The sequence below is a fragment of the Streptomyces sp. NPDC050485 genome (genome assembly GCF_044458185.1).
GTDB lineage: Bacteria > Actinomycetota > Actinomycetes > Streptomycetales > Streptomycetaceae > Streptomyces.
Genome location: NZ_JBITHR010000020.1, coordinates 55,207 through 110,086, shown reverse-complemented (window position 1 = coordinate 110,086; position 54,880 = coordinate 55,207). Strand labels below are relative to the sequence as shown.

Here is a 54,880-nt window from a genome sequence, read left to right as displayed (position 1 = left end):
GAAAGGAACCGCTGTGAGCATCACCCTGGAACGCCCAGAAACGGTATACCTTCGGTATACTGACCGCATGGCTGACACGACGATCAAGGTTGACCCCGCTGTCCGCGACCGGCTGATGGTGCTGGCCCGGGAACGCGGGATGACCATGCGTGACTTCGTCGGCGAGCTGGCCGGGGCCACGCCCACCGAGGAGGAACTGCAGGCCCGGTACGAGAAGACCAAGGCGTACGTCGAGAAGCATTTCCTCGGGCGGCCGTTCACCGAGGAGGACGAGAAGGCCGGCGAGCAGATGTGGGCCGACCTCGAAGCGGACCGGCTCGGTGAGGTCCAGTGAGGTTCGTGCTGTCGCGCGGTGTCGTCTTCGACGAGACCGCCGCGCTTGCCCTCGGGGCCGGGAACGCGACCGCCTCGCGGCTCGTCGTCGCCGCCGAGAAGAGCGCGCTGCTCCACGTGTACGTCCCGGCGCTCTGCCTGGCCGTCGCTGAGACGGAACGGCCCGGCGTCGCCGAACACCTCGGCTCGCTCGAATCGGTCGAGATCCGCGAGCTCGATTTCGCGGCCGCCGCCGCCGTGGGCAAGCGCGTCCGCGGCACGGGTGACGGCGAATGGGGCGCGGCCCACGCGCTGTACGTCGCCATGCCCTCGGTGGACTGGCCCAAGGGGTGCGCGGTGCTGACCCGCCGCTCGGAGCGCTACACCGGCACCGGGATCCGCACCATCCAACTCACCTGACGGTGACGGCAAAGGGCCCCGCCCCCCGGAGCGACTCCCAGGGGGCGGGGCCCTTTTCGGGCTCGTACCGGGAAGGTCAGAAGCGGCGCGTGATCAGGGCGCGCTTCACTTCCTGGATGGCCTTCGTGACCTCGATGCCTCGGGGGCACGCGTCCGTGCAGTTGAACGTCGTGCGGCAACGCCACACGCCGTCCTTGTCGTTGAGGATCTCCAGGCGCTGCTCGCCCGCCTCGTCACGGCTGTCGAAGATGAAGCGGTGCGCGTTCACGATCGCGGCCGGGCCGAAGTACTGGCCGTCGTTCCAGAAGACCGGGCAGGAGGAGGTGCAGGCCGCGCACAGGATGCACTTCGTCGTGTCGTCGAAGCGCTCGCGGTCCTCCGCGGACTGCAGACGCTCGCGCGTCGGCTCGTTGCCCTTCGTGATGAGGAAGGGCATCACGTCGCGGTACGCCTGGAAGAACGGCTCCATGTCCACGACCAGGTCCTTCTGGACCGTGAGGCCCTTGATGGCCTCGATGGTGATGGGCTTGGCCGGGTTGATGTCCTTGATCAGCGTCTTGCAGGCGAGGCGGTTCTTGCCGTTGATGCGCATGGCGTCGGAACCGCAGATGCCGTGGGCGCAGGAGCGACGGAAGGTCAGCGAACCGTCCAGCTCCCACTTGATCTTGTGGAGACCGTCGAGCACACGCTCCTTCGGGTCGATCTCCAGCTGGAAGTCCTCCCACTGCGCCTCGTCCGAGATCTCCGGGTTGAAGCGGCGGATCCGGAACGTGACCGTGATGAGGTGCGAACCGTTGTCCGCCTCCAGCGCCTGGAGCTTGTCCATCGTCGGGGTTGCCATCAGTACTTACGCTCCATCGGCTGGTAGCGGGTCTGGACGACGGGCTTGTAGTCGAGGCGGATCGAGTCCTTGCCGCCGTCCGCGACCTCGCGGTACGCCATGGTGTGGCGCATGAAGTTGACGTCGTCGCGGTTCGGGTAGTCCTCGCGGTAGTGACCGCCGCGGGACTCCTTGCGCGCCAGGGCGGACACGGCCATGACCTCGGCCAGGTCGAGCAGGTTGCCCAGCTCGATGGCCTCCAGGAGGTCGGTGTTGAACCGCTTGCCCTTGTCCTGGACGGACACGTTCTTGTAGCGCTCGCGCAGCTCGGCGATCTTGTCGACCGCCATCTTGATCGTCTGCTCGGTGCGGAACACCATGACGTTGGCGTCCATGGTCTCCTGCAGCTCCTTGCGGATGACCGCGACCCGCTCCGTGCCGGTCGCCGACAGCAGGTTCTTGACCTGCGCCTCGACCAGCGACGCCGGGTCCTCCGGGAGCTCCACGTAGTCCGCGGTGTGCGAGTACTCCGCGGCGGCGATACCGGCCCGCTTGCCGAACACGTTGATGTCCAGGAGGGAGTTGGTGCCAAGCCGGTTGGCGCCGTGCACCGACACGCAGGCGACCTCGCCGGCCGCGTACAGACCCGGGACGACGGTGGTGTTGTCGCGCAGGACCTCACCCTCGACGTTCGTCGGGATGCCGCCCATGGCGTAGTGCGCGGTGGGCTGGATCGGGATCGGGTCCGTGTACGGCTCGATGCCGAGGTACGTACGGGCGAACTCGGTGATGTCCGGGAGCTTGGCGTCGAGCTGCTCCGGGGGAAGGTGCGTCAGGTCCAGGTAGACGTGGTCGCCCTCGGGACCGCAGCCGCGGCCCTCGCGGATCTCCGTGTAGATGGAGCGCGAGACGACGTCACGGGACGCGAGGTCCTTCATGACCGGCGCGTACTTCTCCATGAAGCGCTCGCCGTCCTTGTTGCGGAGGATGCCGCCCTCACCGCGGGCGCCCTCCGTAAGGAGGATGCCCATGCGCCAGATGCCCGTCGGGTGGAACTGGAAGAACTCCATGTCCTCCAGGGGCAGTCCGCGGCGGTAGCACGCGGCCTGGCCGTCACCGGTCAGGGTGTGGGCGTTGGAGGTCACCTTGAAGAACTTGCCGGTGCCGCCGGACGCGTAGATCACGGACTTCGACTGGAAGACGTGGATCTCGCCGGTCGCCAGCTCGTAGGCGACGACACCCGCGGACTTCTTGACGCCGTCCTCCTCGACCAGGAGCTGGTCGAGCACGTAGAACTCGTTGAAGAACTCCACGCCCTCCTTGACGCAGTTCTGGTACAGCGTCTGGAGGATCATGTGGCCGGTGCGGTCCGCGGCGTAGCAGGCCCGGCGGACCGGGGCCTCGCCGTGGTTGCGGGAGTGGCCGCCGAAGCGGCGCTGGTCGATCTCGCCGGCGGGCGTCCGGTTGAACGGCAGGCCCATCTTCTCCAGGTCGAGAACGGCGTCGATGGCCTCCTTCGCCAGGATCTCGGCGGCGTCCTGGTCGACCAGGTAGTCACCGCCCTTGATCGTGTCGAAGGTGTGCCACTCCCAGTTGTCCTCTTCCACGTTGGCGAGGGCCGCGGCCATGCCGCCCTGCGCGGCGCCGGTGTGGGAGCGGGTCGGGTAGAGCTTCGTCAGCACGGCGGTGCGGCTGCGCTTCGTCGCCTCGATGGCGGCGCGCATACCGGCGCCGCCGGCGCCGACGATGACGGTGTCGTACTTGTGGATCTTCATCAGAGAATTCCTCAGTCCCTCAGCCCGTGGCCTAGCGGATGTTCGGGTCGAAGGTGAAGATCACCAGCGTGCCCAGCAGGACGGTGAACACCGTGGCGGTGTAGAGCAGCATCTTCAGCCAGAAGCGGGTGTTGTCCCGCTGCGCGTAGTCGTTGATGACGGTGCGCAGGCCGTTGGCGCCGTGCAGCATGGCCAGCCACAGCATGGCCAGGTCCCAGATCTGCCAGAACGGGGACGCCCAGCGGCCCGCCACGAAGGCGAAGCCGATCTTGGAGACACCGCCGTCGAGCACGAGCTGGATCAGCAGGTGGCCGAGGACCAGGACGACGAGCACGATGCCGGACAGCCGCATGAACAGCCAGCCGTACAGCTCGAAGTTGGTGCGGGTCGACTTCGGGGTCTTCTTGGTGCGCTGGCGCGGGGCCTCGATGAGCGGGGCCGGGTGATCGGTGTCGTACAGGCTCACGCCCTCGACTTCGCCGATCGCGGCAGCGGAAGAGGTTTCGGCAGACATCTCAGTCCTCAGCTCCCGAACAGTTCACGGACGGCGTGGCCGAGCACCGGGTAGAGCGCGCCCACCATCAGCACGACCCAGACGCCCACGACGCTCCAGAGCATCTGCTTCTGGTAGCGGGGGCCCTTGGCCCAGAAGTCGACCGCGATGATGCGCAGGCCGTTGAGCGCGTGGAACAGGATGGCGGCGACGAGGCCGTACTCCAGGCACGCGACGATCGGCGTCTTGTAGGTCGCCACGACTTTGTCGTACGCCTCGGGGGAGACACGCACGAGAGCGGTGTCGAGGACGTGTACGAACAGGAAGAAGAAGATGAGGACGCCGGTGACTCGATGAGCCACCCAGGACCACATTCCTTCCCGGCCGCGGTACAGCGTTCCAGCCGGCACGGAAGAACCCTCCGGGAGCGGTGTTGAGGGCCGGCCGCCAATCTTCTAGTCCATAGAAGAAACTGCTCTGTCGGTCTGACCCGGCCGGGTACGGTCCACCGGCCCCGGTCATCGTAGCGACGAGATGTCGGTTCCCTCGCGCGGGGTCCATAGGTGTGATCAAACAGGCAATCAAACAGCCACGTACGGGCTAGAGAACGCGGTGTGCGGCGGTGGGTGTGCCGGATTCGGGATGTTTGCGTACGAGATGGGCGAGTCGGGCGCGGGCGAGTCGGCGCAGTTCGTCGGCGGCGATCGACCGCTCCTCGTCGTGCTCGTTGGTCATCCGCACCCGGATCCCGGCCAGCACCTCGTCCTGGTGCTCGGCCGGGCTGACCCCGTCGAGGCAGATCACGAAGGCGTGCCGGAACCGGCTCTCGTACGCGGCGTGGGCTGCCCGGAGCGCGGTGTGCGCGGACTGCGGTGCGCTGTGGTGCAGTCCGGGTGAGGACTCCTCGGCCAGCGCCTCGTCGAGGTCGGCGGCGCTCAGGTCGTAGCTGGCCTCGTCGGCCGCGGCGAGCAGCGCGTCCAGATCCGGGTAGGGGCGGTGGGCGGCGATCCGCAGCGCCCAGCGGCGGCTGGCGCAGCAGCCGAGCAGGGCCGCCTTGGCAGCGTCCGGGGAGGCGGAGTTGAACCCGTCCAGGCCGCCGGCCTGCGGCGACGCCGTCGGAACGGATGTGCCCCGCAGTTGATTCGGTATGGTCGCCCGCCCCTGGGCACGTGGAGTGTGATGGAGTGTCGGCGGTCGCTTGCTGGGGCCGGCGGGGGAATCGCTGGACAGCGTGGGCTCCTCGGAGGCGACGCGGGACGGGCAGTGCGGGACGGGACGGGGCACTGAGCACGGAGACTTGAGTGGAAAGGGAGGCGGGAGTGCCGCCACGCTATCTACGTGGAGCTGGAGCCGTGCGACGGATGCGCGAATTTCACCCGGACGTGAGTGCCGGGCCGTGCGTGGTGGACGAGCTCCTGGGTAGTTCGGCGTACCTTCGCCCCAGTTGCCTGCGCGGGATCCGGGATATCCGAGATGGTCTGCACGCCTTGGATGCCCCGGTTCGCCCCTATGTTGTTGGACGGGAGGTTTCTGAGTGATGTCGCGTTTCAGGATGTCACGGGCCCGGATGCCGGGAGCCGGTGACCCGGAGCGGTCGTCCTTGCCGTCGTCCGAGGCGCGCGCCTCCCAGCCGCGGGCGCCGCGGCCCCGCCCCGCCTGGCTGCACCGGCCCCGCGGCCGGCGCGCGCTGGTGCTCAAGGTGGCGCTCGTGGGCCTCGCGCTGCTCGCGCTGATCATCGCGGTCTGGCCGGACGACGACACCCACGGCGGGCACGGCGGCCCGGGCGACAACAAGCGCGCCTCCTCAGGTCTGCCCTCCCCGTCCCCGATCTACCCGATCTCCTCGCCGCCCCGCACCATCCCCTCCGTCCGCGAACACCGGCCCGCCCGCGGTCCCGGCTTCCGCCCGGTCGACTCGACGCGGGTGATCGTGGACGTCGGCAGCGACGGCCTCAGCGACGAGGGGCAGCTGCTCGCGCAGGAGCTCGGCGCGGACTACTCGCTGGGCGGCGCGCCGCGCGCGGGCGACATCGAGCTGGCGCTGACCCCGCTGCCCGTCGGCGAGAAGGCCGCGCCCGAGTCGTACACCCTGACCACCCGGGACCGCCGGGTGAAGATCACCGGGCCCGACGAGGCCGGTGTCTTCTACGGCACCCGCACGCTCAAGCAGGCGCTCAAGGGCGGCGCGGTGATGCCGGAGGGCGTGGTCGAGGACCACCCGGACCGGCCGCAGCGCGGGCTCAGCCTCGACATCGCGCGCAAGCAGTACAGCGCGGCCTGGATCGAGGACCAGCTGCGGCAGCTGGCCGACCTGAAGCTCAACCAGCTGGAACTGCACTTCTCCGACGACCAGGGCTTCCGCATCGAGTCCGCCAGCCACCCCGAGGTGGTCTCGCGCGACCACCTCAGCAAGCGCGACGTCCAGCGGATCGTGGCGCTCGCCAACAAGCTGCACATCACGGTGGTCCCCGAGCTCGACTCGCCGGGCCACCTCGGCGCGGTGATCGCCGCCCACCCCGAACTCCAACTGCGCGACAAGGACGGCAAGCCGGTCAAGGGCGCGATCGACATCGCCAACCCCGAGTCCGCGCGGATCGTGGACGACCTGCTGCGCGAGTACGCCGATCTGTTCCCCGGGGCGTACTGGCAGCTGGGCGGCGACGAGTACCAGGCGCTGACGGTGAAGGCCCCGGCCACCCCGGAAACCACCTATCCGGGTCTCGCGGACGCCGCCCGCGCCAAGTACGGGCCGAAGGCGGACATCGCGGACCTGACGACGGGTTGGCTCAACGACCGTGCCGCGGTGCTCCGTTCGGTGACGAGCGGCCGCACCTTCAAGGCGTGGAACGACGGCTTCTTCCCCGGCGGCCAGGTCGGTGCCGACCAGGGGCGCGAGGTCGAGTACTGGACCGGCAAGGAGCCCGGGGCCCGCGCGCCCGAGGGCTACCTCGCCGAGGGCCGGCGACTGGTCAACCTCAACGACGAGTACCTGTACTACGTGCTCGGCGAGCCGGGCGGCTACAAGTACCCGACGGGGAAGCGGATCTACGAGGAGTGGACGCCGCTGGTGCTGCGCGGCACCAAGCCCGTCGACGCCAAGTACGCGGGGCAGATCCTCGGCGGCCGGTTCGCCCTCTGGTCGGACGACGCGGCCGCGCAGACCGAGGAGCAGGTGGCGCGCGGCATCCGGCTGCCGCTGCGCGCCCTGGCCCAGAAGCTGTGGGACCCGCGGACCCCGGCCATGGGCTGGGAGGAGTTCAAGTCCCTGGCGGACCGGCTGGGCTGAGGTGAGGAGTACGGAGTACGACCGGGGCCGCCACCCCCCACAGGAGAGGCCCCGGCCGTCTTCCGTCGGGGTCGTTGTGGCGACCCCGTACTCCCTTCAGCGCCGAGCGTGCGTTTTCTGTCACACCGCGCTGTGTCAGCGGGTTGTTGCAGGTTGTACAAGCCATGGACTTATGGGGCGCCGAGGCCGTAGCGTGCTGCTTCGCGTTCGGGGACGCGACAGTGATGACCAGCGGTGACATCGGATCAGTCAGTCAAGACAGGGTGCAGGGATTGCTGGGGGACGACGCGGAGCTGACCGCCGCGGTGCTCAGGGCGCAGGACGGGGACGAGGAAGCCTTCCGTGCTGTGTACCGCTCCGTGCACCCGCGGCTGCTCGGCTACATCCGCACACTGGTCGGCGAACCCGACACCGAGGACGTGGCGTCCGAGGCCTGGCTGCAGATCGCCCGCGACCTCGGGCGCTTCACGGGTGACGGGGACCGGTTCCGCGGCTGGGCCGCGCGCATCGCCCGCAACCGGGCGCTCGACCACATCCGGATGCGCGGCCGCAGGCCCGCCGTCGGCGGCGACGAGACCGAGCTGACCGGACGGGCCGCCGACTCGGACACCGCGGACGAGGCGATGGAGGCGCTCGGCACCGGACGTACGATGGCGCTCATCGCCCAGCTCCCGCAGGACCAGGCCGAGGCCGTCGTGCTGCGCGTGGTGGTCGGCCTTGACGCGAAGAGCGCGGCGCAGACCCTGGGCAAACGACCCGGCGCGGTGCGGACCGCCGCGCACCGGGGCCTGAAGCGCCTGGCCGAACTGCTCGGCGCGGACGGTCTCGACGGGGACGTACCCCAGGATGCGGAGGAGCTGGGTGCCGTGCCGTCGCAGCGTGCGCCGGAACGCGGTGTGACGCAATCGCGCGCCCGGACGCAGAAGGACATGTGATGGCAGACGAGCGGCACGAGTGGCTCGACCGGGATGCCGCCGAGCGACTGCTGCGCGGGGAATCCGTGGAGCCGGGTGACGAGCGGGCCCGTGCCGAGGCCGCGCGGCTCTCGGCCCTGCTGCGTTCCGCAGCCCGGCCCGAGCCGTCCGCCGCCGAACTCCCCGGCGAGGCGGCCGCCCTGGCCGCCTTCCGCACGGCCCGCCCCCAAGGCGCCGACGACACCGAGGCGTTGGGTGTCGTACGGGTCGGACGGGTCGCCCCGGTCGTGGCGGCCCCCCGCCGCCGGCGGATCGGCCCGGTGCGCCTCGGGCTCGCCGCCGCGCTGGCCTGCTGTGCGCTCGGCGGGGTCGCCGTCGCCGCGGGCACCGGTGTGCTGCCCGGCCCGTTCTCCTCCGACAACCAGGACCCGACGCCCGCCGCGACCGTCTCCGCCGAGGTGAACCCGGACCCGGTCGTCACCTCGCCCGCGCACTCCCCGGGCCCCGGCTCCCCGACGCCCGGCCGCCACGAACCGTCGTCCGGTACGGGCGCGTCCGGCGGCGGCTCGCCCGGCGCCACCCCCGGCGGCCCCGCCTCGGGCGGTACCGGCGACGCCGGGAAGAAGGGCGGCCCCGACCAGGGCGGCGCCTCCGGCGACCAGGGCGACGACCCCGCCCAGTGGCTCGCCAGGACGGCCGACGACTGCCGCGACTACCGCTCGGGCCGGCTCGACCAGGAGCGCCGCCGCAACCTGGAGTCCGCGGCGCACGGTTCGGCCGCGGTGAAGGAATTCTGCGATCTGCTGCTCGACGGCAAGGGCGGCAAGTCCGGCGGTACGGACGGCGGTGGCAACGGCGACGGCAGCGGCAACGGAGATGGCAAGGACAAGGGCAAGGGCGACGGCTCCGGCAACAAGAACGGCGGCGGGGGCGGCGGCAAGCAGAACTCCGTCGCCACCCGGCCCGGCCAGATCCTGGACTGGCTGAAACCCGGCGTGATCAGCACGCCCGTGGCGCACTGACCCGCGCTCGAAGTCGTGCGCCGGAGCGCGGGTCGGAACCGGCAGTAACGTTTTTTGAGACGGTGACGCAGTACTGAGTGAGCCGACTGGTCATCGGCGGCGCAGATGAGCCGGGGTTCCCCCCGTACCCACGGCTCCGCGCGAATGGCGCGGGCGGGACACGTTCCCCCGGTCCCGCCCGCGCCCTCCCTCTTCCGACCACTTTCGACCGGCCGCAGGCCCCGGCTGCCGCCACCGGCTACCAGTAGACGACGACCTTGTCGCCGATGTGGACCTGGTCGAACAGTGCGGCGATCTTGCCCTTGTCCCGGACGTTGACGCAGCCGTGCGAGGCGCCGTTGTAGCCGCGCGCCGCGAAGTCCGAGGAGTAGTGCACCGCCTGGCCGCCGCTGAAGAACATCGCGTACGGCATGGCCGTGTGGTAGATCGTCGAGACGTGGTTGCGGCTCTTCTCGAAGACGCTGAAGACGCCCTCGCGGGTCGGGGTGTACTGCGAGCCGAAGCGCACGTCCATGGTCGACCGCACCTTGCCGTTGACCACCCACGACAGCGTGCGGCTGGTCTTGCTGATGCACATCACGTGGCCCGTCATACAGCGCGGATCGAGCTTGGCCGCCGGCTTGTTGACCGCCTCGCCCGCGAGTTCCTCGGCCGTCGGCTTCGTCGTCATGGCGAGGAGCCTGTTCCAGGTCACGCTGTCCGTGCTGCCCGTCTCGGCGAGCCCGCGCTTGGCCTGGAAGCCCTTGACGGCTTCGGTGGTCGCCGCGCCGTACGTGCCCGTCGGGGTGTCGTCGAACCAGCCGATCTGGGCGAGCCGGGCCTGGAGCTCCTTGACCTGGTCGCCCTCGGCGCCGCTCGCCAGCACGATGTGGGGCGCGGGCTTGGCCGCGGTGGTGGCCGAGGCGCCGGGGGCGGGCGAACCGGCCGGCTTGCCGTCGGTGGCGGCGTCGGTTGAGGCGGAGGCGGCTGCCGAGGGCGCGGCGGCCGCGGCGGGCGACGCCGATCCGGGCGTGGCGGGTGTCGCGGGCGTACGCGCATCGGCCTTGCTGCTCTGCGGGCTGCACCCCACGGCCACCGCGATGACGGCGGTCGCGGCGAGGGTTCTGGCTATGAGAGTGGTGCGGTGGATCCGGCGCATCGGTCGCCCCCCTGATTCTCTGGTGTCCGCAGAGACAGATTCCCCCGGTGAACGGTTGCAAAAGCAGTCGGCCGCATCGCGCATGCTGTGAGCAAGCTCCCAGCGTGCGCCTCTCCACCCGCCGCACGCCCGCCGCTACAGTCCGTCGCGAGGGTTGGGTACCAGTGAGTAAGTGAGTAGTAGAGCTCTAGCGGGAGGCACAGCACATGGCGCGCGAGTCGGAATCCGGGTTGCCCATCGAACCGGTCTACGGACCGGAGACCCTCGCCGGATGGGATCCCGCCGAGAAACTGGGCGAGCCGGGCTCGTACCCGTTCACCCGCGGCGTGTACCCGTCGATGTACACCGGGCGCCCGTGGACGATGCGGCAGTACGCCGGTTTCGGCACCGCCGTCGAGTCCAACGCCCGCTACAAGCAGCTCATCGCGAACGGCACCATGGGCCTGTCGGTCGCCTTCGACCTGCCGACCCAGATGGGCCACGACTCGGACGCCGCGATCGCCTCCGGTGAGGTCGGCAAGGTCGGCGTCGCCATCGACTCGGTGGACGACATGCGGATCCTGTTCGGCGGCATCCCGCTCGACAAGGTGTCGACGTCGATGACGATCAACGCCCCGGCGGCGCTGCTGCTCCTGATGTACCAACTGGTCGGCGAGGAACAGGGAGTTCCGGCCGACAAGCTCACCGGCACGATCCAGAACGACGTACTCAAGGAGTACATCGCGCGCGGGACGTACATCTTCCCGCCGAAGCCCTCGCTCCGTCTGATCGCGGACATCTTCAAGTACTGCCGGGCCGAGATCCCCAAGTGGAACACCATCTCGATCTCCGGCTACCACATGGCCGAGGCCGGCGCCTCGCCCGCGCAGGAGATCGCGTTCACGCTCGCCGACGGCATCGAGTACGTCCGCACCGCGGTCGCGGCCGGGATGGACGTGGACGACTTCGCCCCCCGCCTCTCCTTCTTCTTCGTCTCGCGCACGACGATCCTCGAAGAGGTCGCCAAGTTCCGTGCCGCGCGCCGGATTTGGGCCAAGGTGATGCGCGAGGAGTTCGGCGCGAAGAACCCCAAGTCGCTGATGCTGCGCTTCCACACGCAGACGGCGGGCGTGCAGCTGACAGCCCAGCAGCCGGAGGTGAACCTGGTGCGCGTCGCGGTGCAGGGCCTCGCGGCGGTCCTCGGCGGCACCCAGTCGCTGCACACCAACTCCTTCGACGAGGCGATCGCCCTGCCGACGGACAAGAGCGCCCGGCTCGCCCTGCGCACCCAGCAGGTCCTGGCGTACGAGACCGACGTGACGGCCACCGTCGACCCCTTCGCCGGGTCGTACGTGGTGGAGAAGATGACCGACGAGGTCGAGGCGGCGGCCATTGAACTCATGGCCAAGGTCGAGGAGTTGGGCGGCGCGGTCAACGCGATCGAGCACGGCTTCCAGAAGGGCGAGATCGAGCGCTCCGCCTACCGCATCGCCCAGGAGACCGACTCCGGCGAGCGCGTCGTCGTCGGCGTCAACCGCTTCCAGATCGAGACCGAGGACCCCTACGAGCCGCTGCGCGTCGACCCGGCGATCGAGGCCCAGCAGGCCGCCCGCCTCGCCACCCTGCGCGCCGAGCGCGACCAGGGCGCGGTGGACGCGGCGCTGGCCGAACTGAAGAAGGCGGCCGAGGGCGAGGACAACGTCCTGTACCCGATGAAGGACGCCCTGAAGGCCCGCGCCACGGTGGGCGAGGTGTGCAACGCGCTGCGCGAGGTGTGGGGGACGTACGTGCCGACGGACGCGTTCTGACCAGGGCGAGTCCCTCGAATGCGTAACCCGGGGCGGGAATCGCCCGCCCCGGGTTACGCTCGTGAAGAGTGAGCTTCCGAAAAGGAGGATGCCGTGGCCGTACTGCAACACGAGCTGACGATGAGCGAAGCCGCCGACCTGCTCTCCAGCGCACTGCCTGGGCACCGCGTGGAGATTCTCCAGGGGAGGCTCACTGTGACACCGCCGCCGGACGGCTCGCATGCGCTGTCGTTGTCTTGGCTGGTCGTAGCTTTTGACCGGGCAGGGGCGCGAAAAGCCGGGCTCAGGTATGTCCAGGGCGTCGGTCTATGGCTACCCACGCTTCCCGAGGACTTCGCGATCCCCGACTTCTCGGTCGTGGATGAGGACTTCCGTGATGCCCACGTCAAGAAGAACTACTACGCCCCGAACGTCTTCCGCTTGCTTGTCGAAGTGACGTCGTCGAACTGGTCCGACGACCTCGGCCCCAAGGTCGAGTGTTACGCCCAGGCCGGAATCCCCGTCTACCTCATCGCCGACCGCAAGCACGACGAGGTGCTCCTGTACCAGGACCCCGTCGACGGGAAGTACGCCAAGTCCCAGCACTACAAGCGCGGGCAGAGCGTGCCGGTGCCGGAATCCGTGGGCGTCGCCCTCGAACTGTCCGTGGACACCCTGCTCGACGGCGACTGACCCTCAACCCGCATCCGGCTGATGCTCAGCGAGGCGTGACCGCCGGGGTCGGCTTGCGGGACAGGGCCCGCCGGATCATCGGGGTCGCCCAGCGTTCCACGTAGCGGTTCATCAGCCAGGCCAGGAGCAGCATCGCGGCGATCGTCAGGGCGAACGTGGCCGGGGCCGGGATGTGGAGTTTGCGGTGCAGGATGCCGACGACCACCCAGCCCAGGTGTTCGTGGACCAGGTAGAACGGGTACGTGAGGGCGCCCGCGACCGTGAGCCAGCTCCAGTTCGCCCAGCGGAAGTAGCCGAGTGCGATCGCGCCGACCAGGAGGAAGCCGATCGTCACGATGGCGATGATCACCGAGGCCTGCCGGTTGGAGAAGGCCGCCGGGTTCGGCCTGTGCCACAGGCCCGCCACCGCGTAGTGCTGGCCGATGGCCCAGCTGACGCCGGTGATGCCCCAGGCGATGAGGTCGCGCCGGTTGCGGTGCAGCAGGTACAGGCCCATGCCGCCGATGAAGAAGGGCGCGTACTCGGGCATGAACACGGCGTCCAGGAAAGGCTGTTTGGCCGTCGTCGTGATCGCGGCCGCCAGGGTCCAGCCCGCGCAGAACAGGATGACGCGGCGCCGGGTCGCGCCGGGCAGTACGACGCACAGGGCGAACAGCGCGTAGAAGCGGAGCTCGGCCCAGAGCGTCCAGCACACCCCGAGCACCCGGTGCACCCCGACCGGCATCTGCAGCATGGTCAGGTTCACCACGAACTCGCTGGGCGTGACCGTCTTGTAGACGACCCAGGGCAGCGCGAACACCGCGGTGATGATGATCAGCGCCGCCCAGTAAGCGGGGTAGAGCCGGGCCACCCGGGAGGCGAAGAAGGCGCGCAGCGGCCTTCCCCAGCCGCTCATGCAGATGACGAAGCCGCTGATGACGAAGAAGATCTGCACCCCGAGGCATCCGTAGGAGAACCACTCGTGGGTGGCGGGGAACAGCTTCTTGGGGGACGCCCCCCAGCCCTTGCTGATGTCGCCGGAGCGGCCGCCGTAGTGGTACAGCGCGACCATCAGGGCGGCGATCAGGCGCAGCCCGTCCAGAGCGCGGAGCCGGGAGACCGGGGCCGCCACCGGAGCGCGCTCCGGCGCCTTCGGCTGCCCGCCCACGGCGCCTCGTACACGCGGCAGGGTGTTCGTCACGGCGTCCTCTTCCCGGCGGTTCCAGTGCGGCCCGTCAGGCCTCTTGGCGTCGACAGAGTAGGTCCGCTCCGGCCCGGAAAAGGGGCCCGAGCGGTGCTGTTCCCCTGGCCGACGCGGCAAGTTCATCTGCTGCCGGGACGGGTTTGCCTGCGCGTCGATTCGCGGTCGGGTGAGGCCCGGACTCCGGGTCGGGTCAAGGGCGTTGGGCGGCGCCGAGCCGGGCGAGGTAGTCGTGCAGACCGGTCGCGTCCTCGCCCGCCCAGCCCACGTAGCCGTCCGGGCGGACCAGGAAGAGCCCGCGTCCGTACGCCTCGTACGCGCCCAGCTCGTGCACCCGGACCAGCTCCGATGCGATGGCCGGGGCCGGGGTGGCGAAGGCGAGGAGGGTGAAGTGCGGGCCGCGCAGCAGGTCGAAGATCCGGCCGCCGGGCCGCGGGCCGTCCGGGGCGCGGTCGCCCGCCTCCAGCGCGCCCGCCCGCCCGGTGGACAGCGGGCCGCCGCGGTAGCCGAGGCCGAGCTGGCGGACCTCGGCGCGGCGCTGGCTGTTCTCGCCGATGAAGGCCTTGCGGTGCAGCCGCGTGCTGATGCCGAGCACCCCGGCGGCGATCGGGCGCCGCTCCTGCTCGTAGGTGTCGAGGAGGCCGGCCGGGGCTCCGTGGCGGAGCACCTGGGCGAGCTTCCAGCCCAGGTTGTAGGCGTCCTGGACGCTGGTGTTGAGGCCCTGGCCGCCGGCCGGGGAGTGGATGTGCGCGGCATCGCCCGCGAGGAAGGCCCGGCCCTCGCGGTAGCGGTCGGCCAGGGCGGCGCGCGGCCGGAAGTCGGAGGCCCAGACGACCTCGGTGACCTGTGCCTCGGTCACCGGGGTGCGGGCGGTGACCAGCTTGCGGACGCCTGCCGCGCTGGTGTCGGGGACGGCGTTCTCGTCCGAGAACTGGGCGATCAGCTGGAAGAGTCCGGGCTCGTCGGGCAGCGGGCAGAGCACGAGGCCGCCTTCCGAAGCGCCGTTCCACACATGCCAGTTGCGGTCGTCCACGATCGCGTCCGCGGTGATGCGGAGGTCCGCGACGAGCATCGGCCTGGGGCTTACGCTCTCCCCGTCCATGGCGATGCCGAGCGCGCGCCGGAGCCCGGAGCGGCCGCCGTCCGCCGCGACGACGTGGCGGGCGCGGACGGTGCGCCCGTCGGCGAACGCGGCCGTGACGCCCTCGGCGTCCTGGGCGAGCCCGGTCACCTCGGCGCCGAAGACGACGTCGCCGCCGAGTTCGCGCAGGTGGCCGTACAGCACCTCCTGGAAGCGGGACTGGCCGATGAGCAGGGCGTTGGCGTAGGGCTCCTGCTCGGTGGGCTCGGAGCGCTCGACCATGTCCCACTCGCGACCGCGTACGGAGCCGTCCGGGCCCTCCCAGTTGAGCATCGGCGGGTAGTCGCGGCCGGCCTGCCGTACGGCGTCGAGGAGACCGAGGTCGTCAAGGACTTCCAGGGTGCGGGGCTGGATGCCCTTGCCGCGTGAGCCGGGGAAGAGCCGGTCGGCCTTCTCTACGAGCAGGGCGGGGACGCCGCGGCGGGCCAGGTCGATGGCGAGCACGAGGCCGGTGGGGCCGGCGCCGACGATGAGCACGTCGGTGGCGGGGGTTGCGCCGGAGGTTTCCTTAACGCCGTTAAATTCCATGTCTGTGAGCCTGCGCTTAACAGTGTTAAGTTGTCAAGGTGGCTACGACGAAGATCGACCGGGCGCAGGTTGCCGACACCGCGCTGCGGCTCCTGAACGAGCTGGGCCTCGACGGCCTGACGGTCCGCGCGATCGCGAAGGAGCTGGGGGTCCAGGCGCCCGCGCTGTACTGGCACTTCAAGAACAAGCAGGCCCTGCTGGACGAGATGGCGACGGTCATGTACCGGCGGCTGATGGCGGACGGCGTCCCCGGTGCGGGGGCGGGCACCTGGCAGGACCTGCTCCGCGCCGTCAACCGCGCCCTGCGGACGATGCTGCTCAGCTACCGCGACGGCGCGAAGGTGTACGGAGGCGCCCGCTTCACCGGCACCGACCATGCCGAGTCCATGGAGCTCTACCTGGGCGTGATGCTCGAAGCGGGCTTCGAGCTCCGCGACGCGGCGCGCGCCGCACTGACGACGTACGCGTACACGATGGGCTTCGTGGCGGAGGAGCAGGGCACGGAGCCGCGCCCCCAGGAGCAGCGCGAGGCCGTGGACGTATCGGCCCGCGCGGCCCGGCTGGCGGCGTATCCGCTGGCCGCGGCGGCGGGGCCGGAGCTGTTCGAGGGGTTCGACGAGAGGTTCGAGGAGGGGCTGGGGGTGGTGGTGGCGGGGATCGAGGCGACGTATCGCCGGTCGGCGAAATCCAGCCCCTCGTGGGGGTCCCCCCTGGCCTCTTAGGCCCTGGGGAGTTTGCGGAGCGGGGTCCGGGGCGGAGCCCCAGGGCTCAGCCTTCCGCCCGCTGAACCCGCCGCACCAGCGCCCGGGCCCGGCGGGCCATCCTTCGCAGGGTCGGGTTGCGCGGGATCAGCCCCGCCGGCACCGCGCCCGGCAGGCCCAGCGAGGTCAGGCGGCGGCGCTTGAAGTACCGCCAGGTATGGCTGTCGAGGTCGGCCGCCAGATACCGCTCGGCGGCACTCCGCAGATCCGGCCGCAGCTCCGGCTGCATCGCGTACCCCACCGCGCGCAGCAGCCCCGGCAGATCCACCGCGGGCGCCGCGGGGCCCGGCTCCAGGGGCGGGAGCAGTACGTCCGCGATGGTCACCGGCACCCGGTTGCTGTTCTGGTACGGCGCGAGCCGGTCCAGGAGCAGCTCGGTGCCGACCCGCGCGACCTCGATGCCGTAGAACGCCGACGCCGTGAGCAGCGCGGTGGAGAAGCAGCCCACCACGAGCGCGGGGGAGAGGCGTTCGTACAGCACCTCCGCGAGCAACGGCCGCTCGAACACGGTCAGTTGGACACCCAGCGCGTCCGCCTCGCGTTCCAGCGCCCGCGACCAGGCGGGCGGCGCCGAGGGGTGCGGCTTGAAGACGATCCGGCGGTGGCCCCGCCCGGCCGCACCCCGCAGCATGCGCAGATGCAGCTCCTCCTCCTGCTCCGGGGTGAGGATGGACAGCGCGGACAGGTACTGGCCCAGGAGCAGCGCCATCGGCTCGCCCCCGGCGGACAGCTCCAACTCCGCCTCGGCGGCGGCCAGTTCGGCGACCGTCTTCGTGAACGCCGCCGTCGGCACCGTCTCGCACGGCACCTCGAACTCGCCGAGCAGCAGCGGCTCAAGGCCCGGGACCAGGTCGAGGTGGAGCACCCGCCGCACCCGCGACCCGATCAGCGGATCCAGCTTGTTGCGGGTCGGGCCGTACGTCATCAGGCCGTCCGCGTACACGGTCAGCGGCGCGTCGGGGAAGAGCTGCGCCACCGCCTGCGCCGGGTTGACCTGGATGGATTCCAGCGCGAGTTCGATCCGGTCGTCGCCGAGGTCCCACAGGGTCCGCAACTGCCGCTCCCACAACGGGGCGTCGTCGGGGCGCGGCGACCAGCCGCCCGGGTGGAAGGGGGCGATCGTGGCGTTCCAGGAGAGCACTCCGTCGAAGCGGCTCCGCAGCCGCGCGAAGCCCGGCATGGTGTCGAGCGGGGCCGACGTCTCGGGCGCCGCCGCGTTGTTGCTGACGAGCAGCAGCCGCCGGTCCGCCGCCGGGAAGCAGTCGCTGTCGAGCGCGGCGGCCAGCGTGGCCACCCCGTACAGCGTGGACGCCGCGAAGATCTGTGTCGTACGCATCAGGCGGCAGCCCCCGCCGAGGAGCGGACCGGGCGGTGGCGCAGCCGGCGCAGCCGGGCCGCGCGGCGGGAGTCCATCGAGTTCAGCGCGTCCTTGAGATGGTCCTGCGGCAGCCGCCGCAACGCGCCCGCGCTCAGGTCCCGCAGTTTCCTCGCCACGGCCGGTTCGAACCTTTCGATGGAGCTCATATGGTGGGAAATGATCGCGCAGTAGGTCCGTACCGCTTTCGGCAGTAGTTCGGCCGCATTCCGGTCTTTCGTCGTTTCTTCGATTACTTGATCGAATGCGCGAATGAAATCGAGTTGCCGCACGTCACCGATCTGGGTCAGCGAAGAGGCGACTCCGCGCCGGTAGAAGACCCCGAGCTGTCCGGTCACCGCGAACGACTCCGCCTCGCGGTGCAGCCGCCAGATCCACGGCCGGTCCTCGGCGGTGCGCAGCCCGTCGGTGAAGTGCAGCAGCCCGCGGTCGGCGAGGCGGCGGTGGTAGATCCCGGCCCAGGCGTACGCGTAGTCCACCGAGGTGGAGCGGGTGGCGGGCAGGATCGCGTCCCGCGGCGACATCACCTCGCCGCGCCGGCCGTGCGGCACGCGGTGCACCGTACGCTCCTGGCCGGTCACCTGGACGTGGTCGGTGCGTACGAAATCACACCCCAACTCCTCTATGGACGCCAGGAGTTGGGTGAAGTGGCCCGGGGCGAGCCAGTCGTCGCCGTCCAGGTAGGTCAGGTATTCGCCGCGGGCCGCGTCCAGACCCGTATTGCGGGCCGTGGCCAGGCCGCCGTTGCGTTCGTGTCTCAGCAGCACCGCCCCCGGCAGCTCCCGCTCGGCGCGTTCGAGCAGCTCGATCGTGCCGTCCGACGAGCAGTCGTCGACGAGCAGGAACTCGAAGTCGTCGCGGGCGTTGGCACGCAGGCTTCGCAGGGTGTCGGGCGCGTATGTCCGTACGTTGTAGAACGGCACGATGACGGAGAGCTTGACCACGGCGGTGACGCTAGGGCGGCCCCGCGTCATTCGCCCTGTCCATCGGAGGGATGCCGGGTGAACGAAGAATGGCGGGACTGTTAACCTGCCCGGCCCGCCTTCTTCCGCGTCATTCGTAGTCGCGCTGTTAACCCGTTGTTGCAGTCGAGTTGGGCCGCGAACCCGCGGGGCTTTCTAGTTTCTACGGCGTGCCATCACGTACCGACTCAAGGCTGCGGATCGCGGTACTCGCGGATTCGGACACCCGGTGGAAATGGGGTGCGCTCACCGCGCGCCGCCTCGCCGAGCAGGCGCCCGGCGCCGAATCCGCCGCCCCCGGGATCACCGGCTTCCTGCTGCGCGGCCGCGCCACCCCCACCCCCCGGCAACTCGCCGAGGTCGGGGCGGACGCCGATGCCCTGCGCGAAGTGACGATGGCCCAATTCCTCGCCGCAGCAAAGGAGATGGCGGGCAGTGGAGCGTGCGACGTCATCGTGCTCGCGCTCGTCGGCGGGGCCGCGCAGGCGGCGCTGCACGGACTCGCCGCCCTGTGGCCGGGCCGCACCCGGCGGCCCGTGGTCGTCACCGGCTATGTGGGCGTCGTCTACGAGAAGCTCGCCGACGGTCTGCTGCTGCGCCACGGCGCGGACGTGGTGCTCGCCAACTCCCGCCATGACGCGGGCCGGTTCAGGGCGGTGTACGAGGGGGTGGGCGCGGACGCGTCCGCCGTCACCGAGGCCGCCCTGCCCTTCCTCGGCGGCGCCGCCTACCGGGCCGAGCCCGGCCGCGACACGGTCGTCTTCGCCGCCCAGCCCTCCGTACCGGAGAGCCGCGCCGACCGGCAGTACCTGCTGCGGCGCCTGGTCGGGCACGCCCGGCGCCACCCCGGCCGCGAGGTCGTCCTCAAGCTCCGCTCGAAACCCGGCGAGCACACCACGCACATCGAGGAACACCCCTTCCAGCGGCTGGCCAAGGGCATGGACCTGCCGCCCAACTTCCGGCTGGCGTACGGAAACATGGGCGAGGTCCTGGACCGCACCGACCTCCTGGTGACGGTCTCCTCGACCGCCGCCCTGGAGTCCCTGCACCGCTCGGTCCCCACGGCCGTCCTCACCGACCTCGGCGTACGCGAGGTCCTGGGCAACCACCACTTCCTCGGCTCCGGCTGCCTCGCCTCCTGGGACCAGCTCGACGCCGGCCACCGGCCCGCGCCCGACCCCGACTGGCTCGCCGCCCAGGGAGTGGCCCCGGGCGAGGCGTACCACCGCGCATTCGATCAAGTACGTGAGCGGATGCGCGAGTTGCTCTCGAACGAAAGCCGGCCGCCGATCGCCCCCTACTACACGGCCGCCACCGCACCCGGCTACCTCCCGGGCATCCTCGCCCGCCACCACCTCGCCCCCGACGGCACCCCGCTGCCGGGCGCGGCCCCCGCGACCGAACCGACCGGCCTGCGCCGGGTGATCAGGGACGCCGTGCGCGACGCGGCACGCGGGGCCTACCGCCACGGCGTGCAGCGGGTCGCGCCCGTGATCCGCCGGATGGGAGAACTGTGATGCCGCCCAAGACGCCCCCGAAAGTCCTCGCCGTGATCCCCGCCCGGGGCGGCTCCAAGGGCGTACCCGGCAAGAACCTCGCACCCGTCGCGGGCGTCCCCCTCGTCGTGCGCGCGGTGCTCGCCTGCCGCTCGGCGCGCCACGTCACCGACGTCGTCGTCTCCACCGACGATCCGGCGATCGCGGCCGCGGCCCGCTCGGCCGGCGCCGAGGCTGTCGGCCGCCCGGCCGCCCTGTCCGGCGACACCGCCACCAGCGAGGCCGCCGTGCTGCACGCCCTGGACGCCTACCCGGACACCGATGTGGTGCTGCTCGTGCAGTGCACCAGCCCCTTCCTGACCCGCGAGGACGTCGAGGGCGTGGCGGCCGCGGTGATCGAGGACGGCGCCGAGACCGCCGTCACCGTCGCCCCCTTCCACGGCTTCCTGTGGCGCGAGGACGAGATCGGCGGCGGCCAGGGCATGGGCCACGACAAGTCGTTCCGGCCGCGCCGCCAGGACCGCCCGCAGGACTTCCTGGAAACCGGCGCCGCCTACGCCATGGACGCCGAGGGCTTCCGCAGGCACCAGCACCGCTTCTTCGGCCGCACCGCGCTGGTGCGTACCGACCCCGCGCGGGTCCTGGAGATCGACGAGCCGCACGACCTGGAACGGGCTCGCGCGCTGGCCCCGGTCCTCGACCGCGCGCCCACCCCGACCTGCGACGACGTCGACGCGGTCGTCCTCGACTTCGACGGCACCCAGACCGACGACAAGGTGCTCATCGACTCCGAGGGCCGCGAACTCGTCGCCGTGCACCGGGGCGACGGCCTCGGCATCGCCGCCCTGCGCCGGGCCGGGCTCAAGCTGCTCATCCTGTCCACCGAGCAGAACCCCGTCGTCGCCGCCCGCGCCCGCAAGCTCAAGATCCCCGTGCTGCACGGCATCGACCGCAAGGACCTCGCCCTCAAGCAGTGGTGCGAGGACGAGGGCGTCGACCCGCAGCGCGTGCTCTACGCCGGCAACGACGTCAACGACCTGCCCTGCTTCGCGCTCGCCGGCTGGCCGGTGGCCGTCGGCAGCGCCCATGACTCGGTGCGCGCCGCCGCGCGTGCCGTGACCCGCACCCCCGGCGGCGAAGGAGCGGTCCGCGAGATCGCCGCCTGGCTCCTCGGACCCGAGCTCGACCACACCCCGCAGCGCCACCACACCCCCGCTTAGGTAAGGAAACACCCTCATGAGCAACCGTCTGCGCACCCTCGGCAGCCGCACCGCGGGCCCGGGCCGGCCCGTCTACATCACCGGCGAGATCGGCATCAACCACAACGGCGACCTCGACAAGGCGCTCGCCCTGATCGACGCCGCCGCCGACGCGGGCTGCGACGCGGTCAAGTTCCAGAAGCGCACCCCGGAGATCTGCACCCCGCGAGACCAGTGGGACATCGAGCGGGACACCCCGTGGGGCCGGATGACGTACATCGACTACCGCCACCGGGTGGAGTTCGGCGAGGACGAGTACCGCACCATCGACGCGCACTGCGAGCGGCGCGGCATCGACTGGTTCGCCTCGCCGTGGGACACCGAGGCCGTCGCCTTCCTGGAGAAGTTCGACGTGCCGGCCCACAAGGTGGCCTCCGCCTCGCTCACCGACGACGAGCTGCTCCGCGCCCTGCGCGCCACGGGACGCACCGTCATCCTCTCGACCGGCATGTCGACCCCGAAGCAGATCCGGCACGCGGTGGAGGTGCTCGGCAGCGACAACATCCTGCTGTGCCACGCCACTTCGACCTACCCGGCCAAGGCCGAGGAGCTCAACCTGCGCGTGATCAACAGCCTGATGGCCGAGTACCCCAACGTGCCGATCGGCTACAGCGGCCACGAGACCGGCCTGCAGACCACGCTCGCCGCGGTCGCCCTCGGCGCCGCCTTCGTCGAGCGCCACATCACCCTCGACCGCGCCATGTGGGGCTCCGACCAGGCCGCCTCCGTCGAGCCCGGCGGCCTCACCCGCCTGGTCCGCGACATCCGCACCATCGAGGCGGCGCTGGGCGACGGCGTCAAGAAGGTGTACGACTCCGAGCTCGCCCCGATGAAGAAGCTGCGCCGGGTCGCCGGAGTCGTCGCCCAGGCGGAGGCCGCCGACCGCGCCCCGGCCGCGGTCTGAGGGGGCGGGCCCGCCGTGCCTCGGGACACCTCCGCCACCGTCGCCTTCGTGGAGAGCCCGGTCCAGCTGCTCAACGTCCTGGAGTGGGCCCACTCGCCGGGCCCGCTGCTCGACGGCGTACCCGCGCAGCTGCGTCCCGGGGCGCCGGACCTGTCCGGTCTGACCGTGGTGGTGCTCTCGCCCACCGACCCCATGTCGCGCGGCCAGCTGCGCCGGATGGCGGAACTCGCCCGCGACGCGGGCACGAAGGTGCGCTGGGAGGAGGCCCGGGGCGGGCTCACCGCCCCCCTCCACACGATCGGCGGGCTCACCCCGATGCTGCGGCGCGCGCAGCGGATCGTCATGGGCGACCCGTTCTCGCGCTACGTCCAGCTGCTGCTCACCGTCACCCGCGCCCATGACCTGGTGGTCGTGGACGACGGCACGGCCACGATGGAGTTCGTCTCCCAACTCGCCCGCGGTGAACGGCTGGTGCGCTGGCACCGGCGGGGCAGCCGGGCCGGGGCCCGCGACCTCCTCTTCGCGCCCGTCTCCGCGGCCGCCCGCCGACGCCTCACCCCTTCGCGGCGCCGCGGCGTCGAGGTGTTCAGCGCGATGCCGGTCGAGGTGCCCGAAGGCATCACCGTCACCCCCAACACCTTCGGCTGGACGCGCGCGAACTTCGGGCCGCCGCGCCTGACCAAGGGCGCCGACCTGGTGGGGACTTCGCTGGTGGAGACCGGCGTGGTGGACCCCGAGCGCTATCTCGCCGCGGTCGGCCGGCTGGCCCGTACGCACGGTGTGACCCGCTACTTCGCGCACCGCCGCGAGTCCGCCGAGAAGCTGCGCACCCTGCACGCCCGCACCGGCCTGGAGATCGTCCGCCCGGACCTGCCGCTCGAACTCATAGCGCGCCGGGGGCCGGTGGGCCGTACGATCCTGAGCTTCCCCTCCACCGTCGTCCACACGCTGCCCCTCGCGCTGGCCGGCACGGGGGTCTCCGTCGCGGTCTGCGACATAGACCCGGAGTGGCTCACCGACAAGGCCTCGCCGCGCGCGCAGGGCTTCCTGGACGGGGTGACGGGGACCGCGCGGGACGCCCACGGGCTCGCCACGGTGGCGGCCTGAGCGTCCCAAGGGCGAGTACGCCGAAGGCCGGAGGAGTTTACCCAGTCGTCACACGGGCCAAGCGCCTTGCGGCCGATTTTCTTCCCCCCTGGGGCTGAACTTTTGTTGATCGAGCGTTAGTTGACCCTCGAAGAGGCCTACCCTCAACGAGTGAACCAGTTGATGTCCCGAGAGTCCGAAGCCGATCTGCCCGGCGAAGAGCCGCTGCCCGGGACGCTGAGCGAGGCCCTGTTCGGCGAACTCGTCGCCTTCCGCCGGGACTTGCACATGCACCCCGAGCTCGGCAACCAGGAGTTCCGGACCACCGGCGCGATCAAGGCCCGGCTCGAAGCGGCCGGCCTCAGGCCCCGCGTCCTGCCCTCCGGCACCGGTCTCATCTGCGACGTCGGCAGCCCCGACCGCACGCGGCCGATGCTGGCGCTGCGCGCGGACATCGACGCCCTGCCCATCCCCGACGCCAAGACCGGGGTGCCCTACCGCTCCACCGTCCCCGACCGCGCCCACGCCTGCGGCCACGACGTGCACACCACCACCGTCCTCGGCACCGGCCTCGTCCTCGCCGAGCTGCACCGCCAGGGCCGCCTCCCCGCGCCCGTGCGGCTGCTCTTCCAGCCCGCCGAGGAGGTGCTGCCCGGCGGCGCCGCGGACGCCATCGAGGCGGGCGTGCTCGACGGCGTGGGCCGGATCGTCGCGGTGCACTGCGACCCGCGCGTCGACGCCGGCCGGATCGGGCTCCGCCCCGGCGCCATCACCTCCGCCTGCGACCGCCTGGAGGTCGCCCTGGACGGTCCCGGCGGCCACACCGCCCGCCCGCACCTCACCACCGACCTGGTGACCGCCGTCGCCCGGGTCGCCGCCGACGTGCCCGCGCTGCTCGCCCGCCGCATCGATGCGCGCGCCGGGCTCGCCCTCACCTGGGGCCGCATCGAGGCCGGGCACGCCTGCAACGTCATCCCGATGCACGCCGAGCTGGCCGGCACGATCCGCTGCCTGGAGCTCTCGGCGTGGCGCGACGCGCCCGACCTCGTACACGCCGCGATCGATGAGGTGGCCACCCTGTACGGCGCCAAATCGGAGATCAACTACGTCCGTGGAGTGCCTCCGGTCGTCAACGATCCGGCCGTCACCGAGCTGCTGCACGACGCGATGGCGGCACGCCGGGGACCGTATGCGATCGAGGACACGGAGCAGTCACTGGGTGGCGAGGACTTTTCGTGGTACCTGGAGCATGTACCTGGGGCGATGGCCCGCCTCGGGGTCCGTACGCCCGGCTCGAATGCCCGGCTTGACCTCCATCGGGGTGATTTCGATGCGGACGAGGCCGCCATCAAGGTCGGGGTGGAACTGTTCACCGCCGCCGCGCTGCTCGACGGCAACCGCTCGTAACCGGACACTTCATCCCCTGTTCGCGACGATCCGATAACGGCTTCCGAACGGGTCTTTACGCGACATCTACGCGCGTTACGATCCGACGCGAAACCAGCGCCGGTAGGGGCGCCTCGGTTCAGGTTTGAAGGGACCTCCTCGTGCGCCGGGTATCCAAGATCGCTGCGGCCGGTATCGCCACCGCCGCGCTCGCGCTTTCCGCCACCGCGTGTGGCTCCACGTCCACCCAGAAGGAATCGGGCACCTCTTCCTCCGCCGGGGGCGGCAAGGGTGTCAAGATCGGCGTCGCGTACGACGTCGGCGGCCGTGGCGACCACTCGTTCAACGACTCCGCCGCGCGCGGCGTCGACAAGGCCAAGACGGAGTTCGGCGGTGAGGTCAAGGAACTGACCGCCAAGACCACCGACACCGAGGCGGACCGCGTCCAGCGGCTGTCCGACCTCGCGGGTGCGGGCTACAACCCGGTCATCGGCATCGGCTTCGCCTACGCGAACTCGATGAAGCAGGTCGCCGTCAAGTACCCGAACGTGACCTTCGGCATCGTGGACTCCGTCGTGGAGGGCCCGAAGAACGTCGACGACATCGTCTTCACCGAGGAGCAGGGCTCCTACCTCGCGGGTGTCGCCGCGGCGCTGAAGAGCAAGACGAACCACGTCGGCTTCATCGGCGGTGTGGACGTCCCCCTGATCAAGAAGTTCGAGGCGGGCTTCGTCCAGGGCGTCAAGGACACCAAGCCCTCCGACAACGTCGAGGTCCAGTACCTGTCGCACGGCTCGGACACCTCCGGCTTCGCCAGCCCCGACAAGGGCAAGGCGGCCGCCCAGGGCATGCTCGACAACGGCGCCGACGTGATCTACACGGCGGCCGGCTCCTCCGGTACCGGTGCGATCGAGGCCGTCGCGGGCAAGAAGGGCGCCTGGGCGATCGGTGTCGACTCCGACCAGTACCAGCAGGCCTCGCTCGCCAAGTACAAGGACTCGATCCTGACCTCGGTCGTCAAGAACGTCGACATCGGCGTCTACGACCTGATCAAGTCCGTCAAGGACGGCAAGCCGCTGACCGGCGTCAACAGCTACCCGCTTTCCAAGGGCGGCGTTTCGCTCGCCACCAGCGGCGGCTTCATCGCCGACATCAAGCCGCAGCTCGACGCGGCCCAGAAGAAGATCGTCGACGGCACCATCAAGGTCAAGACGACCCCGTGACCCCCGGCGGTCCCCGACCGCCCTCGTCACATCCGGCCCGGTGAGCAGGGACCGCCCTGCCCACCGGGCCGTAACGAAGTGTCAACTCTACGCGCGTAGGCCGGAGTTGGCGCGCCAGGAGTGTGCTGAACTACTACGCCGGGAGCCCGGCATGGAACTTCAGTGCGCTTCCCGGCTTCCCCGGAAGCTCCCCGCCCCCCTGCTCCTGCCCACGAGGAGAGTGCGCCATCAACGCGTCCAGCCCTCCCGCCGTCGAACTGCGCGGCATCACCAAACGATTCCCCGGTGTCGTCGCCAACAAGGACATCGACATCACCGTCCAAAAGGGCACCGTGCACGCCCTGTGCGGTGAGAACGGCGCCGGCAAGTCGACCCTGATGAAGATCCTCTACGGCATGCAGAAGCCGGACGAGGGCACCATCACCATCGACGGCGAACAGGCGGTCTTCCACAGCCCCGCCGACGCCATCGCGCTCGGCATCGGCATGGTCCACCAGCACTTCATGCTGGCCGACAACCTCACCGTCCTGGAGAACGTCGTCCTCGGCGGCGAGAAGCTGTACGGCATCGGCGCCAAGGCCCGCAACAAGATCAAGGAGATCTCGGACGCGTACGGCCTCGGGGTCCGCCCGGACGTCCTGGTCGAGGACCTCGGCGTCGCCGACCGCCAGCGCGTGGAGATCCTCAAGGTCCTCTACCGCGGCGCGCGCACCCTGATCCTGGACGAGCCGACCGCGGTCCTGGTCCCGCAGGAGGTCGAGGCGCTCTTCGACAACCTGCGCGAGCTCAAGGCCGAGGGCCTCACCGTCATCTTCATCTCGCACAAGCTGGGCGAGGTGCTCTCGGTCGCCGACGAGATCACGGTGATCCGGCGCGGCACCACGGTGGGCACCGCCGACCCCCGTACGACCTCCACCAAGCAGCTCGCCGAGCTGATGGTGGGCAGCGAGCTGCCCTCGCCCGAGACCCGCGAGTCGACGGTCACCACGGTCCCGATGCTCCAGGTCCGCGACCTGAGACTGGCGGCCACCGACCCCGACGGCGTGGTCCGCGAGGTGCTCTCCTCGGTCTCCTTCACCATCCACAAGGGCGAGGTCCTCGGCATCGCCGGCGTGGAGGGCAACGGCCAGGCCGAGCTGGTCGAGGCCATCATGGGCATGCGCATCCCGGACGGCGGTGTCATCACGCTCGACGCCGTCGACATCTCGACGGCCCCGACCCGCAAGCGGCGCGAGGGCGGCATCGGCTACATCCCCGAGGACCGCCACCGCCACGGCCTGCTCCTGGAAGCGCCGCTGTGGGAGAACCGCATCCTCGGCCACGTCACCGAGAAGCCCAACTCCAAGGGCCCGCTCCTCGACAACAAGGCCGCCCGGAGCGACACCGAGCGGATCGTGCGCGAGTACGACGTGCGCACCCCCGGCATCGAGGTCACCGCGGCGTCCCTGTCCGGCGGCAACCAGCAGAAGCTGATCGTCGGCCGCGAGATGAGCCACCACCCCAAACTGCTGATCGCCGCGCACCCCACCCGGGGCGTGGACGTCGGCGCCCAGGCGCAGATCTGGGACCAGATCCGGGAGGCCCGCATCGAAGGCCTCGCCGTGCTGCTGATCTCCGCCGACCTGGACGAGCTGATCGGCCTGTCCGACACCCTGCGGGTGATGTACCGGGGCCGTCTGGTCGCCGACGCCGACCCCGCCACGATCACCCCCGAGGAACTGGGCTCCGCCATGACCGGTGCCGCCAGCGGCCACCTGGAGCACCAGCAGAACACTGGGGGAGAGGACCGATGAAGAAGCTCACCTCCCGCATCGACAAGGAGAAGCTGCTCCTCGCGATCGCGGCCCCCGTGCTCGCGCTCGTCGCGGCCCTTGTCGTCACCGCCCTGGTCATCCTCGCGACCGGCCGCAACCCGTTCCCGGCCTTCAACGACATGCTGTCGTACGGCTCGGCGAGCGACAGCCAGGTCTACATCCTCAACAAGGCGACGACGTACTACCTGGCGGGCATCGCGGTGGCCATCGGCTTCCGGATGAACCTCTTCAACATCGGCGTCGACGGCCAGTACCGCCTGGCGGCCTTCCTCGCCGCGGTGGTCGGCGGCGCACTCAGCCTGCCCGGCATCCTGCAGATCCCGCTCATCATCATCGTCGCCATGATCGTCGGCGCGATGTGGTCGGCGGTCGCGGGCATCCTGAAGGTCACCCGGGGCGTCAGCGAGGTCATCTCGACCATCATGCTGAACTCCATCGCGACCGCGGTCATCGCCTATCTGCTCCAGCCCGAGCGGCTCGGCCAGCTCGACCAGGCCGGCACGCTGGTCTCCACCAAGCCGCTGCCCAGCTCCTCGTGGTTCTTCACCATCGACATGGGCCTGGCCGGACAGCTGTGGGGCTTCATCGTCGTCGCCGCGCTCGTCGGCGTCGCGTACTGGTTCACGCTCGGCCGCACCCGCTTCGGCTTCGACCTGCGGGCCGTGGGCCAGTCCGAGTCGGCGGCCGCCGCGAGCGGTGCCAACGTCAAGAAGATGATCGTCACCAGCATGATCATCTCGGGTGCGGTGGCCGGTCTGGTCGGCCTGCCGACGCTGCTCAACGACAGCCACCAGTTCGACAACAGCTTCCCGCTCGGACTCGGCTTCACGGGCATCGCGATCGCCCTGCTCGGCCGCAACCACCCGGTCGGCGTCGCGCTCGCCGCGCTGCTCTGGGGCTACCTGGAGCGCACCACCGGCCACTTCGAAGTGATCGGTTACGACAAGGAGATCCTCGGCGTGATCCAGGGCGTCATCGTCCTGTGCGTCGTGATCGCCTACGAACTCGTCCGCCGTTACGGCCTCAAGCGCCAGCAGCAGCGCGTCGGCGCGGAGCTCGCGGCCCAGGCCGCCAAGACCGATACGGAGGTGACGGCATGAGCGTCACGACCGAAACGACCACGACCCCACCGCCTCCGGCCGGGGCCAAGCGGGGCAACGCCCAGCGCAAGTTCTCCCTCGCGCAGGTCCTGCTGATCATCGCGGGCGCGCTGATCCTCGTCTCCGCCGTACGCATCATCACCGGCGCCGAGCAGCTCACCAGCGAGGGCCAGATCAGTGCCGCGCTCGGCCTCGCCGTGCCGATCGGCCTGGCCGGTCTCGCCGGTCTCTGGTCCGAGCGGGCCGGCGTGGTCAACATCGGCCTCGAAGGCATGATGATCCTCGGCACCTTCGGGGCCGGCTGGGTCGGCTGGCAGTCCAGCCCCTGGCTCGGCCTGCTCGCCGGTATCGCCTTCGGCGTCGTCGGCGGTGTCATCCACGCGATCGCCACCATCACCTTCGGCGTCGACCACATCGTCTCCGGTGTCGCGATCAACCTGCTCGCGCTCGGCGTGACGCAGTACCTGGCCAAGCTGTTCTTCAACGGCGGCGACGCCCAGGTCAAGGGCGGCAACCCCAAGCAGTCGCCGCCGGCCGACTCGCTGCCGAGCTTCACCGTCCCGGGCCTGTCCTCCGGTCTCGAGTCGATCCAGAAACACCACTGGTTCCTCGTCTCCGACCTCGCGGGCATCCTCGGCGGCCTGGTCACCGAGGTCTCCTGGGTGACCGTCATCGCCGTGGCGCTCTTCGTCGGCAGCTGGTGGCTGCTGTGGAAGACCGCCTTCGGTCTGCGGCTGCGCTCCTGCGGCGAGAACCCGATCGCGGCCGAGTCGCTCGGCGTGAACGTGTACTCCTACAAGTACGCGGCGGTCGCCGTCTCCGGCGGTCTGGCCGGCCTCGGCGGCGCGTTCCTGGCGCTCGTCACCTCGCACATTTACCTGGAGGGCCAGACCGGCGGCCGCGGCTACATCGGCCTCGCCGCGATGATCTTCGGCAACTGGCGTCCGGGCGGACTCGCCATGGGCGCGGGCCTGTTCGGCTTCTCCGACGCGCTCCAGCTGCGCAACGGCGGCACCACCGTGCACGCCCTGCTGCTCCTGCTCGTCGTGCTGCTCGCCGCCCTCGCGGGCTGGAAGGCGTACAAGAAGGCGGTGCTCCAGGCCGCGATCAGCGCGGCGAGCGCCGTCCTGATCCTGGTCTGGTACCTGCTGACCAACGACGTGCCCGGCGACTTCGTCGGCGCGACCCCGTACGTCGTGACGCTGCTCGTGCTCTCGCTCTCCGCCCAGCGGCTGCGGATGCCGAAGGCGGACGGCATGCGCTACCGGAAGGGCCAGGGCAAGTGACGCCCGACTGGGAGGCGCTGCGCACGGCCGCGCGCGAGGCCATGTCCCGCGCGTACGCGCCGTACTCGGGCTACCCGGTCGGCGCGGCCGCTCTGGTCGAGGACGGGCGCACCGTCACCGGCTGCAACGTCGAGAACGCCTCGTACGGCATCGGGCTGTGCGCCGAATGCGGTCTGGTCTCGGCGCTCCAGCTGTCCGGCGGCGGCCGCCTGACGCACTTCACCTGCGTCGACGGCCACGGCGAGGTGCTGGTGCCGTGCGGCCGGTGCCGCCAGCTCCTCTTCGAATTCGGCGGCCCGGAGCTCCTGTTGGAGACCCCGGCGGGTGTCCTCAAGCTGTCGGACATGCTGCCCCAGGCCTTCGGCCCGGACCACCTGAAGTAACCCTGCGGCCCCTGCGCTCCCTGCGCGGGGGCCGCACTCTCAACTCCCCTCTATGCGCGTAGAGTCGGGTACGTAACGTGCACCAAGCCGGAAGGAATGCCCATGGACGTCATCTCCGTCATCCGCACCAAGCGAGACCGGGGCGAGCTGTCTCCCGAGCAGATCGACTGGGTCATCGACGCGTACACGCGCGGCGAGGTCGCCGACGAGCAGATGTCCGCCCTCGCCATGGCGATCCTCCTCAACGGCATGAACCGCACCGAGATCGCCCGCTGGACCGCGGCCATGATCGCCTCCGGCGAGCGCATGAACTTCGACGCGCTGTCGCGCCCCACCGCCGACAAGCACTCCACCGGCGGCGTCGGCGACAAGATCACCCTGCCGCTCGCTCCGCTGGTCGCGGCCTGCGGCGCGGCCGTGCCGCAGCTCTCCGGCCGGGGCCTCGGCCACACCGGCGGCACCCTGGACAAGCTGGAGTCCATCCCCGGCTGGCGCGCGCTGCTCTCCAACGAGGAGATGCTGCACGTCCTGGACACCACCGGCGCGGTCATCTGCGCGGCGGGCGACGGCCTGGCCCCCGCCGACAAGAAGCTCTACGCGCTGCGCGACGTGACCGGCACGGTCGAGGCGATCCCGCTGATCGCCTCTTCGATCATGTCGAAGAAGATCGCCGAGGGCACGGGCTCCCTGGTCCTGGACGTGAAGGTCGGCTCCGGCGCCTTCATGAAGAACATCGAGGACGCCCGTGAACTCGCCTCCACCATGGTCGCGTTGGGCACCGACAGCGGCGTGAAGACGGTGGCGCTGCTCACCGACATGTCCACCCCGATCGGCCTCACCGCGGGCAACGCCCTCGAAGTCCGCGAATCCGTCGAGGTGTTGGCGGGCGGCGGCCCCTCCGACGTCGTCGAGCTCACTATCGCGCTGGCCCGCGAGATGCTGGACGCGGCGGGCATCAAGGACGCCGACCCCGCGAAGGCTCTCGCGGACGGCTCGGCGATGGACGTGTGGCGCCGGATGATCGCGGCCCAGGGCGGCGACCCGGACGCGACGCTGCCGGTCGCCCGCGAGCGGCACGTGGTCACCGCCCCCTCCTCGGGCGTCCTGACCCGCCTGGACGCGTACGGTGTCGGCGTGGCCGCCTGGCGCCTGGGCGCGGGCCGCGCCCGCAAGGAGGACCCGGTGCAGGCCGGCGCGGGCGTCGAACTGCACGCCAAGCCCGGCGACACCGTGACCGCGGGCCAGCCGCTGCTGACCCTGCACACGGACACCCCGGAGAAGTTCGAGTACGCGCTGAAGTCGTTGGAGGGCGCGTACGACATCGCCGCGCCCGGCTCGGCCTTCACCGCGAACCCGATCGTGCTGGAACGTATCGCCTGACCTGGGCTTACGGAGAGAGCAACCTCGTACGGGTGAACGGGACCGGTGGACCTCCGCCGGTCCCGTTCGGCATGCTGGAGTCGTGACGAACCGACGCAGGGAGACCGCCATGAGCGCACTCACGGTTGGCCACGAGCCCGGCCAGGGCTGGGACGACCTCGTCCGTCTCTGGGAGGAGATGGATTGGCCCGAGGGCTGCAAGGTGGAGATCATCGAGGGGATCGTCACCGTGTCACCACCGCCGTCCGAAGAGCACAACGACACAGCTGAGCTGCTACAGCGTCGGCTCTACAGCGTGATCCCGGAAGACTGGGGCATCTACCAGACGCTGGGCCTCGTCGTCCCGCAGAGCGTGGGCCTGTACATGCCCGACCTCGCGGTGATGCCGCGATCACGGCTGCGTCAGGGGCCGGATGGCCGCACCGCTGCCGAGGACGCTGAGCTCGTGGTGGAGATCACCTCCGAGAGCAACGCCAAGCACGACAGGGTGACCAAGACCCATGGCTACGCCAAGGCCGGGGTTCCTCTGTACTTGTTGCTCGACGCGTGGGTGAGCACGCCGATCGCGACGCTCTACGGCAAACCCGAGCAAGGCACGTACCGCGTGCTTGACCTGGTCGAATACGGCGGGAAGCTGACTCTGCCCGCCCCCTTCGACCTGGAGGTCGACACGGGGATCTTCCCCGTCCTCTAGTCGACGCCGCACCCTTCACCGATGAGTTCCGCGCCATCTCGCGGTCTCATCGGTGTGGAAGCCACCGATCCCGCCGAGCCCGCAGTCCTCGTCGTTTCCGCCCCCGTCACCTTCGCCGATGTGCCGCTCCTGTGCGAGCGGCTGCGCGCGCTGTACGGGGGCGGGGTCGAGGAGGTCGTGTGTGACCTCGCCGCGCTGACCCGGGCCGACCTTGCCGCCGTCGAGGCGGTGGCTCGGTTGCGGCTCACCGCCCGGCGGGCGGGGGGCCGTTTGCGCGTGCGTAATGCCGGGGCTGGCGTTGCGGCTCTGCTTGAGCTGGCGGGGCTCGGGCTCGACTGAGCGACTGAGCGACTTAGCGCGGGGGCGGCTCGGGCCGTCGGTCGGGTGCGGGTTGATGGGGGTCCCCCCTGCTCGAACGAAGTTGAGAGCTTGGGGGAAGCTGGTCGCGCAGTTCCCCGCGCCCCTGAGGTAACTGGGCCCGCAGCCCCCGTAAAGGCAGCCGGGCCCGCGGCCCCAAAGGCGCGCACCCTACGTCGTCGGGACCGGCTGGCCCTCCTCGTCCAGCCTGGGCGGCAGGTCGAAGAGGGGGAACCAGCGTTCCGTGTCCAGGAACGAGCAGATGCCCGAGACCTTGCCGCCGCTCGTCTCGATCACCATCAGCGCCCAGGGCGTGAAGCCGCCGTTCTCGTGGTCCGGGTGGTAGTGCGCGAAGGCGGGCGTGCCGTTGGCCACCGTCGGCAGCAGACGGGAGCCGCGGCAGACCTCGCCGACGCCCAGCATCCAGCCCACGATGTCGTCGTGGCCGCGCAGCCACAGGTCGTACGGCGGCATGGACAGCGTGGCGTCCTCGTGGAGCAGGGCGGTCAGCGCCGTCATGTCGTAGCCCTCGAAGGCCGCCACATACCGCTCCAGGAGCTTCTGCTGCTCCTCGTCGAGCGGGTCGGCCGGGTCCGTCTCCTTCGGCTCCGACTCGGCCAGTGTCGAACGGGCCCGCTGGAGGGCCGAGTTGACCGAGGCGACCGAGGTGTCGAGCAGCTCGGCGACCTCCGCGGCCTTCCACGCCAGCACCTCGCGCAGGATGAGCACCGCCCGCTGTTTGGGCGGCAGGTGCTGGAGCGCCGCGACGAACGCGAGCCGCACCGACTCCCGGGCCAGCGCCGCCTCCGCCGGGTCCTCGACCGTCGGCAGCACCCGCCCGTCCGGCACCGGCTCCAACCAGGTCACTTCCGGGCGGGAGTTGAGCTGGGCCTGTGCGACCGGCGTCGCCGCCGTCAGGTCCATCGGCCTGGCCCGTTTGTTCCCCGCGTTCAGCATGTCCAGGCACACATTGGTCGCGATGCGGTACAGCCACGAGCGCAGCGAGGAGCGGCCCTCGAACTTGTCGATGCTGCGCCACGCCCGCACCAGCGTGTCCTGCACCGCGTCCTCCGCCTCGAAGGCCGAGCCGAGCATCCGGTAGCAGTACCCGGTCAGCTCCCTGCGGTGTCCTTCGAGGCGTACGTCCAGGTCCGCCGCCGCTGCCAGTTCACTCATCGGTCCACCCCATGTCGCGCCTTGTGGTCCCAGCACTTCGGAAGCTACCGGACCCCACTGACAATCGCGCGTCTGCCGACGAAGGCGCAGCTCAGGGGCGGGCGTGCGCCAGGTGCAGGCGGTGGGTGCGCCGTTCGGCGCGGGCCGCGTGCGAGCCGTACAGGGTGATCGACACGACGCCCAGGACCGCGAGGATGCCGAGCAGCACCGTGGCGGGCCAGCCCGCCGCGTGGAAGGCGACCGCGCCGAGCGTGCCGCCCGCGCTGGAGCCCAGGTAGTAGGCGGACTGGTAGAGCGCGGACGCCTGGGCGCGGCCCTGCTTGGCGGTGTGGCTCACCGAGGAGGACGCGACCGCGTGGCCCGCGAAGAAGCCCGCCGTGATCAGGACCAGGCCCGCCAGGATGGCCGGCAGGGAGTCGGCAAGGGACAGCAGCAGACCCGCCGCCGTGGTCGAGACCGCCAGGTACAGGGCGCCGCGCCGGCCCACCCGGGCCACCAGCTTTCCGGCCGCGGCGGAGGAGACCGTACCGACCAGGTAGACCAGGAAGATCGAGCCGATCAGGCCCTGCGGCAGGTGGAAGGGTGCCGCGGTGAGGCGGTAGCCGATCACCGTGTACACCGCGCCGAACACCGTCATGAACAGGGCGCCGATGCCGTAGAGCCGTACCAGGAGCGGGTCGGCGAGGTGGCCGCGCACGGTGCGGGCCAGGGCGCGCGGGTTGAGTGAACCCGGCGTGAAATTGCGGGCCTTGGGCAGCAGCAGGCGGAAGATCACCGCGCACACCGCGGCCAGCGCGCCCACCGCGAGCAGGGCCGCCCGCCAGCCCCAGGCCTGGGCCACCCAGCCGGTCAGGATGCGCCCGCTCATGCCGCCGATCGCATTGCCCGCGACGAACAGGCCGATCGCCGCGACCAGCGCCTTCGGCTTCACTTCCTCCGCGAGGTAGGCCATCGCCGAGGCGGGCAGACCCGCGATCGCCGCGCCCTGGAGCGCACGCAGCGCCACCAGCCAGCCCACGTTCGGCGCGAACGGCACCAGGAGGCCCAGCGCGACCGCGATCGCCAGCGAGACCGTCATCATCCGGGTGCGCCCGAACCGCTCGGACAGCGCGCTGAGCGGCAGCACGAACAGGGCCAGTGCGCCGGTCGCCGCCGACACCGTCCAGCTCGCCGCGCTCGCCGTGGCCCCGAGGTCGGCGGAGATCAGCGGCAGCAGGGCCTGGGTGGAGTAGAGGAGCGCGAAGGTGGCGACACCGGCGGCGAAGAGCGCGAAGCTCATCCGGCGGTAGCCGGGGGCGCCCGGGGTGAGCTGGCGGGAGGACGGCTGGGTCGAGGCGGCCACGGTGGTGGACGCCCCGGTACTGGCGGGAGGCATGCAACGACCGTAGGCCCGCCGGTATTTATGCGTCCAATGCGTGGATGGGCCACAATCGATCCATCAGCGCATAAGGCGAGGTCAGGGGTGTGCGTGTCATTGAACAGTTACGAAGAAGACATGGTCGTGGCACTTGCGCCACGGCTCGCCCACTTCGCCGCGGTGGCCCGGCACGAGCACGTCACCCGCGCCGCCCAGGAACTCGGCGTGCCCCAGTCGACCCTCTCGCGCGCCATGGTCCGGCTCGAAGAGGACCTGGGTGTCGCCCTGTTCGTACGCAAGGGCCGCACCGTCTCGCTGACCACCGCGGGCCGCACCTTCCTCGGCTCCGCCGAGCGGGCGCTCGCGGAGGTCGGGCGGGCCGCCGAGTCGGTGCGCGCGGACGCCGACCCGGGCACCGGCAAGGTCGCCTTCGGCTTCCTGCACACCATGGGCTCCGAGACCGTGCCGGGCCTCATCCGCGCCTTCCGGGCCGACCATCCCGGTATCCGCTTCACCCTCGTACAGAACTACGGCGAGGCGATGATCGAGCGGCTGCGGGCGGGCGAGCTGGACCTGTGCCTGACCTCGCCGGTACCGGACGCGCCCGACCTGGTGGCCCGGCGGCTCGACGAGCAGCGGCTGCGGCTGGTGGTCCCCGACGACCACCGGCTCGCGGTCCGCAAGCGAGTCCGGCTCGCCGAGGCGGCCGACGAGACCTTCGTGACCCTGGAATCCGGCTACGGGCTGCGCCGCATCACCGACGACCTGTGCGCCGAGGCCGGGTTCGCGCCGCGCGTCGCCTTCGAGGGCGAGGAGGCCGAGACGCTGCGCGGCCTGGTCGCGGCCGGTCTCGGCGTGGCGCTGCTCCCGCCGCCCGCGGTGGCCCGGCCGGGCGTCGTGGAGCTGACCGTGACCGCCCCGCGCGCGGTGCGTGAGATCGGCCTCGCCTGGCTGGACGGCCACCTCGACACCCCGCCGGTGGCCGCCTTCAAGGCCTTCCTGCTGTCCCGGCGCGGAAAGCTGACCACCGAGTAACTCGCTTACTTGTGCAGGGACTTGCCGAACCCGGCGGCCAGCGGCATCCGCAGCCCCAGCGGTGGCGGCGCCGCGAAGGCGTCCGTGACCGGGCGGGAGTACGGGCGCGAGAACAGCGTGCCGAACACGAAGTCCACGGCCAGCGCGTGGACTTCGGGCCGGTGCTGGCGCATCGAGTGGCCGTCCGAGTGGACCTCGAAGCGGCAGGTGTCCCGGTTGGCCTTCTTGGCGCGCTCGGCGAGGCGGTAGGACAGCTCCGGGTCGCTGCGCGCGTCATTGGTGCCGTGCACGATCATCACGCGCCGGCCCACCAGCTGCTTCACCGGCTCCGATTCGGCCGCCACATCGTATTCGGGGACCCAAGGCGCAAGCGCGAGCACCGAGTTGACCGCCGGATGGCCCGCCGCGCGCAGCGCCGCGCGACCGCCCATGCCGTGCCCGGCCAGGCACACCGGGACGTCCCCGTAGCGGCGTACGACCTCGTCCGCGGCCCATTCGGCGTCCGCCGCGAGCCGCGCCTCGCCGTCGTTCCAGCCCCGGCCCCGGTAGTGCACGGCGTGCGCGACCAGGCCGTCCGCGCGGCCGTCCCTGGCCAGCCTGCGGGCCAGCGGCAGCGCGGCCGCGTACGCGAAGGGGGAAGGCCGGCGTGCCGAGACGGGATCGCCGTCCGGGAGCACGAGGACCACACCGCTGACCGTCGCGCCGGCGCCACTCGCACCGACGGCCCGTCCCAGCCGGGCAGCAGGCAGGGGAATCGCTTGCTGTGCCATGGCAGAACAGTCTCAGAAGCCGAGGTGTACTCCACCCGTCTGCACGGTCACTGTTACGTATCGACGGGGTTCGCACTCCCGGTGATCTACGCGCGTAGGGGCTAGAGTGCGCAGATGACGAGCCAGACCGCATCCGTACCCACCCCGGATCAGATCAGCCGTGCCCCGAAGGTGCTGCTCCACGACCACCTCGACGGGGGTCTGCGTCCCGGGACCATCATCGACATCGCCGCCCAGACGGGGTACACCGATCTGCCCGAGGCCGAGGCCGACAAGCTCGGCATCTGGTTCCGGGAGGCCGCCGACTCCGGTTCGCTGGAACGGTACTTGGAGACGTTCGCGCACACCTGCGCCGTCATGCAGACCCGCGACGCGCTGTTCCGCGTCGCCGCCGAGTGCGCCGAGGACCTCGCCGAGGACGGCGTCGTCTACGCCGAGGTGCGGTACGCGCCCGAGCAGCACCTGGAGCAGGGGCTCACCCTCGAAGAGGTCGTCGAGGCCGTCAACGCGGGCTTCCGCGAAGGCGAGCGGCGGGCCCGCGAGAACGGCCACCGCATCCGGGTGGGCGCGCTGCTCACCGCGATGCGGCACGCCGCCCGGGCCCTGGAGATCGCCGAACTCGCCAACTCCTACCGGGACTCGGGCGTGGTCGGCTTCGACATCGCGGGCGCCGAGGCGGGCTTCCCGCCCACCCGGCACCTCGACGCCTTCGAGTACCTCAAGCGCGAGAACAACCACTTCACCATCCACGCGGGCGAGGCCTTCGGCCTGCCGTCGATCTGGCAGGCGCTCCAGTGGTGCGGCGCCGACCGGCTCGGCCACGGCGTGCGCATCATCGACGACATCGAGGTCGCCGACGACGGCAGTGTGAAGCTCGGCCGGCTCGCCTCGTACGTACGCGACAAGCGGATCCCGCTGGAGATGTGCCCGACCTCGAACCTCCAGACCGGGGCGGCCAGTTCGTACGCCGACCACCCCATCGGGCTGCTGCGCAGGCTGCACTTCCGGACCACCGTCAACACCGACAACCGGCTGATGTCGGGCACCAGCATGAGCCAGGAATTCGAGCACCTGACGGACGCGTTCGGCTACTCGCTGGACGACCTGCAGTGGTTCACCGTCAATGCGATGAAATCAGCATTCATTCCTTTCGATGAACGACTGGCCATGATCAATGACGTGATCAAGCCCGGTTATGCCGAGCTGAAGTCCGAATGGCTGTTCCAGCAGACCGCCACGACCAGCGGTTCTTCGGTAGCAGACGGCTGATCTTAGGAATGTGAACACGGCCGGGAGCGTGAACTCCCGGCCGTGTTCGCGTATTTGCGGGCCGAGCGGTCGGCTGACTAGCTTGCACAGGCGCTCGTTTTCCCACCCCAAGGATAAATCTCTGATGAAGCAGTCTGCCAAGACGCTCGGTGTCATTGCCCTCGGTGCCGCTTTCGCCGCCGCTGCCGGCGGGGCGGCCTCCGCCGCCCCCGCGCTCCCGCACCTGGGGACGCTGTCCGGCGTGGCCACTGCCACCCCGCTCGGCACCGTCGCAAAGGCGCTGCCCGCGGCCACTCACCACTCGCTGAACGGCCAGCACCAGAAGGACTCGCTGGCCAGCCAGCACCAAAAGGACTCACTGGCCGGCCAGCACCAGAAGGAGTCGCTTGCGGGCCAGAAGAAGGAGTCGCTGGTCGGCCAGCACCAGAAGGCCGGCAACAGCTCCGACCCGGTCGCCGGACTGCTCGGCGGACTGCCCACCGGCCCGGTGGCGAACAACATCGCAGGCGGCGGCCTCACCGGCTGACCGCACCTCGCGCCCTGCCGGGGCGCACACCCGTGAGCCGGGTGTGCGCCCCGGCGCCGTGTGAGTAGGGTTTTGATCATGCGTGCGAAGGCGTCCGGCATCGCGGCGGTGCTCACGCTCCCCGCGCTGCTCGCCGCCACGGCCTGTGGCGGTCCGGACGTCCCCGCCGCATCGACCAGCGCCGCGGCCCGCGCGCCGACCGCGCTCCGGCGGGCGGCCCTCGAAGCGGGCGACGTACCCGGCTACCAGGTCTCCGCCGACCCCTCGCCCGACGACTCCGACGGCACCCCGAGAGCCGACCGAGCCGCCTGTGCGCCGCTCGCGGAGGTCATGGGCGACCGGCCCGACGGCCACGCCCGCGAGACCGTCAGCCGGGGCCTCGGCTCGCGGACGGTGCCCGGCCTCGCGGTCTCCGCCTCGCTCTCCGCGTACGCGGCGGCCGACGCGCGGCACCTGATCACCGAGCTGAAGGCGGCCCTGGCCCGCTGCGCCACCGGCTTCACCACCGTCCTCGACGGCCACCGAGCCACGTACTCCGAGGTGCGTGCGACGGCGTACGAGGTGAAGCGCGGCGAGTCCGTCAGCTGGACGGCGCGGGCGCTCACCCAAGGGGCACCGGCCCCCGTGCACATCGTCGTGGTGCGCCGGGGCGCGACCATCGTGCGGTTCATGGCGATCAACCTGTCCGCCAAGGCGCCGCCCACGGTGGCCGTGCCGCACGAGATCGCCGACAAACAACTGGACAAGCTGGCCCGCACGGTTCGCGACTGACCACGGGAGGGACCGGCTACCAGGCGGTGCTCGCGGACTTCTCCGCCGGAATCAGCGCCCACAGGGCCAGGTAGAGCAGGAACTGCGGTCCCGGAAGCAGACACGAGAGCACGAAGATCACGCGCATCGTCGTCGCGGAGATGCCGAAGCGCCGTGCGAGCGCTGCGCACACCCCGCCGAGCCTGCGGCCTTCGGTGGGGCGGATGAGGGGGGCGCTCATGGAAGGCTCCTTCGGGAGCTGAAGTGGGGGAGCCGCTCCTTGGTGGGCCCCCTCGCGATGTCTCCATACTCCCCGCTCGGATGCGGTCGAAGCGTCGGACTACGGTGCGATCCCGACCCTGGGAATCGTCGGGGTCCGCCCCTGGGGAGTCTCCTCCCGAAGGACGGGGGCGGGCCTTTCGCGCTGGTTCCTGCGGCGGAGCAGGCCCCGGCCCGCCGGTACCACCGCGAGGTGCGCGAGCGCGACGCCGGTGGTGTTCAGGAGCAGCGAGTCCACATCGGGGACCTGGCCCGGCACGGCCGTCTGCAGCAGGGCGATGCCGAGCGAGATCAGCGCCCCGGCCAGCACGGTGCGGACGAGCGAGGCGAGCGGGGATACGTGGAGTCGGCCGCCCGCGAGCGGGAGCAGCACCCCGAGCGGGGCGAGCAGCAGCAGGCCCTCGCCGATCTGGTGGGCGGCCGCCAGCGGGCCGAGCGCGAGGTCGGCCTTGATGCCGGCGAGCGGCGTCAGATTGGCGGCCGTCACCCACATCACGTCGCGTGGCCGCAGCGAGGTCCACGCCACGAGCAGCAGATGCGCGAGGAGGAGAACGAATCCCACCACGCGGAACCGGATGACGGCGCTGCCGTCTTGACCATGACGCTGCTGCACGCCACCCAAGACGCGGGCCGCGGCGGAATCGGTTCCGCCGCACACGGGTGAATCCGTACGCACCCGAAGGCCGGGCCCGCAGCCGTGGCCGGAGCCCGGCCATCGCCTCCTTGAGGACCTCTGGACCTCAGAACCTCAGGACCGCCCGGGCGACGGGATCTCGCCGAGGGTCGGCACGTTGCCCGGGCGGGACTTCATCTCGGCCGTGCAGGTGTAGCCGCGGGCCGGGTCCTCGCCGGGGCCGCCGAGCACGACCTGGTCGCTGCCGGGCGCGGCCGGGGCGTTGTCCGCGTAGGTGCACACCACCTGCGAGAGCGCGAGGGCCGAGAGGTCCTGCGGGTTGCGGCTCAGCCGTAGGGTGCCCGCCGGGTCGCCCGCGCGGGCGACCATGACGGTGAGCGGCGCCGGCACCTCCGTGGTGTACCCGGCGTCCTTCTCGTCGCCCGACGGCTTGGCGCTGAGCTCGTCGAGCAGCGCCTGCGCGAACCGCACCCGGTCGGCCGCGCCCTGGGTCTGCGGGGTCCGCACCGACCGCTGGGCGGTGACCAGCTGGGCGCCGCACACCAGGTAGACCTGCACGGTGACGCCCTCGAACTGCGGGGAGACCGCATTGGCCGGCACCGTGCACGGCACCCGGGACGGGGCCGGGCCCGCGTCGACCGGGACCGAGGTGGGCCGGATGCCGCAGCCCGTGGCGGCGGCGCCCAGCGCGAGCAGCCCGGCCAGCGCGGCGGCTGGTCGGCGAAGTCGTCCTCTCACTGCGCCGCGCCTCCTTCCGGCGTCTCGGTGTCGGCGGGCGGGGTGGCGTCCAGTGGCAGCCGCAGCACGAACACGGCGCCGCCTTCGGGGGAGTTGGCGGCGGTGATGTCGCCGCCGTGGATGTGCGCGTTCTCCATCGCGATGGACAGGCCGAGCCCGCTGCCCTCCGAGCGCGGGCGGGAGGCGCTGGCCTTGTAGAACCGGTCGAAGACGTGCGGGAGTACGTCCTCGGGGATGCCGGGCCCGTGGTCGCGTACCGAGATCACCAGCTCGTCGCCCGCCACGCGGACCGAGACCCGCACCGGGGAGCCGCCGTGCTTGAGGGCGTTGCCGATCAGGTTGGCGAGGACGACGTCCAGGCGGCGCGGGTCGACGCGGGCCATGATGCCGCGCTCGGCGTCCAGGTCGACGGCGTCCAGCCAGGCCCGGGTGTCGATGCACGCGGTGATCTGGTCGGCGATGTCCACGTCGTCCAGGACCAGGCGGGCGGTGCCCGCGTCGAAGCGGGTGACCTCCATCAGGTTCTCGACCAGGACGTTCAGCCGCCGGGTCTCGGAGACCACGAGCTTCACGGCGGGCGCGATCATCGGGTCGAGGCTGTCCTCCTCCTCGTCCAGGACCTCGGCGACGGCGGTGAGCGCGGTCAGCGGGGTGCGCAGCTCGTGCGACATGTCGGCGACGAACCGGCGGCTCGCCTCCTCGCGCGCGCTCATGTCGGTGAGCTTCTTCTCCAGGGCCTCGGCGGTCCGGTTGAACGTCCTTGAAAGTTCGGCGAGTTCGTCCGTGCCGGAGACCCGCAGGCGGGTGTCGAGCTTGCCCTCGCCGAGCCGGCGGGCCGCGTCCCCGAGCCGCTGCACCGGCCGCAGCACGGTGGTGGCGGCCCCCTGCGCGAGCAGCGCGGAGGCGAGCAGCGCGAGGAAGGTGGCGATGCCGAGCGACCAGGCGAGCGAGTTGAGATCGCGCCGCTCCTGGTCGAGCGGGGCCAGCATGTACCCGGTGGGACCGGCCCCGATGACCTTCGTGCCGCCGACCAGATACGGGTGGCCGTGCAGGGTGATCCGCTGCCAGAACAGGTGGTACGGGTAGGCGTTGGTCTCGGTGACCTTCTGCTTCTTGGTGACCGCGTCCTGCAGCGTCTTGGGCACGTCGTCCAGCGTGAACCCGTCCACGTTGGAGGCCCCCACGATCGGCTTGCCGGGGGCGCGCTCGTCCAGGAGCAGCACGTTGTAACGGGAGTTGCTGCTGTCGGCCATCTGCTTGGCGGACACCTGGAGATCGCGCTCGGTCGGCTGCAGGGGCAGCGCGGCGGCCCGGCTCTGCATGCCCTGGCGGAAGTCGTTGAGCGCCGAGTCCTGCGTACGGACCAGTACCGCCTCGCGGTTGAGCCAGTACGCGATGCCGGAGGCGGAGACGGCCGCGGTCAGCGCGACGAGCGCGAACACGACGACGAGCCGCAGCCGCAGACTGGTCCAGCGCAGACCGGCGAGGGTAGCTCGCTTCACATGTCCTGCTTACCGGAGTCGTGCCACTGATCGGGGTGGTGCGGCAGGTTCACGAGGGGGTGTCCAGGCGGTAGCCGACGCCGCGGACCGTACGGATCAGCGTCGGGGACGACGGCACGTCCTCGACCTTGGCCCGCAGCCGCTGCACGCAGGCGTCGACGAGGCGGGAGTCGCCGAGGTAGTCGTGCTCCCAGACCAGGCGCAGCAACTGCTGGCGGGACAGCGCCTGTCCGGGCCGACGGCTCAGTTCGAGGAGCAACCGCAGCTCGGTGGGGGTGAGTTGGAGGTCCTCGCCGTTCTTGGTGACGGTCATCGCGGCCCGGTCGATCACCACGTTGCCGAACGCCGCCGAGTCGGTGGACTCGCGTTCACCGCGCCTCAGGACGGCCCGGATCCGGGCGTCGAGGACCCGCCCCTGGACCGGCTTGACCACATAGTCGTCGGCGCCGGACTCCAGCCCGACCACCACGTCGATGTCGTCGTTGCGCGCGGTCAGCAAGATGATCGGCAGCTGGTCGGTGCGCCGGATCCGGCGGCACACCTCGAAGCCGTCGATCCCGGGCAGCATCACATCCAGCACGATCAGGTCGGGCCGCTGCTCGCGCAGCAGCTTCAGGCCGTCCTCTCCCGTCGCCGCGGTGGCCACACGGTGGCCCTGACGGGACAGGGAGAGTTCGAGGGCCGTGCGGATGGCGTCGTCGTCCTCGATCAGCAACAGGAAAGGCACGGAGGTCATTCTGACCCATGGGGGAGAGGAGTACGACCCCCGTCTTGCCCCCCGTCCGCCGGGCCGTGCCGAGCAACCGCTGTGACAGGCCTGTGACAGTCGGCGGACACGTCGATGAAGTGGCCCGGGCAGGCTCTTCCCCGTAACCAGAACACCCGATGAACAGACTCCACCGACGGGGGGCGCGAGATGAACGCACTGCACAGCTCCAACTCCAGCGCAGTTGTGACGCGTCTCCACGACGTCGTGCGGAGCACGGAGAAGTCCGGTGCCGTGAGCCTACGGGGGTGTGCTCGCGGCACCGGGCGTCAGCACACGTCGTACATGACGGTCGTTGACGGGGAAGCGGCGTACCGGGAGGGCACGGGGGAGCGGAAGAGCCCGTCGGAAGCTGTGAACGCCGATGCGGCGTTCACGGCTTACGTACAGGAACGCCGCGCCTCCCTGTACGCGACCGCCTACCACCTGACCGGTGACCGCTACGAGGCGGAGGACCTGCTCCAGAGCGCGCTGTTCTCCACCTACCGGGCCTGGGACCGGATCAGCGACAAGGCGGCGGTCGGCGGCTATCTGCGCCGGACCATGACGAACCTGCACATCAGCGCCTGGCGGCGGCGCAAGCTGAACGAGTACCCGACCGAGGAGCTGCCGGAGACGGTCGGCGACACGGACGCGATGCGCGGCACCGAACTGCGCGCGGTGCTCTGGCAGGCGCTGGCCCGCCTTCCCGAACTGCAGCGCACGATGCTGGTCCTGCGCTACTACGAGGGACGTACCGACCCGGAGATCGCGGACATACTGGACATCAGTGTCGGCACGGTGAAGTCCAGCATCTGGCGCTCGCTGCGCCGGCTGCGCGAGGACGAGGTCCTCAGCTTCGGCCGTGACGAGGAGGAGTCCTTCGGCGAGCTGGTGGCCTGAAGGTCTGGGGGAGGGGAAAGGGGGGTCCACGGGGGACACGGGGACCCACGGGGGGAACGGGGGAAGCGGCGGGGCCATCGGCCCCGCCGCTTCATTGTGCGCCCGGGGCCGTGAAACGTTACGCCGCGGCCGCCGTGCGGCAGCGGCCGGCCGCCGCGCCCGCGATGCGGCCGAGCGCCTCGTCCTTGCCGCAGGGGTGGGCGCCGAGCGCCGTCTGGCGGGCGACGATCGCGCGCTCGGCCCGCATCAGCCGCCAGCCGCGCCGCAGCAGGAACGCCACCGACTTGCGGCCCTCCTTCAGATCGCGCAGCAGTCGCCGCCGGAAGGTGGTGCTCGGGCGGCCGCGCAGGCAGATCGCGTCGGCGAGGACGCCGAGTTCCTGGCAGCGGGCCACGATGTCCGCCGCGAAGATGCCCTCCGCGATGAACAGGGGGGTGCGCTCGATGCCGAGCGCGGTGGTGCCCGTGATGGAACTCGTCGCGATCGAGTAGACCGGCACGGCGGTACGCCTCGTACGGCACAGCTCGGTGATGGCGCGGACCGCGGCGTCCGCGTCCCAGGAGAGCGGGGAGTCCCAGTCGATGTCCGAACTGCCCGCCACCAGCGGCAGGGTCGGGTCGTCGCCTTCCTTGTAGAAGTCGTCGAGGCGCAGCACGGGCAGATCCGTGCGGGCGGCGAGGGACGACTTACCGGAACCGGAAGGCCCCGAGAGCAGGACGACGCGCGTCGCGATGGCAGAAGAACTCACGGGACACCAGTCTGGGCCATGCACCCGGGAGTGGCACCACTCGGGGAGGGCGTTGGTATCGAGCATCACATCTCAACTACGCTTCGTGATTGCCTGATTACACACCATCACGTACGAAAGTGAGTGGGATCCCATGGGACATCACGAGGCCGCCAAGCCCGCCAGGGCGCTGCGCCACCGGGCGCTGCTGCGGGCCGGGCTCACCGTCACCGCGGCCGGCGCCGCCCTCGCCGGGGCGGGCTCGGCCGCGCAGGCCGCGCCGGTGGCTCCGGCCCCCGCGGCGGGCCCGAGCGCGACGGCCACCGACCTCGCGGCGGGCGCGCAGGGGGCGACCGGGGCGGTCGGGTACGCCGTCGCGCCGTTCAAGGCGCTGCGCCTTGACCCGCTGGCCGGCACCGGCGTCGACCCGCTGGCCAACGGGGTCGGTACCCAGGTCGGGGACTTCAAGCCGGTGACGACGGCGCTGGTGACGGACCCGCTGACCAGCGGGGGCGCCCTCAGGGACCTCCCGCTCGCGGGCCGGGTGGCCGGTCTGCTGCCCGGCTGAGACAGCGGCTCCGGACCCCGTCCGAGCCCCCGGCGCCCGGCCCGCACGCTCAGGCGTTCGCCGACTCCTGCGCGGGGGCCTGCCGCGCGGGTGCCGTCGTGCGCAGCGGCGTCTCGCGCACCAGCCAGGAGATCCCGAAGGCGAGGGCGCACAGCACGGCGGAGCCGAGCAGCACCCCGTGCAGCCCGCTGGTGACGGCCGCGCGGAAGGCGTCCCGCGCCGGGGCGGGCAGTTCCCCCAGCAGTGCGGGCGTCAGCGCGTGGCCGCCGGTCAGGCGCTGCCCGTCCGTGCCGAGCCGGTCGGTGAGGGTGGTGCCCAGCCGCGCGGTGAACACGGACCCGAGAACGGCGATGCCCAGGGATCCGCCGACGGTCCGCAGCAGGGTGGTGGTGCCGCTGGCGGCGCCCATGTCGCGGGGCGCTGCGCTGTTCATGGTGATCAGCATGGTCGGCTGCATCACGCAGCCGAGGCCGGTACCGAGGACGAAGGTCAGCGCCGAGGTGATCGCCGTGGGCGTGTCCATGCCGACCGTGAGCAGGGCGAGCGCACCCGCCGTGCCGAGGGCGCCGCCGATGATCGGGTAGCGGCGGTAGCGGCCGCCGTTGCCGACCCGCCGGCCGATGACGAGCTGGGCGCCGATCATGCCCAGCATCAGCGGGAGCAGCAGCAGACCGCTCGCGGTCGAGGAGAAGCCCCTGACGAACTGCATGTACTGCGGCAGATAGCTGGTCGCGGCGAGCATGGCCGCGCCGACCAGGAAGCTGAGGAGCTGGGCCGCGGTGAAGTTGCGGTCGCCGAACAGGCGGGGCGGGATGACCGGTTCGGGCGCCCGCCTCTCGACCCGTACGAACAGGGCGAGGGCGGCCGCCGCGACCGCGGCGAGCAGCAGGATCTGCGGGGACGACCAGGCGTAGGTGACGCCGGCCCAGCTCGCGAGGAGGGTCAGCGCGAGGATCGCGGCCGTGAGCAGGGCCGCGCCGAAGGCGTCCACCCGGGCCCTGATCCGTTCGGTGCGCAGCCGGATGCCGAGGCCCACGATGAGCAGCGCAGCGATGCCGACGGGAACGTTGACGTAGAAGACCCAGCGCCAGTTCAGCTGGTCGGTGAGGAAGCCGCCGAGCAGCGGGCCGCCGATCATCGCGGCGGGCAGCATCACGCCGATCATCGCCTGCGAGCGGCCTGCCTGGGCGGGCGGCATCAGCACGCCGAGCATCGAGAGCGCGCCGACGAACAAGCCGCCGGCGCCGATGCCCTGGAGTGCTCGGAAGGCGATCAACTGCCCCATGTCCTGGGCGAGTCCGCACAGTACGGACCCGGCGAGGAACACCGCGATCGAGGAGAGGTAGGCGCCCTTGCGGCCGTACAGATCGCCGATCTTGCCCCAGATCGGGGTGGCGACCGAGGTGGTCAGGAGGTAGGCGGTGAGCACCCAGGAGAGGTGGTCGAGACCGCCGAGGTCGCCGACGATCGTCGGCAGCGCGGTGCCGACGATGGTGCCGTCGAGCGTCGCGAGGATGATGCCGAGCAGCAGCCCGACGATGGCGACCCGGGAGAGCGGGGCCCGCTCGTCCTGCATGGAAACCCCCTGGATGTGTACGGCGTATCTTGGCATGTACAACGTACACAGCGGTGTGTACGTTGTCTACTGATCGATACGATGTACGCGACGCGATGGGACGACGAGCGGAAGGAGCCCGACACCGTGGCCACTCAGAAGAAGGGCGAAGGGGAGCCGACGCTCTGGGAACGGCTGGAGCGCCCGTCGGTCGCGGCCCGTACCGCGCTCTCGCACCGCAAGATCGCCGAGGTGGCCGTCGCGGTCGCCGACGCCGAGGGCTTCGCCGCCGTCACCATGCGCCGCCTCGCCACCGAACTGGGCGTCGCGCCGATGGCCGCGTACCGCTATGTCTCCGGCAAGGACGACCTGTGGGCGCTGATGGTCGACCAGGTCTCCGCCGAGACCGCGCCGGCCGGTGCGGAGAGCGGCTGGCGCGAGGTGCTGCGGGCGCACGCCCTGCGCACCCGCACGATGATGCTGAACCACCCCTGGCTGTCCCAGCTCCCGGCGCCGCTGTTCGCGCTCACCCCGAACCGGATGGCCGCGGCGGAACGGCAGCTGGCCGCGCTCGACGGGCACGGCCTCGACCCGGACACGATGATGGCCGCCTTCCGCGCGGTCAGCTCCTTCGTGCAGGGCTTCGTCCAGAGCGAGGTCGCCGTGGGCCAGTACATGAAGGAGCAGGGCTGGGCGACCGGCGACGAGATCCGGCAGGGCCTCGCCCCGCAGATGACCTGGCTGATGGGCACCGGGCGCTACCCGGTGTTCCAGCACTACGCCCTCAACGCGGCCCACAAGGACGACCCGGCCTGGGAGTTCGAGCTGGGTCTGGACTGCGTCCTGGACGGAATCGCGGCCCGGCTCGGCATCTGAGAGCCTGGCTCTGAGACCCGGCATGCGCAAGGCCCCCGCCGGTCCAACCGGCGGGGGCCTCAAGGGAGTTGACTCAGTACGCGGACCCGGACGCGCCCAGCGACCCCGTCGGGTGCCACACCGTCTTGGTCTCCAGGAAGGCGGTCAGCCGGTGCGTACCGGGGTCGGCGGACCAGTCGGCGGGGCCGGGACGCAGCACCCGCTTGAGGTTGTCCGCCGCTGCGATCTCAAGCTCGCGCGCCAACTCGGCGTCCGCGCCCGTCAGATCGATCGCGTTGACGTCCTGGTGCGCGGCCAGCGGCGCCGCGATCTCGGCCGTCCTTCCGGACAGGACGTTGACCACGCCGCCCGGCAGGTCGGAGGTCGCCAGGACCTCGCCCAGGGAGAGCGCGGGCAGCGGCGCCTTCTCGGAGGCGATCACGACCGCCGTGTTACCGGTCGCGATCACCGGCGCGAGGACCGAGACCAGGCCGAGGAAGGACGAGTCCTGGGGGGCCAGGACCGTCACGACGCCGGTCGGCTCGGGGGTGGAGAGATTGAAGAACGGGCCCGCGACCGGGTTGGCCCCGCCCACGAGCTGGCCGATCTTGTCGGTCCAGCCCGCGTACCAGACCCAGCGGTCGATGGCCGCGTCCACGACCGCGGCGGCCTTGGACTTCGAAAGCCCCTCCGCCTCCGCCACCTCGCGTACGAACTGGTCCTTGCGGCCCTCCAGCATCTCGGCGATGCGGTAGAGGATCTGGCCCCGGTTGTACGCGGTCGCGCCCGACCAGCCGCCGAACGCCTTGCGGGCCGCGACGACCGCGTCCCGCGCGTCCTTGCGGGAGGACAGCGGAGCGTTGGCCAGCCACTTGCCCTTACTGTCCTGCACCTCGTACACCCGGCCGCTCTCGGAACGCGGGAACTTCCCGCCCACGTACAGCTTGTAGGTCTTGAAGACACTCAGACGCGTCGAAGTCTCAGACATCGAGGTAACCCTCCAGACCGTGCCGACCGCCCTCGCGGCCGAAGCCCGACTCCTTGTAGCCGCCGAACGGCGAGGCCGGGTCGAACTTGTTGAACGTGTTGGCCCAGACGACACCCGCGCGGAGCTTGCTCGCGACCGCGAGGATCCGCGAGCCCTTCTCCGTCCAGATGCCGGCGGAGAGGCCGTACTGGCTGTTGTTGGCCTTGGCGACGGCCTCGTCCGGGGTACGGAAGCTCAGCACGGACAGGACCGGGCCGAAGATCTCGTCGCGGGCGATGGTGTGCGCCTGGGTGACGTTCGTGAAGAGCGTCGGGGCGAACCAGTAGCCCGTGGACGGCAGTTCGCAGGGCGCGGACCAGCGCTCGGCGCCCTCGGCCTCGCCGGTCTCGGTGAGCGCGGTGATCCGGGCGAGCTGCTCGGCCGAGTTGATCGCGCCGATGTCGGTGTTCTTGTCCAGCGGGTCGCCGAGGCGGAGCGTCGACAGGCGGCGCTTGAGCGAGTCGAGCAGTTCGTCCTGGACCGACTCCTGGACCAGCAGGCGCGAGCCCGCGCAGCAGACCTGGCCCTGGTTGAAGAAGATGCCGGTGACGATGCCCTCGACGGCCTGGTCGATGGGGGCGTCGTCGAAGACGATGTTGGCGCCCTTGCCGCCCAGCTCCAGGGTGACCTTCTTGTCGGTGCCCGCCACGGAACGGGCGATGGCCTTGCCGACGGCGGTCGAGCCGGTGAAGGCGACCTTGTCGACGTCCGGGTGCCCGACCAGGGCCGCGCCCGCGTCGCCGTACCCGGTGAGGATGTTGACGACGCCCTTGGGGAGCCCGGCCTGGCGGCAGATGTCCGCGAAGAACAGGGCCGACAGGGGAGTGGTCTCGGCGGGCTTCAGGACGACCGTGTTGCCGGTCGCCAGCGCCGGGGCGATCTTCCACGCCAGCATCAGGAGCGGGAAGTTCCACGGGATGACCTGGCCCGCGACGCCCAGCGGGCGCGGGTTGGCTCCGTAGCCCGCGTGGTCGAGCTTGTCGGCCCAGCCCGCGTAGTAGAAGAAGTGCGCGGCGACCAGGGGGAGGTCCGCGTCGCGGGTCTCCTTGATCGGCTTTCCGTTGTCCAGGGTCTCCAGGACGGCCAGCTCGCGGCTGCGCTCCTGGATGATCCGGGCGATGCGGAACAGGTACTTGGCGCGCTCGGAGCCGGGCAGCGCCGACCACTTCTCGAACGCCTTGCGGGCCGCTTTCACCGCGCGGTCCACGTCCTCGGCGCCCGCCCGGGCGACCTCGGAGAGGACCTCTTCGGTGGACGGGCTGACGGTCTTGAAGACCTTGCCGTCGGCGGCCTCGGTGAACTCGCCGTCGATGAACAGGCCGTAGGAGGGCGCGATGTCGACGACCGAGCGGGACTCGGGCGCGGGCGCGTACTCGAACGCGGCCGTCTTCTTTTCCATTGCCATGGTGATCAGTCCACCGTCACGTAGTCGGGGCCGGAGTAGCGGCCGGTCGCCAGCTTCTGACGCTGCATCAGCAGGTCGTTGAGCAGCGAGGAGGCGCCGAAGCGGAACCAGTGGTTGTGCAGCCAGTCCTCGCCCACGGTCTCGTTGACCAGGACCAGGAACTTGATGGCATCCTTGGTGTTGCGGATGCCGCCGGCCGGCTTCACACCGACCTGGATCCCGGTCTGCGCGCGGAAGTCCCGTACGGCTTCGAGGAGTACGAGCGTGTTGGGGGGCGTGGCGTTCACGGCCACCTTGCCCGTCGACGTCTTGATGAAGTCGGCGCCGCCCATCATGCCGAGCCAGCTGGCGCGGCGGATGTTGTCGTACGTCGACAGCTCGCCGGTCTCGAAGATGACCTTGAGGCGGGCCCGGTCGCCGCACTCGGCGCGGACGGCCGCGATCTCCTCGTACACCTTGAGGTAGTGACCGGCGAGGAACGCGCCCCGGTCGATCACCATGTCGATCTCGTCGGCGCCGGCCGCGACCGCGTCCCGTACGTCCGCGAGCTTCACCGGCAGTGCGGCGCGGCCCGCCGGGAAGGCGGTGGCGACGGACGCGACCTTGACGTCCGAGCCCTTCAGCACCTCCTTGGCGGTCGCCACCATGTCCGGGTACACGCAGACGGCGGCGGTGTGCGGGGTGGTGCGGTCGGTCGGATCGGGGTGGACGGCCTTGGCGGCGAGCGCCCGGACCTTGCCCGGGGTGTCCGCGCCTTCAAGGGTCGTCAGGTCGATCATCGAAATGGCCAGGTCGATGGCGTACGCCTTGGCCGAGGTCTTGATCGAACGGGTGCCGAGGGACGCGGCGCGCGCTTCCAGGCCCACCGGGTCGATGCCGGGGAGCCCGTGGAGGAAGCGGCGCAGCGCGCCGTCGGACGCGGTCGCGTCGGCGAAGGCAGCTACTGGTGCATTGGTGGGCATGGTCACCAGATGAGCATATCTACGCGCGTAGCTGCCTGTACAGCCCTCCCGGCGCAGGTGGCCGGGGGTGAGCTCTGTCACGTGCCCGTGACATGGAACAGACGGTTCTCGCACACGTGATCCATAGGTTTCTTCTTGCAGCCCCGCCCAGCCTCAACGGCCCCACCCGGCAGAGGAGGCGGCATGCAACCTCTCCTTCTTCCTCCTCCGGCCACTCGGCCGCCCGCTCCACGGAGTCGTTCATGTCGACCTACATCCCTTCCCGCCGCCTCGCCCTGCGTGCCGCGGTCGCCACCGCCGCCCTGGCCGGCGCCCTCCTCACCCCGGCCGCCGCCCTCGCGGCCACCCCGGCGGCCGGATCCGCCCCCGCCGAGCGGTGCGGCGCCAAGAGCTGCGCGGACCCCGGGGATGCCACGTACAAGCTGGTCAACGGAGAGATCCTCCCGGTGCACAGGTTCGCGACGAACCACTACCGCGCCGAGTTCGTCACCAACGGCAGGGTCGTGAAGATCATGGAGACCGACGGCGGGGACATCGACGCCTACGTCCACGGCATGCACGTCACCCTCAACTCCTCGACGGGCAAGGTGAATTCGGAGTACGCGGGCGGCCGCTCCGGCTGCACCGTCACCGAGGTCGTGCCCAGCGTCTTCAACGACGCGATGTCGGTGAAGCTCACCAACGGCCCCGCGGGGCCGAAGGCGGTCCTGCGGGACAGCGCCCTCAGGACGATCTCCTCCGCCGACCGCGCCCACCCCGTCGACACCCGCATGGGCCTGCGCGTCGACGGCGCGAACACCGCCACCCCCAAGCTCGGCCAGCGCACTCAGGGCGGCAACACCCCGTACGCCTACACCGCCTTCCCGAAGCTCCCGGCCGGGTGTGCGGCCGGGCAGACCCCGGTCACCGCGCCGACCCAGAACGGCGGCCAGGCCGACGTGGTGCCCAAGGGCGGCCAGACCGGCGTCGTACCGAAGGGGGCTGTCGCGGCCGGTGCCGAGTTCGAGCAGCAGAGCGGTGACGAGAACGCGTTGATCGCGGGCGGCGCGGGACTCGCCGCGGCCGGCGGAGCCGGGTTCGTGCTGCTGCGCCGCCGCGCGGCCGGCCGCGCCTGACGCCGCTGCCGGCCGAGCCGGGTCCAACTCCCCTGCCTGCCCGGGCAGTTGGGGCGCCCCCGCCCGACCGGCCCCCACCCTCCCGGGCGGGCCCCGCCTCCTCGGCGGTGGCCCGCCCCTCCTCATTGCCCTCCCGGAGCACCCCATGTCCCGTACCCGCGCGGCCCGTTCGGCCGTTGCCGCCCTGTTCGTCATCGCCCTCGGGGTCTCGGTCGCCGGCTGCGGATCGGGCGCAGCGAAGCCGGCCACCCCGCCCCCGGACATCTCCGCCGCCGCAAGCACCCCGGCCGCCCCCGACGCCGCGGCCCCGCTGCCCGCGTCCAAGCCGGTACGGGTGCGGATCCCGGCGGCCGGGGTCGACGCGAGCCCGATCCTCGACCTGGGGCTCGCCGCCGACGGCACCGTCGAGGTGCCCTCGGTCGCCGACGCCGACAGGATCGGCTGGTACGACAAGGGCGTCACCCCGGGCCAGACCGGGCCCGCCGTGCTCATCGGGCACTTCGACACCGTCAAGGGCCCGGCCGTCCTGAAGAACGTCTCCCAGGTCAAGGTCGGCGACACCGTCTCGGTCACCCGCGCCGACGGAAGGACCGCCGAGTTCAAGGTCCGCGCCCTCGAACAGGTCGACAAGAAGACGTTCCCGACCCAGAAGGTGTACGGCGACACCGACCGCCCCGAGCTGCGCGTCATCACCTGCGGCGGCGAGCTCACCGGAGGGCACCGGCCCGACAACATCATCCTGTACGCGGATCTGGTGGCCTGAGCGAAACCGGTGCCCAGGGCGTGAGGCAGAATCGGGCCATGACGAGCCCCACGCCGCCCGCCGAGCCGGCCTACGCCGACCGCACCTACCGCTCATCCGCCGGTATCGCCGGCGGTGCGCTGCTGCTCGCGCTCATCCTCTGGCTCGGCGTCGACGCCGTGGTCCAGGGCCACGGCAACGCACCCTGGCTGGCGCTCGCGGGGCTGCTGTGCGCGGTGCCGCTGATCGTCGCGTTCAGCTTCCGCCCCGTCGTCCTCGCCAACGACGACCGGCTCCTGGTGCGCAATCCGTTCCGCACGATCACGCTGCCCTGGGCGGCCGTCGCGGACGTCCGGTCCGGGTACTCCAGCGAGGTCTTCGACCAGTCGGGCGGCAAGTACCAGCTGTGGGCGATCCCCGTATCGCTGCGTCAGCGCAAGCGCGCCTCCCGCCGCCAGGCGCGGGACGCCGCGGTCGGCGGGAGCGGCTTCCCGGCGACCCCGGACACCACCGACAAGGCGCGCCTCTCGCCGGCCGACCAGTCCATCCGGGAACTGCGCGACCTCGCCGAACAGGGCGCCTCCCGCGAGGGCGCACAGGGGGAGATGAGCATCCGCTGGGCGTACGAGGTCATCGCGCCCGCGGTCGCCGGGGGGCTCCTGTTCGTCGTCCTGCTCGCCATCGGCTGACAGCGGTCACGGCCGCCGGTCACGGCGGCCCCGGGCCCGAGGTACGTCACGGCGGCCCCGGCCACACCAGGAGCATGTACGCGCCCAGCCACGCCGACGACAGGGCCGCCGCGCCCAGCCCGAGGACGACCACCGGGCGGCGGGCCCGCGCCAGCGCGAGCGCGGCCGGAAGCAGCAGCGGGAAGCCCGGTACGAGGAAGCGGGCCCGCGGGAAGTAGACACCGCCGCTGCCCAGGACGACCAGGAGCAGGGCGCCGGTGAAGACCAGCAGGACCAGCGGCTGGCGGTCGGCGAGCGAGAGCACGTACAGCGCGCCGGACAGCATCAGGACCAGGGTGACCAGGACCAGGAACAGCGGCGGGCGGTTCGCGTACACCAGGAGCCCGCGCATGTCGCGCAGCGTGCCGATGCCGCCGTCCCACTGGTTGTCCCAGAGCTTCTGCACGGCGAAGTAGCCGTCCCAGCGGCCCAGCCGCGCCCCCACCCAGGCCACGTAGCCGCACCAGCCGAGCGGGGCGAGCAGGCCGCCCAGGACGACACGCCGGTCCACCCGGCGGGCGCGTACGAGAGCGGTGAGGGCGGTGAGCGAGACCGCGG

Annotated in this window: 55 protein-coding genes (1 of these 55 cut by a window edge); 31 read left to right on the top strand and 24 right to left on the bottom strand. The window is 71.2% G+C overall.

Annotation, left to right across the window (positions count from 1 at the left end):
* Positions 1–67: 67 nt before the first annotated feature.
* Together ACIBK6_RS32020 and ACIBK6_RS32015 are read left to right on the top strand one after the other, a co-directional pair.
* On the top strand, positions 68–334 hold the full coding sequence (locus ACIBK6_RS32020) for a hypothetical protein (RefSeq protein WP_399055128.1): 267 nt from the start codon (positions 68–70) through the stop codon (positions 332–334).
* A gap of 5 nt (positions 335–339) precedes the next feature.
* The gene (locus ACIBK6_RS32015) at positions 340–732 is read left to right on the top strand and encodes a hypothetical protein (protein WP_399055127.1); all 393 of its coding nucleotides are present in this window, start codon (positions 340–342) and stop codon (positions 730–732) included.
* Between the two features lie 76 nt (positions 733–808).
* Here ACIBK6_RS32015 and ACIBK6_RS32010 read toward each other — a convergent pair whose 3' ends face one another.
* The 5 genes from ACIBK6_RS32010 to ACIBK6_RS31990 all read right to left on the bottom strand — a co-directional run bounded on the left by ACIBK6_RS32010 (position 809) and on the right by ACIBK6_RS31990 (position 5,050).
* The gene (locus ACIBK6_RS32010) at positions 809–1,573 is read right to left on the bottom strand and encodes a succinate dehydrogenase iron-sulfur subunit (RefSeq protein ID WP_399055125.1); all 765 of its coding nucleotides are present in this window, start codon (positions 1,571–1,573) and stop codon (positions 809–811) included.
* Positions 1,573–3,327, bottom strand: a complete 1,755-nt coding sequence (sdhA, locus tag ACIBK6_RS32005; RefSeq protein WP_399055123.1) for a succinate dehydrogenase flavoprotein subunit — start codon at positions 3,325–3,327, stop codon at positions 1,573–1,575. Before sdhA ends, ACIBK6_RS32010 begins: the two co-directional genes overlap by 1 nt.
* 31 nt (positions 3,328–3,358) lie before the next feature.
* Entirely contained in the window at positions 3,359–3,841 is a 483-nt protein-coding gene (locus ACIBK6_RS32000; protein ID WP_399055121.1) for a succinate dehydrogenase hydrophobic membrane anchor subunit, read from the bottom strand.
* Positions 3,842–3,849: 8 nt separating this feature from the next.
* Positions 3,850–4,230, bottom strand: coding sequence for a succinate dehydrogenase, cytochrome b556 subunit (gene sdhC, locus ACIBK6_RS31995; RefSeq protein WP_399055119.1), 381 nt, complete (start codon positions 4,228–4,230; stop codon positions 3,850–3,852).
* A gap of 190 nt (positions 4,231–4,420) precedes the next feature.
* Positions 4,421–5,050, bottom strand: coding sequence for a 2-oxo-4-hydroxy-4-carboxy-5-ureidoimidazoline decarboxylase (locus ACIBK6_RS31990; RefSeq protein ID WP_399055198.1), 630 nt, complete (start codon positions 5,048–5,050; stop codon positions 4,421–4,423).
* Positions 5,051–5,357: 307 nt separating this feature from the next.
* Between ACIBK6_RS31990 and ACIBK6_RS31985 the strand changes: the two genes are divergently transcribed.
* From ACIBK6_RS31985 to ACIBK6_RS31975, 3 genes are all read left to right on the top strand, one after another.
* Positions 5,358–7,106 carry a glycoside hydrolase family 20 protein gene (locus ACIBK6_RS31985; RefSeq protein ID WP_399055117.1) on the top strand — a complete coding sequence of 583 codons (1,749 nt, stop codon included), beginning with the start codon at positions 5,358–5,360 and terminating at the stop codon, positions 7,104–7,106.
* 272 nt (positions 7,107–7,378) lie between these two features.
* The gene (locus ACIBK6_RS31980; RefSeq protein WP_399055115.1) at positions 7,379–8,041 is read left to right on the top strand and encodes an RNA polymerase sigma factor; all 663 of its coding nucleotides are present in this window, start codon (positions 7,379–7,381) and stop codon (positions 8,039–8,041) included.
* Entirely contained in the window at positions 8,041–9,042 is a 1,002-nt protein-coding gene (locus ACIBK6_RS31975) for a hypothetical protein (RefSeq protein WP_399055113.1), read from the top strand. Before ACIBK6_RS31980 ends, ACIBK6_RS31975 begins: the two co-directional genes overlap by 1 nt.
* A gap of 238 nt (positions 9,043–9,280) precedes the next feature.
* On the opposite strand, the gene ACIBK6_RS31970 is transcribed toward ACIBK6_RS31975, so the two are convergent.
* On the bottom strand, positions 9,281–10,180 hold the full coding sequence (locus ACIBK6_RS31970; protein WP_399055111.1) for a L,D-transpeptidase family protein: 900 nt from the start codon (positions 10,178–10,180) through the stop codon (positions 9,281–9,283).
* 206 nt (positions 10,181–10,386) lie between these two features.
* Here ACIBK6_RS31970 and ACIBK6_RS31965 point away from each other — a divergent pair, with 206 nt between their 5' ends.
* Together ACIBK6_RS31965 and ACIBK6_RS31960 are read left to right on the top strand one after the other, a co-directional pair.
* The gene (locus ACIBK6_RS31965; protein WP_399055109.1) at positions 10,387–11,967 is read left to right on the top strand and encodes a methylmalonyl-CoA mutase; all 1,581 of its coding nucleotides are present in this window, start codon (positions 10,387–10,389) and stop codon (positions 11,965–11,967) included.
* 93 nt (positions 11,968–12,060) lie between these two features.
* Entirely contained in the window at positions 12,061–12,639 is a 579-nt protein-coding gene (locus ACIBK6_RS31960) for a Uma2 family endonuclease (protein ID WP_399055106.1), read from the top strand.
* Between the two features lie 25 nt (positions 12,640–12,664).
* Here ACIBK6_RS31960 and ACIBK6_RS31955 read toward each other — a convergent pair whose 3' ends face one another.
* Together ACIBK6_RS31955 and ACIBK6_RS31950 are read right to left on the bottom strand one after the other, a co-directional pair.
* On the bottom strand, positions 12,665–13,819 hold the full coding sequence (locus ACIBK6_RS31955; RefSeq protein ID WP_399055104.1) for an acyltransferase family protein: 1,155 nt from the start codon (positions 13,817–13,819) through the stop codon (positions 12,665–12,667).
* Positions 13,820–14,012: 193 nt separating this feature from the next.
* Positions 14,013–15,488, bottom strand: coding sequence for an FAD-dependent monooxygenase (locus tag ACIBK6_RS31950; RefSeq protein WP_399055102.1), 1,476 nt, complete (start codon positions 15,486–15,488; stop codon positions 14,013–14,015).
* A 38-nt stretch (positions 15,489–15,526) separates the two neighbouring features.
* On the opposite strand from ACIBK6_RS31950, the gene ACIBK6_RS31945 reads away from it, so the two are divergent.
* Positions 15,527–16,210 carry a TetR/AcrR family transcriptional regulator C-terminal domain-containing protein gene (locus tag ACIBK6_RS31945; protein ID WP_399055100.1) on the top strand — a complete coding sequence of 228 codons (684 nt, stop codon included), beginning with the start codon at positions 15,527–15,529 and terminating at the stop codon, positions 16,208–16,210.
* A 46-nt stretch (positions 16,211–16,256) separates the two neighbouring features.
* On the opposite strand, the gene ACIBK6_RS31940 is transcribed toward ACIBK6_RS31945, so the two are convergent.
* Positions 16,257–17,585 (bottom strand): alpha-2,8-polysialyltransferase family protein, encoded by a 1,329-nt coding sequence (locus tag ACIBK6_RS31940; protein ID WP_399055098.1) that lies wholly within the window; start codon positions 17,583–17,585, stop codon positions 16,257–16,259.
* Positions 17,585–18,568 carry a glycosyltransferase family 2 protein gene (locus ACIBK6_RS31935; protein WP_399055096.1) on the bottom strand — a complete coding sequence of 328 codons (984 nt, stop codon included), beginning with the start codon at positions 18,566–18,568 and terminating at the stop codon, positions 17,585–17,587. The genes ACIBK6_RS31940 and ACIBK6_RS31935 overlap by 1 nt, the downstream gene beginning before the upstream one ends.
* Before the next feature lie 188 nt (positions 18,569–18,756).
* Between ACIBK6_RS31935 and ACIBK6_RS31930 the strand changes: the two genes are divergently transcribed.
* The 13 genes from ACIBK6_RS31930 (at position 18,757) to ACIBK6_RS31870 (ending at position 32,936) form a co-directional block, all read left to right on the top strand.
* Entirely contained in the window at positions 18,757–20,103 is a 1,347-nt protein-coding gene (locus ACIBK6_RS31930) for a DUF6716 putative glycosyltransferase (RefSeq protein ID WP_399055094.1), read from the top strand.
* Entirely contained in the window at positions 20,103–21,302 is a 1,200-nt protein-coding gene (locus ACIBK6_RS31925) for a cytidylyltransferase domain-containing protein (protein ID WP_399055092.1), read from the top strand. The genes ACIBK6_RS31930 and ACIBK6_RS31925 overlap by 1 nt, the downstream gene beginning before the upstream one ends.
* A gap of 16 nt (positions 21,303–21,318) precedes the next feature.
* Positions 21,319–22,245, top strand: coding sequence for an N-acetylneuraminate synthase family protein (locus ACIBK6_RS31920; RefSeq protein WP_399055090.1), 927 nt, complete (start codon positions 21,319–21,321; stop codon positions 22,243–22,245).
* 15 nt (positions 22,246–22,260) lie between these two features.
* Positions 22,261–23,352 (top strand): hypothetical protein, encoded by a 1,092-nt coding sequence (locus tag ACIBK6_RS31915; protein ID WP_399055088.1) that lies wholly within the window; start codon positions 22,261–22,263, stop codon positions 23,350–23,352.
* A gap of 162 nt (positions 23,353–23,514) precedes the next feature.
* Positions 23,515–24,738, top strand: coding sequence for an amidohydrolase (locus ACIBK6_RS31910; protein ID WP_399055196.1), 1,224 nt, complete (start codon positions 23,515–23,517; stop codon positions 24,736–24,738).
* Positions 24,739–24,878: 140 nt separating this feature from the next.
* On the top strand, positions 24,879–25,940 hold the full coding sequence (locus tag ACIBK6_RS31905; protein ID WP_399055086.1) for a BMP family protein: 1,062 nt from the start codon (positions 24,879–24,881) through the stop codon (positions 25,938–25,940).
* Between the two features lie 227 nt (positions 25,941–26,167).
* Positions 26,168–27,733: an ABC transporter ATP-binding protein gene (locus ACIBK6_RS31900; RefSeq protein WP_399055194.1), complete on the top strand. Its 1,566-nt coding sequence runs from the start codon at positions 26,168–26,170 to the stop codon at positions 27,731–27,733.
* Positions 27,730–28,854, top strand: a complete 1,125-nt coding sequence (locus ACIBK6_RS31895) for an ABC transporter permease (RefSeq protein ID WP_399055084.1) — start codon at positions 27,730–27,732, stop codon at positions 28,852–28,854. Before ACIBK6_RS31900 ends, ACIBK6_RS31895 begins: the two co-directional genes overlap by 4 nt.
* Complete coding sequence (locus tag ACIBK6_RS31890) at positions 28,851–30,140, top strand: ABC transporter permease (protein ID WP_399055082.1); 1,290 nt, start codon at positions 28,851–28,853, stop codon at positions 30,138–30,140. The genes ACIBK6_RS31895 and ACIBK6_RS31890 overlap by 4 nt, the downstream gene beginning before the upstream one ends.
* The gene (locus ACIBK6_RS31885) at positions 30,137–30,523 is read left to right on the top strand and encodes a cytidine deaminase (protein WP_399055080.1); all 387 of its coding nucleotides are present in this window, start codon (positions 30,137–30,139) and stop codon (positions 30,521–30,523) included. The genes ACIBK6_RS31890 and ACIBK6_RS31885 overlap by 4 nt, the downstream gene beginning before the upstream one ends.
* Positions 30,524–30,625: 102 nt before the next feature.
* The gene (locus ACIBK6_RS31880) at positions 30,626–31,903 is read left to right on the top strand and encodes a thymidine phosphorylase (protein WP_399055078.1); all 1,278 of its coding nucleotides are present in this window, start codon (positions 30,626–30,628) and stop codon (positions 31,901–31,903) included.
* A 109-nt stretch (positions 31,904–32,012) separates the two neighbouring features.
* On the top strand, positions 32,013–32,597 hold the full coding sequence (locus ACIBK6_RS31875) for a Uma2 family endonuclease (protein WP_399055076.1): 585 nt from the start codon (positions 32,013–32,015) through the stop codon (positions 32,595–32,597).
* Positions 32,598–32,618: 21 nt separating this feature from the next.
* Positions 32,619–32,936: a lipid asymmetry maintenance protein MlaB gene (locus ACIBK6_RS31870; RefSeq protein WP_399055074.1), complete on the top strand. Its 318-nt coding sequence runs from the start codon at positions 32,619–32,621 to the stop codon at positions 32,934–32,936.
* A 189-nt stretch (positions 32,937–33,125) separates the two neighbouring features.
* Here ACIBK6_RS31870 and ACIBK6_RS31865 read toward each other — a convergent pair whose 3' ends face one another.
* Together ACIBK6_RS31865 and ACIBK6_RS31860 are read right to left on the bottom strand one after the other, a co-directional pair.
* A complete protein-coding gene (locus tag ACIBK6_RS31865; protein WP_399055072.1) occupies positions 33,126–34,130 on the bottom strand; it encodes a sigma-70 family RNA polymerase sigma factor in 1,005 nt (334 codons plus the stop codon).
* A 91-nt stretch (positions 34,131–34,221) separates the two neighbouring features.
* Positions 34,222–35,505, bottom strand: a complete 1,284-nt coding sequence (locus ACIBK6_RS31860; protein ID WP_399055070.1) for an MFS transporter — start codon at positions 35,503–35,505, stop codon at positions 34,222–34,224.
* 120 nt (positions 35,506–35,625) lie between these two features.
* Between ACIBK6_RS31860 and ACIBK6_RS31855 the strand changes: the two genes are divergently transcribed.
* A complete protein-coding gene (locus ACIBK6_RS31855; RefSeq protein WP_399055068.1) occupies positions 35,626–36,522 on the top strand; it encodes a LysR family transcriptional regulator in 897 nt (298 codons plus the stop codon).
* A 5-nt stretch (positions 36,523–36,527) separates the two neighbouring features.
* On the opposite strand, the gene ACIBK6_RS31850 is transcribed toward ACIBK6_RS31855, so the two are convergent.
* Complete coding sequence (locus ACIBK6_RS31850) at positions 36,528–37,292, bottom strand: alpha/beta hydrolase (protein WP_399055066.1); 765 nt, start codon at positions 37,290–37,292, stop codon at positions 36,528–36,530.
* Between the two features lie 114 nt (positions 37,293–37,406).
* Between ACIBK6_RS31850 and ACIBK6_RS31845 the strand changes: the two genes are divergently transcribed.
* The 3 genes from ACIBK6_RS31845 to ACIBK6_RS31835 all read left to right on the top strand — a co-directional run bounded on the left by ACIBK6_RS31845 (position 37,407) and on the right by ACIBK6_RS31835 (position 39,858).
* Complete coding sequence (locus ACIBK6_RS31845) at positions 37,407–38,561, top strand: adenosine deaminase (RefSeq protein ID WP_399055064.1); 1,155 nt, start codon at positions 37,407–37,409, stop codon at positions 38,559–38,561.
* Between the two features lie 124 nt (positions 38,562–38,685).
* On the top strand, positions 38,686–39,087 hold the full coding sequence (locus ACIBK6_RS31840) for an ATP-binding protein (protein WP_399055062.1): 402 nt from the start codon (positions 38,686–38,688) through the stop codon (positions 39,085–39,087).
* Between the two features lie 78 nt (positions 39,088–39,165).
* The gene (locus ACIBK6_RS31835) at positions 39,166–39,858 is read left to right on the top strand and encodes a hypothetical protein (RefSeq protein WP_399055060.1); all 693 of its coding nucleotides are present in this window, start codon (positions 39,166–39,168) and stop codon (positions 39,856–39,858) included.
* A gap of 16 nt (positions 39,859–39,874) precedes the next feature.
* On the opposite strand, the gene ACIBK6_RS31830 is transcribed toward ACIBK6_RS31835, so the two are convergent.
* From ACIBK6_RS31830 to afsQ1, 5 genes are all read right to left on the bottom strand, one after another.
* The gene (locus ACIBK6_RS31830; RefSeq protein ID WP_399055058.1) at positions 39,875–40,078 is read right to left on the bottom strand and encodes a PspC domain-containing protein; all 204 of its coding nucleotides are present in this window, start codon (positions 40,076–40,078) and stop codon (positions 39,875–39,877) included.
* Positions 40,079–40,177: 99 nt separating this feature from the next.
* On the bottom strand, positions 40,178–40,681 hold the full coding sequence (locus ACIBK6_RS31825; protein ID WP_399055191.1) for a VanZ family protein: 504 nt from the start codon (positions 40,679–40,681) through the stop codon (positions 40,178–40,180).
* A gap of 183 nt (positions 40,682–40,864) precedes the next feature.
* Positions 40,865–41,488 carry a hypothetical protein gene (locus ACIBK6_RS31820; RefSeq protein ID WP_399055056.1) on the bottom strand — a complete coding sequence of 208 codons (624 nt, stop codon included), beginning with the start codon at positions 41,486–41,488 and terminating at the stop codon, positions 40,865–40,867.
* Positions 41,485–42,990: a sensor histidine kinase gene (locus ACIBK6_RS31815; protein WP_399055054.1), complete on the bottom strand. Its 1,506-nt coding sequence runs from the start codon at positions 42,988–42,990 to the stop codon at positions 41,485–41,487. Before ACIBK6_RS31815 ends, ACIBK6_RS31820 begins: the two co-directional genes overlap by 4 nt.
* A 49-nt stretch (positions 42,991–43,039) precedes the next feature.
* Positions 43,040–43,717, bottom strand: a complete 678-nt coding sequence (afsQ1, locus tag ACIBK6_RS31810; protein WP_189962928.1) for a two-component system response regulator AfsQ1 — start codon at positions 43,715–43,717, stop codon at positions 43,040–43,042.
* A 189-nt stretch (positions 43,718–43,906) separates the two neighbouring features.
* Between afsQ1 and ACIBK6_RS31805 the strand changes: the two genes are divergently transcribed.
* Positions 43,907–44,638: a SigE family RNA polymerase sigma factor gene (locus ACIBK6_RS31805; protein ID WP_399055052.1), complete on the top strand. Its 732-nt coding sequence runs from the start codon at positions 43,907–43,909 to the stop codon at positions 44,636–44,638.
* 118 nt (positions 44,639–44,756) lie between these two features.
* On the opposite strand, the gene ACIBK6_RS31800 is transcribed toward ACIBK6_RS31805, so the two are convergent.
* Complete coding sequence (locus ACIBK6_RS31800) at positions 44,757–45,452, bottom strand: uridine kinase (protein WP_399055050.1); 696 nt, start codon at positions 45,450–45,452, stop codon at positions 44,757–44,759.
* Positions 45,453–45,519: 67 nt separating this feature from the next.
* On the opposite strand from ACIBK6_RS31800, the gene ACIBK6_RS31795 reads away from it, so the two are divergent.
* Entirely contained in the window at positions 45,520–45,933 is a 414-nt protein-coding gene (locus tag ACIBK6_RS31795; protein ID WP_399055048.1) for a hypothetical protein, read from the top strand.
* Between the two features lie 49 nt (positions 45,934–45,982).
* Here the strand turns inward: ACIBK6_RS31795 and ACIBK6_RS31790 are convergent, their stop codons facing one another.
* Positions 45,983–47,509: an MDR family MFS transporter gene (locus tag ACIBK6_RS31790; protein ID WP_399055046.1), complete on the bottom strand. Its 1,527-nt coding sequence runs from the start codon at positions 47,507–47,509 to the stop codon at positions 45,983–45,985.
* A 126-nt stretch (positions 47,510–47,635) separates the two neighbouring features.
* Between ACIBK6_RS31790 and ACIBK6_RS31785 the strand changes: the two genes are divergently transcribed.
* Positions 47,636–48,364: a TetR/AcrR family transcriptional regulator gene (locus tag ACIBK6_RS31785; RefSeq protein WP_399055044.1), complete on the top strand. Its 729-nt coding sequence runs from the start codon at positions 47,636–47,638 to the stop codon at positions 48,362–48,364.
* A gap of 73 nt (positions 48,365–48,437) precedes the next feature.
* Here ACIBK6_RS31785 and ACIBK6_RS31780 read toward each other — a convergent pair whose 3' ends face one another.
* From ACIBK6_RS31780 to deoC, 3 genes are read right to left on the bottom strand one after another with little or no spacing between them, the layout of a single operon-like run.
* The gene (locus ACIBK6_RS31780) at positions 48,438–49,331 is read right to left on the bottom strand and encodes an aldehyde dehydrogenase family protein (protein WP_399055042.1); all 894 of its coding nucleotides are present in this window, start codon (positions 49,329–49,331) and stop codon (positions 48,438–48,440) included.
* Positions 49,324–50,769: an aldehyde dehydrogenase family protein gene (locus ACIBK6_RS31775; RefSeq protein ID WP_399055189.1), complete on the bottom strand. Its 1,446-nt coding sequence runs from the start codon at positions 50,767–50,769 to the stop codon at positions 49,324–49,326. The genes ACIBK6_RS31780 and ACIBK6_RS31775 overlap by 8 nt, the downstream gene beginning before the upstream one ends.
* 11 nt (positions 50,770–50,780) lie before the next feature.
* Positions 50,781–51,737 carry a deoxyribose-phosphate aldolase gene (deoC, locus tag ACIBK6_RS31770; protein ID WP_399055187.1) on the bottom strand — a complete coding sequence of 319 codons (957 nt, stop codon included), beginning with the start codon at positions 51,735–51,737 and terminating at the stop codon, positions 50,781–50,783.
* Positions 51,738–51,979: 242 nt separating this feature from the next.
* Between deoC and ACIBK6_RS31765 the strand changes: the two genes are divergently transcribed.
* The 3 genes from ACIBK6_RS31765 (at position 51,980) to ACIBK6_RS31755 (ending at position 54,283) form a co-directional block, all read left to right on the top strand.
* Positions 51,980–52,852 (top strand): hypothetical protein, encoded by an 873-nt coding sequence (locus ACIBK6_RS31765; protein ID WP_399055040.1) that lies wholly within the window; start codon positions 51,980–51,982, stop codon positions 52,850–52,852.
* Positions 52,853–52,997: 145 nt separating this feature from the next.
* A complete protein-coding gene (locus ACIBK6_RS31760) occupies positions 52,998–53,615 on the top strand; it encodes a class F sortase (RefSeq protein ID WP_399055038.1) in 618 nt (205 codons plus the stop codon).
* 38 nt (positions 53,616–53,653) lie between these two features.
* Positions 53,654–54,283: a PH domain-containing protein gene (locus tag ACIBK6_RS31755; RefSeq protein ID WP_399055036.1), complete on the top strand. Its 630-nt coding sequence runs from the start codon at positions 53,654–53,656 to the stop codon at positions 54,281–54,283.
* Between the two features lie 46 nt (positions 54,284–54,329).
* On the opposite strand, the gene ACIBK6_RS31750 is transcribed toward ACIBK6_RS31755, so the two are convergent.
* On the bottom strand, positions 54,330–54,880 hold the end of the coding sequence (locus ACIBK6_RS31750; RefSeq protein WP_399055034.1) for a hypothetical protein. 673 nt of this gene lie beyond the right edge of the window; the window shows 551 of its 1,224 coding nt (coding positions 674–1,224); its start codon lies off the right edge, out of view; it ends in the stop codon at positions 54,330–54,332.

What these genes read in the sequence shown, in the direction of transcription:
- ACIBK6_RS31805 (WP_399055052.1), top strand. Translation starts at nt 43,907, where the DNA reads ATGAACGCACTGCACAGCTCCAACTCCAGCGCAGTTGTGACGCGTCTC.
- ACIBK6_RS31775 (WP_399055189.1), bottom strand. Translation starts at nt 50,769, where the DNA reads ATGGAAAAGAAGACGGCCGCGTTCGAGTACGCGCCCGCGCCCGAGTCC.
- ACIBK6_RS31860 (WP_399055070.1), bottom strand. Translation starts at nt 35,505, where the DNA reads ATGCCTCCCGCCAGTACCGGGGCGTCCACCACCGTGGCCGCCTCGACC.
- ACIBK6_RS31765 (WP_399055040.1), top strand. Translation starts at nt 51,980, where the DNA reads ATGTCGACCTACATCCCTTCCCGCCGCCTCGCCCTGCGTGCCGCGGTC.
- ACIBK6_RS31970 (WP_399055111.1), bottom strand. Translation starts at nt 10,180, where the DNA reads ATGCGCCGGATCCACCGCACCACTCTCATAGCCAGAACCCTCGCCGCG.
- ACIBK6_RS32010 (WP_399055125.1), bottom strand. Translation starts at nt 1,573, where the DNA reads ATGGCAACCCCGACGATGGACAAGCTCCAGGCGCTGGAGGCGGACAAC.
- ACIBK6_RS31830 (WP_399055058.1), bottom strand. Translation starts at nt 40,078, where the DNA reads ATGAGCGCCCCCCTCATCCGCCCCACCGAAGGCCGCAGGCTCGGCGGG.
- ACIBK6_RS31760 (WP_399055038.1), top strand. Translation starts at nt 52,998, where the DNA reads ATGTCCCGTACCCGCGCGGCCCGTTCGGCCGTTGCCGCCCTGTTCGTC.
- ACIBK6_RS32000 (WP_399055121.1), bottom strand. Translation starts at nt 3,841, where the DNA reads ATGTCTGCCGAAACCTCTTCCGCTGCCGCGATCGGCGAAGTCGAGGGC.
- ACIBK6_RS31920 (WP_399055090.1), top strand. Translation starts at nt 21,319, where the DNA reads ATGAGCAACCGTCTGCGCACCCTCGGCAGCCGCACCGCGGGCCCGGGC.
- ACIBK6_RS31780 (WP_399055042.1), bottom strand. Translation starts at nt 49,331, where the DNA reads ATGTCTGAGACTTCGACGCGTCTGAGTGTCTTCAAGACCTACAAGCTG.
- ACIBK6_RS31840 (WP_399055062.1), top strand. Translation starts at nt 38,686, where the DNA reads ATGAAGCAGTCTGCCAAGACGCTCGGTGTCATTGCCCTCGGTGCCGCT.
- ACIBK6_RS32020 (WP_399055128.1), top strand. Translation starts at nt 68, where the DNA reads ATGGCTGACACGACGATCAAGGTTGACCCCGCTGTCCGCGACCGGCTG.
- ACIBK6_RS31975 (WP_399055113.1), top strand. Translation starts at nt 8,041, where the DNA reads ATGGCAGACGAGCGGCACGAGTGGCTCGACCGGGATGCCGCCGAGCGA.
- ACIBK6_RS31875 (WP_399055076.1), top strand. Translation starts at nt 32,013, where the DNA reads ATGAGCGCACTCACGGTTGGCCACGAGCCCGGCCAGGGCTGGGACGAC.
- ACIBK6_RS31800 (WP_399055050.1), bottom strand. Translation starts at nt 45,452, where the DNA reads ATGCTCGATACCAACGCCCTCCCCGAGTGGTGCCACTCCCGGGTGCAT.
- ACIBK6_RS31965 (WP_399055109.1), top strand. Translation starts at nt 10,387, where the DNA reads ATGGCGCGCGAGTCGGAATCCGGGTTGCCCATCGAACCGGTCTACGGA.
- ACIBK6_RS31845 (WP_399055064.1), top strand. Translation starts at nt 37,407, where the DNA reads ATGACGAGCCAGACCGCATCCGTACCCACCCCGGATCAGATCAGCCGT.
- deoC (WP_399055187.1), bottom strand. Translation starts at nt 51,737, where the DNA reads ATGCCCACCAATGCACCAGTAGCTGCCTTCGCCGACGCGACCGCGTCC.
- ACIBK6_RS31895 (WP_399055084.1), top strand. Translation starts at nt 27,730, where the DNA reads ATGAAGAAGCTCACCTCCCGCATCGACAAGGAGAAGCTGCTCCTCGCG.
- ACIBK6_RS31890 (WP_399055082.1), top strand. Translation starts at nt 28,851, where the DNA reads ATGAGCGTCACGACCGAAACGACCACGACCCCACCGCCTCCGGCCGGG.
- ACIBK6_RS31835 (WP_399055060.1), top strand. Translation starts at nt 39,166, where the DNA reads ATGCGTGCGAAGGCGTCCGGCATCGCGGCGGTGCTCACGCTCCCCGCG.
- ACIBK6_RS31950 (WP_399055102.1), bottom strand. Translation starts at nt 15,488, where the DNA reads ATGGAATTTAACGGCGTTAAGGAAACCTCCGGCGCAACCCCCGCCACC.
- ACIBK6_RS31985 (WP_399055117.1), top strand. Translation starts at nt 5,358, where the DNA reads ATGTCGCGTTTCAGGATGTCACGGGCCCGGATGCCGGGAGCCGGTGAC.
- ACIBK6_RS31880 (WP_399055078.1), top strand. Translation starts at nt 30,626, where the DNA reads ATGGACGTCATCTCCGTCATCCGCACCAAGCGAGACCGGGGCGAGCTG.
- ACIBK6_RS31850 (WP_399055066.1), bottom strand. Translation starts at nt 37,292, where the DNA reads ATGGCACAGCAAGCGATTCCCCTGCCTGCTGCCCGGCTGGGACGGGCC.
- sdhA (WP_399055123.1), bottom strand. Translation starts at nt 3,327, where the DNA reads ATGAAGATCCACAAGTACGACACCGTCATCGTCGGCGCCGGCGGCGCC.
- ACIBK6_RS31790 (WP_399055046.1), bottom strand. Translation starts at nt 47,509, where the DNA reads ATGCAGGACGAGCGGGCCCCGCTCTCCCGGGTCGCCATCGTCGGGCTG.
- ACIBK6_RS31755 (WP_399055036.1), top strand. Translation starts at nt 53,654, where the DNA reads ATGACGAGCCCCACGCCGCCCGCCGAGCCGGCCTACGCCGACCGCACC.
- ACIBK6_RS31925 (WP_399055092.1), top strand. Translation starts at nt 20,103, where the DNA reads ATGCCGCCCAAGACGCCCCCGAAAGTCCTCGCCGTGATCCCCGCCCGG.
- ACIBK6_RS31795 (WP_399055048.1), top strand. Translation starts at nt 45,520, where the DNA reads ATGGGACATCACGAGGCCGCCAAGCCCGCCAGGGCGCTGCGCCACCGG.
- ACIBK6_RS31855 (WP_399055068.1), top strand. Translation starts at nt 35,626, where the DNA reads ATGGTCGTGGCACTTGCGCCACGGCTCGCCCACTTCGCCGCGGTGGCC.
- ACIBK6_RS31910 (WP_399055196.1), top strand. Translation starts at nt 23,515, where the DNA reads ATGTCCCGAGAGTCCGAAGCCGATCTGCCCGGCGAAGAGCCGCTGCCC.
- ACIBK6_RS31865 (WP_399055072.1), bottom strand. Translation starts at nt 34,130, where the DNA reads ATGAGTGAACTGGCAGCGGCGGCGGACCTGGACGTACGCCTCGAAGGA.
- ACIBK6_RS31940 (WP_399055098.1), bottom strand. Translation starts at nt 17,585, where the DNA reads ATGCGTACGACACAGATCTTCGCGGCGTCCACGCTGTACGGGGTGGCC.
- ACIBK6_RS31870 (WP_399055074.1), top strand. Translation starts at nt 32,619, where the DNA reads ATGAGTTCCGCGCCATCTCGCGGTCTCATCGGTGTGGAAGCCACCGAT.